The 42686-nt window shown below is 35.1% G+C and carries 34 protein-coding genes and 13 pseudogenes (1 of these 47 running past the window's edge); 24 read left to right on the top strand and 23 right to left on the bottom strand.

Features of this window, described 5'->3' with window-relative positions:
- The 6 genes and pseudogenes from JCM21714_RS02955 to JCM21714_RS02980 all read right to left on the bottom strand — a co-directional run.
- Nucleotides 1-526: the 5' portion of a polysaccharide deacetylase family protein gene (locus JCM21714_RS02955; protein WP_035721683.1), read on the bottom strand. Its footprint begins 380 nt before the window's first position; the window shows 526 of its 906 coding nt (coding positions 1-526); the start codon lies at nt 524-526; its stop codon lies off the left edge, out of view.
- A 435-nt stretch (nt 527-961) separates the two neighbouring features.
- Nucleotides 962-2375, bottom strand: a pseudogene (gene lpdA / locus JCM21714_RS02960) (dihydrolipoyl dehydrogenase).
- Between the two features lie 3 nt (nt 2376-2378).
- Nucleotides 2379-3699: pseudogene (locus JCM21714_RS02965) on the bottom strand (dihydrolipoamide acetyltransferase family protein).
- 29 nt (nt 3700-3728) lie between these two features.
- Nucleotides 3729-4709, bottom strand: coding sequence for an alpha-ketoacid dehydrogenase subunit beta (locus tag JCM21714_RS02970; RefSeq protein WP_035721686.1), 981 nt, complete (start codon nt 4707-4709; stop codon nt 3729-3731).
- Between the two features lie 3 nt (nt 4710-4712).
- Nucleotides 4713-5756, bottom strand: a pseudogene (gene pdhA / locus JCM21714_RS02975) (pyruvate dehydrogenase (acetyl-transferring) E1 component subunit alpha).
- 473 nt (nt 5757-6229) lie between these two features.
- Entirely contained in the window at nt 6230-6874 is a 645-nt protein-coding gene (locus JCM21714_RS02980) for a YkyA family protein (protein ID WP_035721688.1), read from the bottom strand.
- A 168-nt stretch (nt 6875-7042) separates the two neighbouring features.
- On the opposite strand from JCM21714_RS02980, the gene def reads away from it, so the two are divergent.
- Nucleotides 7043-7597, top strand: coding sequence for a peptide deformylase (gene def, locus JCM21714_RS02985; RefSeq protein WP_035721691.1), 555 nt, complete (start codon nt 7043-7045; stop codon nt 7595-7597).
- Between the two features lie 183 nt (nt 7598-7780).
- Here def and JCM21714_RS19675 read toward each other — a convergent pair whose 3' ends face one another.
- The gene (locus JCM21714_RS19675; RefSeq protein WP_148294950.1) at nt 7781-7972 is read right to left on the bottom strand and encodes a hypothetical protein; all 192 of its coding nucleotides are present in this window, start codon (nt 7970-7972) and stop codon (nt 7781-7783) included.
- A gap of 644 nt (nt 7973-8616) precedes the next feature.
- Between JCM21714_RS19675 and JCM21714_RS02990 the strand changes: the two genes are divergently transcribed.
- Both JCM21714_RS02990 and rnjA read left to right on the top strand, forming a co-directional pair.
- Nucleotides 8617-8826, top strand: coding sequence for a DNA-dependent RNA polymerase subunit epsilon (locus JCM21714_RS02990; RefSeq protein ID WP_035721693.1), 210 nt, complete (start codon nt 8617-8619; stop codon nt 8824-8826).
- Nucleotides 8827-8829: 3 nt separating this feature from the next.
- Nucleotides 8830-10497, top strand: a pseudogene (gene rnjA, locus JCM21714_RS02995) (ribonuclease J1).
- Nucleotides 10498-10777: 280 nt separating this feature from the next.
- Here the strand turns inward: rnjA and JCM21714_RS03000 are convergent.
- The 3 genes and pseudogenes from JCM21714_RS03000 to JCM21714_RS03010 form a co-directional block, all read right to left on the bottom strand.
- Nucleotides 10778-11449: a potassium channel family protein gene (locus JCM21714_RS03000; protein ID WP_035721696.1), complete on the bottom strand. Its 672-nt coding sequence runs from the start codon at nt 11447-11449 to the stop codon at nt 10778-10780.
- A 123-nt stretch (nt 11450-11572) separates the two neighbouring features.
- Nucleotides 11573-13384: pseudogene (locus tag JCM21714_RS03005) on the bottom strand (ABC transporter ATP-binding protein).
- Nucleotides 13385-13427: 43 nt separating this feature from the next.
- Entirely contained in the window at nt 13428-15182 is a 1755-nt protein-coding gene (locus JCM21714_RS03010) for an ABC transporter ATP-binding protein (RefSeq protein WP_035721699.1), read from the bottom strand.
- A 336-nt stretch (nt 15183-15518) separates the two neighbouring features.
- Between JCM21714_RS03010 and JCM21714_RS03015 the strand changes: the two genes are divergently transcribed.
- Nucleotides 15519-16358, top strand: a complete 840-nt coding sequence (locus JCM21714_RS03015) for a mechanosensitive ion channel family protein (protein ID WP_035721702.1) — start codon at nt 15519-15521, stop codon at nt 16356-16358.
- 46 nt (nt 16359-16404) lie between these two features.
- Here JCM21714_RS03015 and JCM21714_RS03020 read toward each other — a convergent pair.
- From JCM21714_RS03020 to cbpB, 3 genes and pseudogenes are all read right to left on the bottom strand, one after another.
- A pseudogene (locus tag JCM21714_RS03020) lies at nt 16405-17522 on the bottom strand (N-acetyldiaminopimelate deacetylase).
- Between the two features lie 82 nt (nt 17523-17604).
- A pseudogene (gene dapD / locus JCM21714_RS03025) lies at nt 17605-18323 on the bottom strand (2,3,4,5-tetrahydropyridine-2,6-dicarboxylate N-acetyltransferase).
- A 69-nt stretch (nt 18324-18392) separates the two neighbouring features.
- Nucleotides 18393-18833 (bottom strand): cyclic-di-AMP-binding protein CbpB, encoded by a 441-nt coding sequence (gene cbpB, locus JCM21714_RS03030; protein WP_035721706.1) that lies wholly within the window; start codon nt 18831-18833, stop codon nt 18393-18395.
- A gap of 164 nt (nt 18834-18997) precedes the next feature.
- Here cbpB and JCM21714_RS03035 point away from each other — a divergent pair, with 164 nt between their 5' ends.
- The 3 genes from JCM21714_RS03035 to JCM21714_RS03045 all read left to right on the top strand — a co-directional run bounded on the left by JCM21714_RS03035 (nt 18998) and on the right by JCM21714_RS03045 (nt 20952).
- Nucleotides 18998-19771, top strand: a complete 774-nt coding sequence (locus JCM21714_RS03035; protein ID WP_369403405.1) for a metallophosphoesterase — start codon at nt 18998-19000, stop codon at nt 19769-19771.
- Between the two features lie 97 nt (nt 19772-19868).
- Complete coding sequence (locus JCM21714_RS03040) at nt 19869-20468, top strand: SCO family protein (protein ID WP_035721709.1); 600 nt, start codon at nt 19869-19871, stop codon at nt 20466-20468.
- Between the two features lie 31 nt (nt 20469-20499).
- Nucleotides 20500-20952 (top strand): YkyB family protein, encoded by a 453-nt coding sequence (locus tag JCM21714_RS03045; RefSeq protein WP_035721712.1) that lies wholly within the window; start codon nt 20500-20502, stop codon nt 20950-20952.
- 72 nt (nt 20953-21024) lie between these two features.
- Here JCM21714_RS03045 and JCM21714_RS03050 read toward each other — a convergent pair whose 3' ends face one another.
- Nucleotides 21025-21357: a hypothetical protein gene (locus JCM21714_RS03050; RefSeq protein WP_035721715.1), complete on the bottom strand. Its 333-nt coding sequence runs from the start codon at nt 21355-21357 to the stop codon at nt 21025-21027.
- Between the two features lie 119 nt (nt 21358-21476).
- On the opposite strand from JCM21714_RS03050, the gene JCM21714_RS03055 reads away from it, so the two are divergent.
- Nucleotides 21477-22640, top strand: a complete 1164-nt coding sequence (locus tag JCM21714_RS03055) for an aminotransferase A (RefSeq protein ID WP_035721718.1) — start codon at nt 21477-21479, stop codon at nt 22638-22640.
- A gap of 87 nt (nt 22641-22727) precedes the next feature.
- Here JCM21714_RS03055 and JCM21714_RS03060 read toward each other — a convergent pair whose 3' ends face one another.
- Nucleotides 22728-22916 carry an aspartyl-phosphate phosphatase Spo0E family protein gene (locus JCM21714_RS03060; protein WP_035721721.1) on the bottom strand — a complete coding sequence of 63 codons (189 nt, stop codon included), beginning with the start codon at nt 22914-22916 and terminating at the stop codon, nt 22728-22730.
- A gap of 286 nt (nt 22917-23202) precedes the next feature.
- Here JCM21714_RS03060 and JCM21714_RS03065 point away from each other — a divergent pair, with 286 nt between their 5' ends.
- The 4 genes from JCM21714_RS03065 (at nt 23203) to JCM21714_RS03080 (ending at nt 26880) form a co-directional block, all read left to right on the top strand.
- Nucleotides 23203-23538 (top strand): PilZ domain-containing protein, encoded by a 336-nt coding sequence (locus JCM21714_RS03065; protein ID WP_035721722.1) that lies wholly within the window; start codon nt 23203-23205, stop codon nt 23536-23538.
- Nucleotides 23539-23874: 336 nt separating this feature from the next.
- A complete protein-coding gene (locus JCM21714_RS03070) occupies nt 23875-25032 on the top strand; it encodes a zinc ribbon domain-containing protein (RefSeq protein ID WP_035721724.1) in 1158 nt (385 codons plus the stop codon).
- 16 nt (nt 25033-25048) lie between these two features.
- Nucleotides 25049-26179 (top strand): S1C family serine protease, encoded by a 1131-nt coding sequence (locus JCM21714_RS03075; protein ID WP_035721727.1) that lies wholly within the window; start codon nt 25049-25051, stop codon nt 26177-26179.
- A gap of 20 nt (nt 26180-26199) precedes the next feature.
- Nucleotides 26200-26880 (top strand): hypothetical protein, encoded by a 681-nt coding sequence (locus JCM21714_RS03080; RefSeq protein ID WP_035721730.1) that lies wholly within the window; start codon nt 26200-26202, stop codon nt 26878-26880.
- A 76-nt stretch (nt 26881-26956) separates the two neighbouring features.
- Here the strand turns inward: JCM21714_RS03080 and JCM21714_RS03085 are convergent, their stop codons facing one another.
- Nucleotides 26957-27337 carry a hypothetical protein gene (locus tag JCM21714_RS03085; RefSeq protein WP_035721732.1) on the bottom strand — a complete coding sequence of 127 codons (381 nt, stop codon included), beginning with the start codon at nt 27335-27337 and terminating at the stop codon, nt 26957-26959.
- A gap of 217 nt (nt 27338-27554) precedes the next feature.
- Here JCM21714_RS03085 and JCM21714_RS03090 point away from each other — a divergent pair, with 217 nt between their 5' ends.
- The 4 genes from JCM21714_RS03090 (at nt 27555) to spoVAE (ending at nt 29883) form a co-directional block, all read left to right on the top strand.
- Entirely contained in the window at nt 27555-28004 is a 450-nt protein-coding gene (locus JCM21714_RS03090) for a hypothetical protein (protein WP_035721735.1), read from the top strand.
- A gap of 14 nt (nt 28005-28018) precedes the next feature.
- On the top strand, nt 28019-28462 hold the full coding sequence (spoVAC, locus tag JCM21714_RS03095) for a stage V sporulation protein AC (protein WP_035721738.1): 444 nt from the start codon (nt 28019-28021) through the stop codon (nt 28460-28462).
- Nucleotides 28459-29469 carry a stage V sporulation protein AD gene (gene spoVAD, locus JCM21714_RS03100; protein ID WP_035721741.1) on the top strand — a complete coding sequence of 337 codons (1011 nt, stop codon included), beginning with the start codon at nt 28459-28461 and terminating at the stop codon, nt 29467-29469. The genes spoVAC and spoVAD overlap by 4 nt, the downstream gene beginning before the upstream one ends.
- 63 nt (nt 29470-29532) lie before the next feature.
- The gene (spoVAE, locus tag JCM21714_RS03105; protein ID WP_035721744.1) at nt 29533-29883 is read left to right on the top strand and encodes a stage V sporulation protein AE; all 351 of its coding nucleotides are present in this window, start codon (nt 29533-29535) and stop codon (nt 29881-29883) included.
- A gap of 70 nt (nt 29884-29953) precedes the next feature.
- On the opposite strand, the gene JCM21714_RS23560 is transcribed toward spoVAE, so the two are convergent.
- The 4 genes and pseudogenes from JCM21714_RS23560 to JCM21714_RS03115 form a co-directional block, all read right to left on the bottom strand.
- Entirely contained in the window at nt 29954-30214 is a 261-nt protein-coding gene (locus JCM21714_RS23560) for a zinc-binding dehydrogenase (protein WP_369403406.1), read from the bottom strand.
- 65 nt (nt 30215-30279) lie between these two features.
- Nucleotides 30280-30426 (bottom strand): annotated as a pseudogene (locus JCM21714_RS23565) (NAD(P)-dependent alcohol dehydrogenase); the annotation flags it as partial.
- A 289-nt stretch (nt 30427-30715) separates the two neighbouring features.
- On the bottom strand, nt 30716-30949 hold the full coding sequence (locus JCM21714_RS23570; RefSeq protein WP_369403407.1) for an alcohol dehydrogenase catalytic domain-containing protein: 234 nt from the start codon (nt 30947-30949) through the stop codon (nt 30716-30718).
- Between the two features lie 3 nt (nt 30950-30952).
- Nucleotides 30953-31426 carry a DUF6884 domain-containing protein gene (locus JCM21714_RS03115; protein WP_035721747.1) on the bottom strand — a complete coding sequence of 158 codons (474 nt, stop codon included), beginning with the start codon at nt 31424-31426 and terminating at the stop codon, nt 30953-30955.
- Between the two features lie 686 nt (nt 31427-32112).
- Here JCM21714_RS03115 and ilvB point away from each other — a divergent pair.
- The 8 genes and pseudogenes from ilvB to JCM21714_RS03155 all read left to right on the top strand — a co-directional run bounded on the left by ilvB (nt 32113) and on the right by JCM21714_RS03155 (nt 41173).
- A pseudogene (gene ilvB / locus JCM21714_RS03120) lies at nt 32113-33846 on the top strand (biosynthetic-type acetolactate synthase large subunit).
- Nucleotides 33843-34364 carry an acetolactate synthase small subunit gene (ilvN, locus tag JCM21714_RS03125; RefSeq protein WP_035721749.1) on the top strand — a complete coding sequence of 174 codons (522 nt, stop codon included), beginning with the start codon at nt 33843-33845 and terminating at the stop codon, nt 34362-34364. Before ilvB ends, ilvN begins: the two are co-directional and overlap by 4 nt.
- Before the next feature lie 56 nt (nt 34365-34420).
- Nucleotides 34421-35455 (top strand): ketol-acid reductoisomerase, encoded by a 1035-nt coding sequence (gene ilvC / locus JCM21714_RS03130; protein ID WP_035721752.1) that lies wholly within the window; start codon nt 34421-34423, stop codon nt 35453-35455.
- Nucleotides 35442-36967: pseudogene (locus tag JCM21714_RS03135) on the top strand (2-isopropylmalate synthase). Before ilvC ends, JCM21714_RS03135 begins: the two are co-directional and overlap by 14 nt.
- Before the next feature lie 30 nt (nt 36968-36997).
- A pseudogene (gene leuB / locus JCM21714_RS03140) lies at nt 36998-38070 on the top strand (3-isopropylmalate dehydrogenase).
- Between the two features lie 98 nt (nt 38071-38168).
- A pseudogene (gene leuC / locus JCM21714_RS03145) lies at nt 38169-39588 on the top strand (3-isopropylmalate dehydratase large subunit).
- A gap of 125 nt (nt 39589-39713) precedes the next feature.
- A complete protein-coding gene (leuD, locus tag JCM21714_RS03150; RefSeq protein WP_035721755.1) occupies nt 39714-40298 on the top strand; it encodes a 3-isopropylmalate dehydratase small subunit in 585 nt (194 codons plus the stop codon).
- A 170-nt stretch (nt 40299-40468) separates the two neighbouring features.
- The gene (locus tag JCM21714_RS03155; protein ID WP_369403408.1) at nt 40469-41173 is read left to right on the top strand and encodes a TraR/DksA C4-type zinc finger protein; all 705 of its coding nucleotides are present in this window, start codon (nt 40469-40471) and stop codon (nt 41171-41173) included.
- A 528-nt stretch (nt 41174-41701) separates the two neighbouring features.
- Here JCM21714_RS03155 and JCM21714_RS19680 read toward each other — a convergent pair.
- From JCM21714_RS19680 to JCM21714_RS03170, 3 genes and pseudogenes are all read right to left on the bottom strand, one after another.
- Nucleotides 41702-41872 (bottom strand): annotated as a pseudogene (locus tag JCM21714_RS19680) (IS91 family transposase); the annotation flags it as partial.
- A 157-nt stretch (nt 41873-42029) separates the two neighbouring features.
- The gene (locus tag JCM21714_RS03165; RefSeq protein ID WP_035721759.1) at nt 42030-42284 is read right to left on the bottom strand and encodes a hypothetical protein; all 255 of its coding nucleotides are present in this window, start codon (nt 42282-42284) and stop codon (nt 42030-42032) included.
- Nucleotides 42250-42686, bottom strand: a 437-nt coding sequence (locus tag JCM21714_RS03170) for a transposase (RefSeq protein ID WP_035721761.1), incomplete at its 5' end; no start/stop codon positions are given. The genes JCM21714_RS03165 and JCM21714_RS03170, both read right to left, overlap by 35 nt.

A 42686-nucleotide genomic window follows, 5' to 3' on the forward strand; every position in this document is an offset into this window, starting at 1 on the left:
GCTCTTCATTCACTTCAGATAACCTCTGGTGGTTATATGTATGGTTCCCAATAGCAAATCCCATTTCGTGAATTTGACGTAATATATCTTTATTTTCTTCGCTTTCTAAGAAATGTCCATTAACAAAAAAGATAGCCGGTGCGTTTAAATCTTTTAATGTTTTTGCCATTTCTAAAGCATATTTATCAGGTGCATCGTCAATCGTTAATAGCACAACATTTTCATTGGTGTCTTCTTCAATTGGGACTAATTGCCATTCACTTCCTAGTTCATATAGCGTTTCGACTTGTTTTTCTCGCGTTTCTTCTTGCTTGATATCTTCACTTTTCTGTTCCGTTCCATTAGTGACATCTTCATTAGCAGTTACTTCTTCATCTTCTGCTATATCTTCCTGATTTTCTTCCGTTGATGTTTCTTCATTTATAATCTGTTCTTCCTCGCTAGCTTCACTCTTTTCAGACTCATTATTACAGGCAACTATAAAAACGAGTAAAAACAATACTATCAGATAGTTTATTTTTTTCACGTACTGTCAACCTCCATGATATGATCCATTAAATTTTTATGCAATCTTTCTCTACTTCCGCTGATCCCCCCCTAGGAGTGTCGCATTTTTCCTCCGCTTTGAATAAATTTCTGTTCAAGAGACAAGAAATAAGCACATTTTTGAATCTATGATATAATTTTTTCCTCTTCACGGGAATTAGTTCTGGCTTCACTGGAAATAACGTTAATTCAGTGTAGCTAAGGATATTTCCCGTGAAGAGAGATGGATCTCCCGTCAAGCGAACAACTTTTCCCGTGAAGCTAGCAATTATAAGAAGATGCATGAAATTTCTGTCTATCACATAACTTTTTATAACAAACAAGTTACTTCGCCGTTTAGTTTTATTGTGCCATTGTTTTGTTACATTCTGTTATTTTAAAAAGGAGTCTGCATGTGCAGACTCCTTTTCTATTGTTATTTTACAATATGGATTGGTGTACCCATTGCTACTTCTGCTGCTTCCATTGTGATCTCTCCCAAAGTTGGATGAGCATGGATAGTTAGTGCTAGATCTTCAGCAGTCATACCTGCTTCAATAGCTAAACCTAATTCAGCAATCATATCACTCGCATTAGATCCGGCTATTTGACCACCAATTATTAAGCCGTCTTCTTTACGTGTAATAAGTTTAAGAAAACCTTCACTATCATTTAATGATAATGCACGACCATTTGCGGCAAACGGGAATTTAGATGCAACTGCTTCATATCCTGCCTCTTTCGCTCCTTGCTCTGTATAACCAACTGTAGCAAGTTCTGGATCAGAGAATACCACTGCTGGAATGGCATTATAATCTATAACTGAATTTTCCCCCCCGCCAATTACTTCTGCAGCAATTTTACCTTCATATGATGCTTTATGAGCTAATGGTGGTCCAGGCACAATGTCACCTATTGCGAAAATATTATCTACATTTGTACGACATTGCTCATCAATTTTAATGTAGCCTTTTTCATCCATTTCAATGCCTACTTGTTCTAAACCAATATCATCTGTATTTGGTTTCCGTCCAACAGTTACTAAGACATAATCAGCTTCAACAGTTTCTTCCTTACCATTCGCTTCATAAGTTACTTTAACACCATCAGAGGATTCTTCCACACCTTTAGCCATAGCTTCTGTCACAATGGTTGCACCTTTGTTTTTTAATCTTTTCTTAACAAGGTTACTCATTTGTTTTTCAAAACCGCCAAGAATATTTTTCATACCTTCCAGAATAACTACTTCTGTGCCAAGTTTGCATATGCTGTACCTAATTCAGTACCAACATATCCTCCACCAATTACGACAATTTTTTTCGGAAGTTCTTTTAAATTTAGTGCACCAGTAGAATCGATAACACGATCTGTATATTTAAACGTTGGTAATTCAATTGTTCTTGATCCTGTAGCAATAATACAATGTTTAAATGTATAAGTTTGGGAATTTTTATCATCCATTACTTTTGCTGTGTTTTTATCAACAAAGTATACTTCACCTCTAACAATATCTACTTTGTTTCCTTTTAATAAACTTTCAACGCCACCAGTTAACTTCTTAACAATTGAGCTTTTCCACTCTTGAATTTTAGAAAAATCAATTGATACATTCTCAGTCTTAATTCCTAAAGTCTCATCACCACGAGCGTACTCCACTTTATGTCCAGCCTGAATTAACGCTTTTGATGGAATACATCCAACGTTAAGACAAACACCACCGATATCACCTTTTTCTACAACTGTCACTTTTTGTCCAGTTTGTGCTGCGCGAATTGCTGCAACATATCCCCCCCTGGACCAGATCCAACTATAAGTGTGTCTAATTCAATCGGAAAATCTCCTACTACCATTTTTTACCCCCCCTCCATCATAATTAATTGTGGGTCTTCTAATAAACGTTTAATTTGATTTAACGCATATTGTGCGGTTGCCCCCCCATCGACAATTCTGTGATCAAAGCTTAGCGATAATGCTAGTACAGGCGCTACAACAATTTCGCCATCCCGAACCACAGGTTTTTCTGCTATACGACCAATTCCAAGGATAGCAGCTTCTGGATAATTAAGCACTGGTGTGAACCATTGACCACCTGCAGATCCAATGTTTGTAATTGTACATGAAGCACCTTTCATTTCGTTTGGCGCAAGTTTACCTTCCCTTGCTTTACCTGCTAATTCATTGATCTCTTTAGAAATATCGAAAATTGATTTACCGTCTGCATTCTTAACGACTGGTACCAGCAACCCTTTTTCTGTATCAGCTGCGATACCTATATTGTAATAATGTTTCTGAATAATTTCATCTGTTTCATCATCAACAGAAGCATTTACAATAGGGAATTCTTTTAATGCAGATACTAAAGCCTTTACTACATATGGCAAATAAGTAAGCTTAATTTCTTTCTCTGCAGCAATTGGTTTAAATTTCTTGCGATGTGCAACTAATTCCGTTACATCTACTTCATCATGTAACGTAACGTGTGGTGCTTTATGTTTAGAATTAACCATTGCATTCGCAATTGATTTACGAATTCCACTCATTTTCTCACGTGTTTCAGGAAATTCACCTTCAGTGACAGCAGTTTTTGTTGTTTGTGCTTTTGCTTCACTTGGTTGATCTGCCGTATCAGATAATTCCGTTTTTTGTTCACCATTTAAGAAAGCATCAATATCTTCTTTTACTACACGATGATTCTTGCCAGAACCCTTCACTTCACCTATATTCACGTTATTATCACGTGCATATTTACGAACAGAAGGCATCGCAATAACACGTTTGTTTGTGTCATTAGTTGTAGGTTCTTCTTTGTTTCCTTTATCTTCTTTATCTTGTTTTTCTTCCTTATCAGTTTTTTGCTTTGATTCTTTTTCTGTATTATCTTCTTTAGGTTCTTCTTCCGTTTTTGATTCTTCTGAAGACCCTTCATTTTCATAGCCTTCAGCATCAATCGTAATAATAGTATCCCCCTACAGTTGCAACTGTACCTTCTTCGAAGTGAACTTCTTTTACTGTTCCATCAACTGGAGAAGGAATTTCCACGACTGCTTTATCATTTTGTACTTCACATATCACATCATCTTCTTTTAATTCGTCGCCAGCTTTAACAAACCATTTAACAATTTCACCTTCATGAATACCTTCACCAATATCAGGCAATTTAAATTCAAAAGCCATTAAATGACCTCCCATCTTAATTTAGTTGCTTAGAAATGCATCACTTTATTTACCTTTTCGATAATATCGTTATAGTTTGGTAACCATACTTCTTCTGCTTGAGTAAATGCATATACGGTATCAGGCGCAGCTACTGTTAAAATAGGCGCTTCTAAATGCAGTATCGCTCGTTCTTGCACGTTAGACACTACATAGGATGCAATTCCTGCTTGACGCTGTGCTTCCTGGATCATAACCATACGATTTGTTTTCTCTACCGATTTAATAATTGTTTCAAAATCAACTGGCATAACTGTGCGTAAGTCAATAACTTCTGCATCAATATCATCTTTTTCTAAATCTTCAGCAGCTTTTAATGCGGAATGAACCATTGCACCATAAGCTACTAACGTTACATCCTTACCTTCACGAACCACATTTGCTTTGCCTAATTCGATCGTATAATCATCTTCTGGAACTTCTTCACGAAATGATCGGTAAAGTTTCATATGTTCCAGGAATACAACCGGATCATTATCACGAATCGATTGAATTAAAAGACCTTTCGCATCATAGGGACCAGATGGTATTACAACTTTCATACCAGGTTGTTGGGCAATTAATCCCTCTAATGAATCAGCGTGAAGTTCTGGTGTATGTACACCCCCCCCACCAAATGGTGAACGGATAGTTACGGGCATACTAACCGTGTTACCAGAACGATAGCGAAGTCGGGCCATTTGTCCATTAATCGCATCCATTGCTTCATACACAAATCCAAAGAATTGAATTTCTGGTACTGGACGGAAACCTTGTGTAGCTAAACCGATAGAAATACCAGCGATACCAGATTCTGCTAAAGGTGTATCAAATACGCGATCTTCCCCGAATTCATCCTGCAATCCTTCCGTAGCACGGAATACACCACCATTTTGTCCAACATCTTCACCATACACTAATACATTTTCATCATTTTTCAATTCTACTCTTAAAGCATCAGTTATTGCTTGGATCATTGTCATTTGAGCCATGATTTACTTCGACTCCTTTGCTTTGTATTCTTCCAATTGTTCCTGCAAGTGAGCTGGAAGTTCTTCGTACATATTATTGATTAAATCTGTTACTTTTTGTTTTGGTTGTTCATCTGTTTTCTTAATCGCTGCTTTTATTTCTTCTTTTGCTTTTTCGATTACCTCGTTCTCTTGTTCTTCAGACCATAAACCTTTTTCTTCCAAGAATTTACGGAAACGTACAATTGGATCTTTCTTCTCCCATTCAGTAGTCATATCCTCTGTACGATAACGTGTTGGGTCGTCTCCAGCCATGGTGTGCGGACCATATCGATATGTTAAAGTTTCAATTAAAGTTGGTCCTTCACCATTTACTGCACGTTCTCTTGCTTCTTTTGTAGCAGCATATACTGCTAAGACGTCCATGCCATCCACCTGAATTCCTTCAATACCAGCAGCAACTGCTTTTTGTGCCAAAGTTTTAGCAGCTGTTTGTTTCTCAACAGGAACTGAAATAGCGAACTGATTGTTTTGGACAACGAAAATAGCTGGTGCTTTATATGCACCTGCAAAGTTAATTCCTTCATAGAAGTCACCTTGAGAAGTTCCCCCCATCACCTGTATAGGTGATTGCTACTGATTTTTTACCACGTTTTTTCATACCTAACGCAACACCTGCTGCTTGTGTGTATTGAGCACCAATAATAATTTGTGGACTAAATGCATTTACACCTTCAGGCATCTGATTTCCATGGTAATGACCACGAGAAAATAAGAATGCTTGATATAAAGGCAGACCATGCCAAATGATTTGAGGTACATCGCGATAACCAGGTAAAATAAAATCTTCTTTTTCAAGTGCGAACTGTGTACCCAACTGTGAAGCTCCTGTCCTGCAGTCGGCGCATAAAAACCTAAACGTCCCTGACGATTTAAGGCAATTGCACGTTGATCAAGAATTCTTGTGTATACCATACGATACATTATTTCTTTAAGATCCTCATCTGAGAGTTCAGGCATTGCCTCATCATTAACTATCATGCCTTCTTCATTCAGAATTTGAAACATTTCGAACTGTTTTTCAATTTTTTCTAAACTACGTTCCAAAAGAATTCACCTCTTCCTTTCTTATTCCCTAATTTAAATTTATCAAAATTAGCTTTCCCAAAAGATTAAAAAATCTGTAACAAAACTTCATTATCATTGCTATACCCTAATTGAATTATTATTAATCAGATTATGCATGAAGCAAACTGTTACATAATATTATACTAATAAAACTAGTACAATTTCAACTCATATACAGTTTAGCTTATTGAAGTTGGTTGGTCAAACACTTTGTAACAATTAAAAGTAATTTTATTTCGCATGTTTTACGAGCGAATTATTTGGAAATAAAAGCGCTTTTATAATATCTGTTTCACTATGTTTTTTTATCTGTATCATTGTAAATGTGATTCACATAACACTACTTTTGTTCAAGATAGGATCACTTTTATTACTTTTAAAAAAATAAAAAAAACTTTCAAAATGCGAAAGCTTTATTCATATACCACATTTAATTCAGTTGATTCATAAAAATCTTCTTTTAATTGATTGTATTGATCGGTAAGCTCATTAAATTGATTGTTAAGTTCCGTCACTTTATCATACGAAGTATTCACCTTGTCAATTTGTGCACGCAAATCCTCTTCTGTCAATTCCTTGTCCATAAATAATTCATATAATACTTTATCCTGGTCTAAAGAAGTATGAAATGCTTCGTTTAATTGTTGATATGTATCATAACGACTCTCCATCGTTTGAATCAATTCATTTGCTATGTTCTTCTGCTCTTCTTCCAATTCTGAGACAGATTCTTTCACATTTAAGAATTCTTGTTCTGCTGCATCCATCGCTTCTAATTCTGTTTTCAGTAATTCTTTGCGTTCTTCAACCGTGGTAATTGCTTGCTCTGATAATGAAGTAACCTTATCCATCTCATCAGCAGAAAGCTCAATTATTTGGTTATATAACTCCTGCTCTTCTTGTTCTAATTTCATAAACGGTTCTTGTTGTTCTACAAATGTTTTCTCAATTGTCACTGTTTCTTCAAGATGATTATACATTTTGTTTGCTACTGATTCTCCACTGCATGCTACTAATAGAAATATAAGTACAAAACCAATCAATTGTAATTTCCTCATAAATTTAAATCCCCCTAATACTATACCTTTAATAATGAGCGAATTTATTATAACATAAATTTAGCTAATAATTGTTTAAAATTGAAAATTACATTGCAGAATTGTATATTTTTAGTTTATTATTCGATAAGATAGTTAATATGAATATTTATGGAGAGGTTGATATAAATGATTACAATGGAGGATATTGTTAGAGAAGGTCATTCCGCGCTAACACAAGTGGCGAAAGAAGTCGAGTTACCTCCTACAGATGATGAAAAAAATACATTAAAAGAAATGATCCAATTTCTAAAAAATAGTCAAGATGAAGAACTGGCAGAAAAATATAATTTAAGAGCTGGCGTAGGAATAGCTGCACCTCAACTTGGAATAACCAAGCGAATGATGGCAGTGCATTTTCAGGATGATGATGAGAACATCTATAGTTATGGTCTATTTAATCCAAAAATAGTCAGTCATTCAGTTGCTCAAACCTATTTACCTGGCGGTGAAGGATGTTTATCTGTAGATCGTGAAGTGCCTGGATATGTGCCAAGGTATCAAAAAATGACGATAAAAGCATTGGATCTTGATGGAAATGAAGTGAAATTAAAATTAAAAGGCTATGCTGCCATTGTTTTTCAACATGAAATCGACCATTTAAACGGGATTATGTTTTATGACCATATTAACAAGGAAGATCCATTTATGATTCCTGAGAACTCAAAACCATGTGAACAATAAGTAAAAACGAAATTAAATATTAAAATTTTTATTCTCCTTCATTTTAAACCTACCATCATTATTTATCAGTTTAGAATGAAGGTTATTTGTATACTATCTCTTTATATTAATCAATTAATTACAAGTGTTTCATCGATTAACTTACCCCTTTATTAGCAAATTCACGCTGTTCTTTCACTTCATTTATGATAATACTTGAAAAATAGGCTGTTTTTTATAATCGTATACATCTTCAAGTGGTGTTTTCTTCTTATACTTCCTATTATCAATACTCTGGTATATTAAAGGATGATTATATGCCACACTGCATTGAGTGATTCCTTTCAATTGAATGAATGCAATCGGATTTTGATGAATAACCTTCCCTTCATGCATACACTTTGACCATAAAAACTTATAAATGTTGTTATATCCAACACTTAAATAATTACTGAAACATAAAGGGGGGGGCTCTCTCTGTAACAATGGAAAAAAATCACACCGCTTTTCTTTGTATTTGTTTAATCGCACCTTTAGTAGCAATTTTGGATTTGTATGTTATCGTCAAAAATTGTTCCGTCATTATCTTAAAACACAACCTTTTTTCTCAAGATCATTCCCTCTTCCTTTAATATTTTCAAAAACAACATTAGTAATTATAGTATCAATATAATGAATAAGTATAATTGTCATTGTCAAAGCTAAGAGAAAGATTTCTCAAGTATTTTTAGGCAATCATTAAAATATTTTATTTATTTTAGCCTTTTCTGTTTCAATATTTCATAAATCATACTATACTATATAGTAAGAGGGATTGGATCGGTTCATTGAATACTTGCTTTCTTTTCTATTCTGGATAGGAAGGAGTTTGCAGTTAAAATGTTAAAAACGTTTAAAGGAAAAATTAAAACGACGTATTCGGGAAGCCTTACGAAGAAAACAGATTCCAACTACAATTAATCGTTCAAAAGATATTGCAAGAACTACCAAACAAACCATAGAATCAAAAAACAAATAAAAAAAACTAAAGGAGAGATAATATGATATATAAAGTACTTTATCAAAAAGATGCTTTTGAAGTACCAGTACGTGAACATACACAAAGCTTATATATCGAAGCAACTTCTGAAAAAGAAGTTCGACAATCGTTAAAAGAAAAAAATCTAAACATAGAATTCATCCAATTATTAAATGGGGCACATTTAGAATATGAACAACAATCACCGTTTTTTAAAGTGGAGAATGCCTAGCTTATGAAATTTGTTAAAAATGATCAAACAGCAGTCTTTGCATTAGGTGGTTTAGGTGAAATTGGAAAAAAACGCTTACGGCATTCAATTTCAAGACGAAATCATTTTAATTGATTCAGGTATTAAATTTCCTGAAGATGAGTTATTAGGAATTGACTATGTTATTCCTGATTACACCTACCTTGTGCAAAACCAAGACAAAATTAAAGGTTTATTTATTACTCATGGTCATGAAGATCATATTGGTGGTATTCCTTACCTTCTCAGAGAGATCAATGTGCCGATCTATGCAGGTAAGTTAGCAATAGGATTACTCAGAAATAAATTGGATGAACACGGATTATTAAGAACAGCAAACTTAAACACGTTTGAAGAAGACGATGTATTTAAGTTTAGAAAAACAGCTGTTTCCTTTTTCGAACAACACATAGTATTCCAGATTCTTATGGTATTGTAGTAAAAACACCACCGGGAAATATTGTTCATACTGGTGATTTCAAATTTGATTTTACGCCAGTTGGAGAACCAGCAAATCTGACAAAAATGGCTGAAATAGGTAAAGAAGGTGTTCTTTGTTTATTATCAGACAGTACAAATAGTGAGATTCCCGGATTCACCCTATCTGAACGAGTAGTTGGAGACAGTATTAATGATATTTTTTCTCGAGTTGATGGCCGATTAATTTTTGCTACATTTTCTTCCAATATTCACCGATTACAACAAGTTATTGAAGCGGCTGTAAAACATAACCGTAAAGTGGCTGTATTCGGCAGAAGTATGGAAGGCGCAATGAAAATTGGACAAGAACTTGGTTATATTCGTGCACCAAAGAATACTTTTATTGATGCACATCAAATTAATCAATATCCAGCGAATGAAGTAACGATCCTTTGTACAGGTTCACAAGGTGAGCCAATGGCTGCTTTATCCAGAATTGCCAATGGAACTCATCGTCAAATTCAAATAATACCTGGCGACAATGTTGTATTCTCCTCTTCTCCAATCCCTGGGAATACACTTAGCGTAAGTCGAACTATTAATAAACTTTACCGGGCTGGAGCAGAAGTTATTCATGGACCTTTAAATAATATTCATACTTCAGGTCATGGTGGTCAAGAAGAGCAAAAGCTAATGCTTAAGTTAATTCAACCAAGATTTTTCATGCCGATTCATGGTGAGTATCGCATGTTAAAGGTGCATACAAAATTAGCAGCTAAATGTGGTATTCCGCCGAAAGATAGCTTCATTATGGATAATGGTGAGGTATTAGCTTTAGGTAAGGATAACGCTACGATTGCTGGTAAAATACCTTCTGGTTCCATCTATGTGGATGGAAGTGGAATTGGTGATATTGGTAACATTGTATTAAGAGATAGGCGTATTCTTTCTGAAGAAGGCTTAGTTATGGTAGTAGTAAGTATTAATATGAAAGAATTCCGAATTGCCTCAGGTCCTGACATTATTTCTCGAGGATTTGTCTACATGAGAGAATCTGAGGATTTAATTAATGAGGCACAGAAATTAGTCTCTAAACACTTAAATAAAGTTATGGAACGACGAACAACTCAATGGTCTGAGATTAAAAATGAGATAACCGATACAATTGCACCATTCCTATTTGAAAAAACAAAACGCAGACCAATGATCCTGCCAATTATTATGGAAGTATAACCAAAAGCCCGATGATTTTTCATCGGGCTTTTTTATTAGCTAATATAAATACAACATACGCATAATAACTAAACTGCGAAGTAACAAGTTGCTAAACTTCACAAAAGTTGTAGATGAGACTTAATCCGTCGCTGCGGAAAAACACTCCCTTTCCTAAGGGTACGGCTTCAGCTAACTTTCAAAATTGTCACTTGTTCGCTGTTTGTGTCAACTAAGCATATATATTTTCTTTAGAAGCAATAAGATATTTCAGCTGGTTCGTTGAATTAATTTCGTCAGCTTAGTCCTCAACAACCAACTGTTTCTCAAAGCGAGAGATGTCTTTGTCTGCTCCGATCACTATGAGTATATCGTCTTTCTCTATTTTCTGTGTTGCCATTGGAGAAACATTTATACCTTTTTCATCAGCTTCTTTAATAGCAACAATGTTACAACCATATTTCGCTCGAATATCTAATTGAATCAAGGTCTTCCCGTCCATTTTCTTTCCAGCTTTCACTTCAACAATACTATGTTCATCAGATAATTCCAAATGATCTAAAATATTAGTAGAAATGATACTGTGCGCAATTCTTTTTCCCATATCCCGTTCTGGATGAACAACATGGTCAGCGCCAATTTTATTTAGTACTTTTTCATGATAATCATTTTGTGCTTTAACTGTTATTTTATTAATGCCTAGTTCTTTTAACATCAAAGTAGTTAAAATACTAGCTTGAATATCATCTCCGATAGCAACGATAACATGATCAAAATTTCGAATACCAAGTTCTTTTAAAACATTCTCATCAGTTGTATCTGCTATAACTGCATGCGCAGCTATATTTTTGAATTCTTTTACTTTATCCTCATAAATATCAATGGCTAATACATCCATTCCCTCTGCGCTAAGTTCCCGACAAATACTTCCTCCAAATCGACCTAATCCAATTACAGCAAACTCTCTTTTCATACAAACTCCTCCAAAAATAGAATCAATCTTATTTTATCATATACATTCAAAAAGGAAACCAGTATCTCATCACCCGGTTTCCCTTTTCATACTTTTACAATAGTATTTAAATACTAACTATTCTTATAACGCATCTAACATTTCAAATTGAGATTTAACAAGGTGATAATATTCACCTTTTTTCCTCATTAATTCGTCATGATTGCCTTGTTCGAGAATCTTACCTTGCGCTAAGACAATTATATTATCAGCCTCTCTTATTGTTGAAAGACGATGGGCTATCATAATTGCTGTACGACCTTTTAACAGATTTTGAAGTGCCTTTTGAATTTTAACTTCGGTTTCGGTATCAATACTTGCGGTCGCTTCATCTAAAATTAAAATTCTTGGATCAGCTAGTAAAGCTCGTGCAAAAGATAACAATTGTCTTTCACCGGCGGATAGAATATTTCCTCTCTCTTCTACTTCAGTCTGATAACCATTAGATAAACGTTTGATAAAGTCATCGGCACCAACAAGTTTCGCGGCTTCTTTTACTTCTTCATCACTAGCTTCTGGTCTACCAAATCGTATATTTTCCATAATCGTACCTGAAAAAATAAATGTATCTTGTAATACAACAGAAATATTCGTTCGCAGGCTATCTAAACGCATATCCCGTAAGTCATGGCCATCAATTCTAACTGCACCGCGAGTTGGATCGTAGAAACGGCTAATCAAATTAGCTATTGTTGATTTACCGGATCCGGTATGACCAACAAGAGCAACTGTTTGCCCTTGTTTCATTTCAAGTGAAATTTCGTGTAATGCAACTCGATATTCATCATATGAAAACTGTACTTTATCAAATACAATATTACCTTTCATATCTTTAAATATCTTTGCATTTTTTTTCTCTTTTACATTTGGCTGTTCATCTAAAAATTCAAATATTCTTTCTGAAGAGGCCATCGCTACTAGTAATTGATTATAAATCTGTCCAAGTCTCGAAATAGGTTCCCAGAACATCCCTAAATAAAATGCAAAAGAAACAAATGTACCAATTTCAATCTGGTTAGAAATAATCAAATGTGCACCATAAGAAATAAGAATAACAGTACCTACAGCATTACTCATTTCTACGAATGGTCCAAAATAAGCACTCTTTTTCATTGCTAGACGCTCTTTTTCATAATTATCAGAGTTTACGCCATTAAAAAATTCAGTATTTTCTTTTTCCTGAGAAAAAGACTGAGTAATACGTATTCCTTGCATACTCTCGTTCAAATGTGAATTTAATCTAGATTTTTGAATACGTACATCTTGCCAGGAGCGGCGAATTCTTCTTCTTAACTTAGTAGAAATAAAGAACATAATCGGTAAAATAATTAATACTGCTAATGCTAACGGTGGACTAAATACGAATAAAATAATGATAATACCTGAAAGCAATACAATATCCATTAATAGATTTATAATACCATTCGTAAATAGTTCTTGTAGTGAATTTACATCATTTAGTATTCTTACCAAGATTGATCCTGCCGACCGATTATCAAAAAAGTTATGAGAAAGTCGTTGAACATGGGAAAATAAATTTTTACGCAAATCATGAATAACACGTTGACCTAGAATATTTACCCATTTGATCCGATACATATTTGCAACATAATTAAATAAATAAAGGATTGAAATTCCAATTATCAAGTATGTTAACAAACCTATATCGCTGTTCTTTATGGCTTGATCAATTACTATCTTACCTATTATCATAGGAACTACTAAACGAACGATAGTTGAAATTAACATAGCGATTATAGCCGCTGGCATTAACGTTTTTGAATAAAGGTTTTAAAAAAAATAAAAGTCTTAACATTTGTTCCAGTTAAAAGGTTTTTCCACCTCTTCATCTAATGGATAATAGAACCTTTTTAAATGCGGACTATTTTTTTTCATTTCTTCAACTGACAACGATTTTGTCACTTTTGTACCCTCCCTTTTACTTAACAGACTGCATAACCATTTCTCTGTCCTGATATTGAATATCATAAATTCTTCGATACGGTCCATTTTGATTAATTAATTCATCATGGGTTCCACGTTCCTTTATCTGGCCTTGTTCCATTACTAAAATTTCATCTGCATGTTTTAAAGAGGAAATGCGATGTGCGATAATAAACGTTGTTCTTCCATTCATTACTTCTTTTAAAGCTTTTTGAATTTGAAACTCTGTTTCCATATCCACAGCGGAAGTAGCATCATCCAAGACTAAAATACTAGGATCGATTAAAATAGCGCGAGCAATCGCAATCCGTTGTTTTTGCCCACCTGAGAGACCCATACCCCCCCTTTCACCTAAAAGCGTGTCATAACCTTTTGGCATTTCCATAATAAATTCATGTGCCTGTGCTCGTTTAGCTGCAGCAATAATTTCTTCGATGGAAGCGTCCGGATTTCCATAAGCAATATTTTCTTTAATTGTTGTTGAGAATAAGAAAGATTCCTGTAAAACAAACCCTATATGTTTACGTAACCATTTCAAGGAATACGAGCTAATAGGTTTGCCATCCAATAATACTTCACCTGCTTCTGGCTCATAAAATCTGGTAATTAGCTGTGTAATACTTGTTTTACCTGCACCAGTAGGGCCTATTAGACCGATAACTTTACCAGGCGAAGCATCAAAAGAAATATCTTTCAGTGCAGTAGCATCATCTTCTGTATATGTTAATGTTACATTCTTAAATATTACATGTCCTTTAATACGTTCTGGCACTAAAGGATCTTCTTCTTCTTCAATATCTTCAGGTGCCTCTAAAATTTCTAACAAACGCTCTCCAGAAGCTTTTGCTTGTGAAAATTGATTAACGATAAATCCTAAGTGCATTAATGGTCCTAGAATATAAGTTACTAAACTAAAGAAAGCTATTAATTCACCTAAACTAAGTTCGCGATTAATTACTAAATATCCTCCATAGATCAACAATGCTACCATACTAATATTTCCGATAAATTCCATAAACGGAAAGTATCGTGCCCAGATATTAGACGTGAAGATATTTACTTCCTTGTAATCGGCATTACTGTTAGTGAAACGATCGATCTCAAAGTCTTCCTTTGATAATGATTTAACTGTATTCATACCACTTACATTTTCTTGAATACGTGTATTTAGCCTGCCTAATGATTTTCTGATATTACGAAAGGCAGGATGCACTTTCTTATCGAATTTAAAAACTACAACAGCCAAGAAAGGCATTGCTGCCATAGTTACTAAAGCTAGAGGAATAGAATAATAAAACATTACCCCTAAACTAATAACAATTAATAAAGTGACTCTGATTAGTTCTCGAAACCCTGCTGCCAAGAAAAACCTAAACCCTTCTACATCCATCGTTAACCTCGACATTAAATCACCTGTTCGAGCATTATCATAATAGGAAAAAGAAAGCCTTTGCAATTTTTTGTATAACTCATCACGTAATCTGTAAACTGACTTCACTCCAAAAAGGTCACCTAAATACTGCTGTAAAAAGTTGGCCACACCTTTTACAATCATAATTAGCATAAATCCGATTGCTAAATATGGGATTAGTTGATACTTGCCAGGCGTTACAACGTCATCAATCGTAATTTGTAACAGGATCGGATATACCACAGTAATACCTGTTACAATCACTACAAATAAAACGGAAAAGAAGAAATACTTTTTAAAAGGCCAATAAAAATCTTTCAGTTTCTTAAATGTTTCCATCCAGTCTGCACCCCCCCCATTGTTTACGTATGTATAAATATAACGGCAACCGAAATAAATTTCCACCATTTTGACTTATTTTCTTTATTTTTTTAAATAAAAACTAAGTAAAACTAAACTGCGAAGTAAATGGACGGAGCTTTTGCCTAGCATTCATCATACTTTCAAAATTGTCACTTGTTCGCAGTTTGGGTCTACTTGATAATACAACCGGTTTTTATTATATGTTCAATGAATGACGTTTAGAAATTATTATCTGAGATTATTTGTATATTAGTTGCTAGTTAAACTAGCTTCTAATATGATAGTACTATCATCAATAGAGGAGGAAAATAGATGTTTGAAGAGGGGGGGTTAAAAATTGATTGGGGGGGGTATATTCTGGACGGTTTAATTAGATATGGAATCCAAATTGCTATCCTTATCATTGCATTATTAATTATTGCCCCCCCAATAGGTAAAAAATTAATAAAAACTGCACTTAAAAAATCAAGAACAAAACAATCTGAAGCACGTATACAGACATTAGAAAAACTACTTCTCAATGTATTTTCATACGTGTTAATCTTTATTTTTATAGTTATGTTCTTTGGAATTATTAAACAGCCAATTGGTCCACTGCTTGCTGGGGCCGGAGTCATTGGACTGGCTGTAGCGTTCGGTGCACAAGGTTTAGTGAGTGACATCGTAACGGGATTTTTTATTTTACTAGAAAAACAAGTTGATGTTGGAGATTATGTAACAGCAGCTGGTTATGACGGAATTGTGGAAGAAGTTGGTCTCAGAACCACACAAATCAGAGGATTTGATGGCACACTTCATTTCGTTCCAAATCGTGAAATAGCCGGCGTTAGTAATCATTCCCGCGGAAATATGCGTGCACTTGTTGACATTGGTATTAGTTATGATGACAATATTGATGAAGCATTGACAGTCTTGCAAAGTATATGTGAAGAATTTGCTCAGGATAGTCGTTTTGTCGATGGACCAAATGTTCTTGGTGTTCAAGCATTTGGTTCAAGTGAGGTAGTGCTGCGAATACTCGGAAAAACAGTCAATATGGAACAATGGGGGGGTGCGGAACGAGATATTCGAAAACGTATCAAAGAAGCATTTGATCAAAACAATATCGAAATTCCTTTCCCACATCAAGTCAATATTCAAAAAAACAACTAAAAAATATGCAGAAAACTCACTCTCGCACTAGAGCGAGTTTTTTTTTTTACATATTTTGGATCATTGCAGTTACTGCTTTTACTCCGATTGGAATAGCATCTTCAGCGGGATTCAGTTTACTGTGATGCAGACCATATGGAGAATCTACACCAAGCCAAAACATAAAACCTGGTATCTCTTTTAGAAAATAACCAAAATCCTCCCCCCCTGTCATAGCTGCATTTGCTTCAACAAATTGAATCCCTTCTTCTTCAACTATTTTCGAGAAATGATGTACATATTTCCCTAAATTGTTAACCTGATAATACATTGACCCATAATCCACGTCTATTTTGCAATCATACACAATTTCAAATCCTCTTATAATATGGTCTAACTCTGTTTTTATTTTATTCATAGTCTCCGGCTGCAACGTTCGAATCGTGCCTTCGAGTCTTGCTGTCTCTGCAATAATATTTTGAACCGTTCCAGCTGACATTTTCCCGATTGTTATGACTCCACTGTCAAGAGGTCTATTTTTCTAGAGATAATTTGTTGTAATTGTGTAACAAAACTGCTAGCGGTCACAATCATATCTTTAGTTAAATGTGGATATGCAGCATGTCCGCCTTTTCCAGTAAAGTCGATAAACAACTCACTCGTATTTGCAAACAGTAATCCCTCACGGCTCGACACAGTACCGACAGGCAATTCAGGTGCGATATGTAGAGCAAATATACTATCTATCTGCCATTGCTTAAACGTATTAGAGGCTAGCATTGGTGCTGCTCCTCCAGGTCCCTCTTCTGCTGGTTGGAAAATAAAAAGAACATTGTCATTGATGGGATTCGCACTAATCATATCCAGAGCTCCTAATGCTATCGTCATGTGCAAGTCATGTCCACAGGCATGCATATTTTCCGGATGTTCAGATTTAAATGATAAGTCTGTTTCTTCTTTGATAGGTAACCCGTCTATATCTGTTCGAAATGCAATCGTTCGATTAGAATTTTTTCCATTCACAAAAACAAACAGGCCTGTCTCCCATTTCGTGATTTCAATATTTGCTCGATTCATATTTTCAATTGTTTCTATTAAGAAAGACTGTGTCTTATATTCTTGAAATCCACGCTCAGGTATTTGATGTAGTTTTCGTCTAATAGACACTAGCTCATCGTTTCTCATTTTATCCTTCCTCCTGCTTCCGCATCGACATATAGCTATAAAGAAGACAGGATCCTTATATGAGATCCTGTCCAGTTATGAATTAATTATCTAGCTTACGCAATGCTTCCATAATTTCTGTTTTAGCTTTTGTTTGATCATCGATCTCTTTGATCACTTTAGCAGGTGTTCCTGCCACGACAGTATTTGGTGGTACATCTTTAGTAACAATTGCACCTGCAGCTACCACAGCACCTGCACCAACTCTAACTCCTTCTAATACAACAGCATTTGCTCCTACTACCACACCATCTTCAATAATAACAGGTTGTGCAGAAGGTGGTTCAATAACTCCACCAATACGGCACCTGCACCTATGTGACAGTTCTTACCAACTGTAGCTCTCCCGCCTAAACAAACATTCATATCGATCATAGTTCCTTCTCCAATAACAGAACCAATATTAATTAAGGCACCAAACATAATAACTGCACCATCTCCGATTTCTACCTGTTCTCGGATAATTGCACCTGGTTCAATTCTTGCATTGATATTCTTCGTATCAAGTAGTGGAATTGCTGAATTTCTACGATCGTTTTCTACTACATGGTCTGTAATTTGATTACTATATGTATCAAGTAAATCTTTCACTTCTTTCCATTCACCAAAAATAACACCGTTTGAATGATTTAAGAATGTTTGAATAGATCCTGTTGCTTCAATTTTATCCAAATCAGTCCCTTTTACATAAACTTTAACCGGGGTAGATTTTTTACTGTTTGAGATGTAAGAAATGATCTCATGTGCATCCATTTGCTTCATTGTTTAGTTCCTCCAATATTGTTTTTTTAATTAAATGTAACAAAAATTTAATTACTTTTACAAACATTATTAATCACTGACATACATCGACTTATTTACTTCTTTTAAAATAGCTCGTCTAGTTAAAATGCCAAGAAAATAACCTTGCTCATCTACCACACATGCAAAAGCATGGTCAATAACTATTTTTAAACTTGTTAAAAAATTAGTATCTTTTAATAAGGTAGGCTGATCTTTTTTCATAACTTCTTCTACTTTTGTTTCAGCTAGCTTTTCCATCTCAAATCGTTCCATTCCCATGATACTCTTAAGAATCGGCGTCTTCGCAATAGTTCCTCTTAATTTAAAATCCAAGTCAAGTACCGGTACAGAAGAATATCCCGATTCCACAAGTACGAGTAACGCATGCTCGATAAGGTTACCTTCCTGTACATGGGCTACCTTTTCAGCTGGAATCATAAGATCAGCTACGGTTAAGTCAGTTAGTTTTTGTTTTAATATACTAGACATATCTACACTCCTTTATCAATTGGTGAAGGAGCTATAAGAACAATCACCGTAATTATTTTAACATATTTTCAGAAATTTTGTGTAAACTGTTCACCTAACATTTTTCTTATTTCACTTCATGCTATAATATAGATATGTAATAATAGAAAGGGCATTGAAAATTTATGAATCGTAGAACTTTTTTAAAACGGATCTTTGGCAGTTTTATTACATTAATTGGACTAAGTGGTGGCACGTATTACTATGCAAAAGAATTAGAGCCGAATATGTTAGATATTCATTATGTCGATATTATATCGAAAAAAGTAATGAGTGCTTTTGAAAACTATAAAATACTTCAATTCTCTGATACACATATAGGATTTCACTATTCAATAGAACAATTCGAGAAATTAGTTAGAAAAATTAATGCAGAAAATGCTGACCTCGTAGTGTTCACAGGAGACTTAATTGACAATCCACGTACATATACAGTAAATCAAAGATTAGTAACCCTCCTTGATCAGATACAAGCAAAGGATGGAAAGTATTGGATATACGGAAACCATGATCACGGTGGCTATGGTACGAACATGCTAAAAGAGCTGTTTGATCAAAGTGGTTTTGAACTGTTACAAAATGGACACAGACAAATTAATAAAAACGGTGATATGATAAATATAATTGGTGTGGATGACGTGCTCCTTGGAAAGCCTGATATAAATCAGACTTTTCAAGGAGTGGATCAGAATCTTTTGACAATTCTATTAGCACATGAACCAGATTATGCTGAGATTGCTAAAGACTACCCTGTTGATATTCAACTATCTGGACATAGTCATGGTGGTCAGGTGCAATTACCTCTTATTGGTTATCTCTACACCCCCCACATCTTGCTGAAAAATATGTGGAAGGATATTATTCCGTCGGTAATCGACCATGCAATTATATGTGAGTAGAGGCATTGGGACAACCAGATTACCATATCGTTTTTTCTGCAAACCAGAAATGACAGTCTATCAATTAAAACAAAATTAAGTAATGGGGTGTGCTTATATGTTAAGGAATGCATGGTTTGTTTTACTATTTATTATGTTCTTAACAGCATGTGGTGGCAATAATATATTAGGTAATAACAACCAAAATACTAATAAAGTGGAGGAATTCTCCTATGAAGTTGAAGATTTTACTTTTACCAATCAAGATGGAGAAGAATTTTCTAAAAGTGTATTAGAAGGTAAATTTTGGATAGCAGATATGATCTTCACAAATTGTGAAACGGTCTGTCCACCAATGACTGCTAATATGGCACGTTTACAACGTATGTTAGAAGAAGAAAATATTGATGCTGAACTTGTATCTTTTAGTGTCGATCCAACCAATGATTCTCCTGAAATACTAAAGGACTATATTGAAAAACGCGGTGGAACCTTTGATAATTGGAACGCATTGACAGGTTATTCAGATGATGAAATAAAAAGTTTTGCAATAAATTCCTTTAAAGCATTTATTGAGAAACCTGAAAACAATGATCAGGTGATTCATGTTAAAACCTTTTATTTAGTAACACCTGACGGAAAAGCAATTAAAAGATATGATGGCGAGAAAGCAGATAATATGGAAAAAATAGTTGAAGATATCAAAGCTATGAACTAAAGTTAAATGATTAAGGGGGGGAGGTGAATACATGACAAATTCAGATACGATGGTGAAAAATATCGGCCAAGCATTATTTATAGTAAACCGTCATGCAAAGACAGCACCTGATCCGACCTACCTTTATAAATTAAAGAAAGAAACCATGAAAAAATTGATTCACGAAAGAAAAGCTAAAAAAATTGGATTGCACTATTCCAAAAATCCAAAGCATAGTCACCAACATTCCGTATTACTGGTACAAATTGGAGAGTATTATTTACATATGCCTCCCACTAAAGAAGATATGCATTTGACACACTTGGGACACCTAAACGAATCCTATCGAAATCCTAAGCCTACCCTCTCCCTTAATAAGTCGAAAAAGATACTCCAGGAATATTTAAATTGGACTGTTACACCACCTAAAGCAGCCCATTCCTATTTTTCTAATCAATCTTCTGCTCTCTCTCCTTTTTATCATAAAAGAAAAGATAATAAGTAATTTTAATCAGAGGAAGTTATTAAATAACTTCCTCTGATTAATCTTTCCTTATTATTAGATATACAATTAATGTTAACCTTGATTAGTTTCATGTTTTCGTAATAAAGAAAAACCTCTTTTTATGCTAAGAATAATAGAAAAAATTAAGATAGCATATAAAACATATCTCCAATCCTCTACAGCTATAAATTGATTTATTAACAATAACGAGATTATAATTGCAAACAGATAGGTCATCAGTGCTTTCCATTCCAATGCGATGATAAATCTAATAAATGGTTGTAACACAAAATATAAAATCGATAACCCTAGTACAACATAGAGAATAAAAAACATTTCAGATTGCATTGTAATTAATAAATAGTCACTTATTCTTAACCATTCTTTCCACAGCTCGTTAACCATTTATATCCCCCCCCTTTTTAATTTTATGATAAAATAATGCTAGTTCTTGAATACTTATATTTATTATCACCATGAAGTTTAATAGTTATAAGTGATACAAAGGTATAAAGGGGATTTTTATGGAGCAGTTTATAAATGATCGTGTCAAAAGGATTGAAATTTCAGGTATAAGACAATTTTTTAATATGGTGGCTGATAAGAAAGATATTTTATCTTTAACAATCGGACAACCGGATTTTCCCACTCCCGACCATATAAAAGAAAAGACAAAAGAAGCAATCGAAAATGATTATACTGCATATACAGCTAATGCTGGCATTTTATCTTTACGGGAGGCGATCTCAAACTTCTACTCGAAAAATTATCAAATAAGCTACGATCCAAAAAATGAAGTTATTGTAACGGTAGGCGCTTCACAGGCAATTGATGTAACGTTTCGGACGTTATTAAACGAAGGTGACGAAGTAATTCTTCCAGGACCTGTTTATCCCGGATATGAACCATTAATTATTCTGGCAGGTGCCAAACCGGTTCATATAGACACACGTGAAACACACTTCAAGATAACTGCTGAACAAATTGAAAGATCTATTACAGTTAATACGAAAGCGATTATAATTCCTTACCCTTCTAATCCAACTGGAGTTACCTTGTCCAAAGAAGAATTAGCTGAAATCGCTTCTGTTATAGAAAGACATAATTTATTTCTAATTGCTGATGAGATTTATAGTGAATTAGTTTATGAGCAACCTCATTTTTCTATAGGACAATTTGCTGAAATTAGGGATAAACTTATTATCATAAATGGTGTTTCTAAATCTCATTCCATGACAGGTTTTCGCATCGGGTACATATTAGCCCCCCCAGAATGGTTAGCGAAACAGATGTTGAAAGTTCATCAGTATAATGTATCCTGCCCCTCCTCCATCAGTCAGTATGGTGCTTTAGAGGCTATCAATAATGGTCAAGAAGATTCTAAAAAAATGAAAAATGTATATCAGGAAAGACGTGATTATGTATACGCTAGGCTAAAGGATATGAATTTAGCTACATATTTGCCTAATGGCGGATTTTATTTTTTCATCGACATCAGTCATCTTCACTTAGATTCATTTACAGTTGCTGTCCAATTAGCAGAAGAAGCTAAAGTTGCTTTAGTTCCAGGAAGTGCATTTTCCAAATATGGCGAAGGCTTTTTACGACTTTCGTATGCTTACAACCTAGCTACAATTAAAGAAGGATTGGACAGATTAGAGCCGTATATAAACAATCATACTAACTAGGAGATAAAACGAAGCAAAGATGCCATACAAAGCTAATTCCTACTTTCAAAATGATTATTTCACTTACAAAAAAGTAAAACACCAGAATTATTTCTGGTGTTTTTTTTCAGATATTTCATTTTTTTTATATTGTTCATAATCATTTAAAAGTTCATCTAATTCCTGACTAATATGAAGAGATTCTTTACTTGTAATCCCTTTTTCGAGAGCAACAACGGTCATTTTCTTTCGCAACTCTTCAATCTTAGTTATTAATGATGCTGAATAAAGTGACATTTTACCGAGTTACCTCCTATTCAATGACTCAGTGATTAAAAATATTTGTTAAACGATATTAATTATCCTAAATAATTCAATTAATGTAAAGTAAAGTGCAAAAAAGAAAAATACTTCATAAAATTAAAAGATTATTTTCTTATATCTTTTATAATTCGACAAATCATTCCTTTTCTATGCTATAGTATAAATTGAGATTTTCATTTAGTAGAAAGGTTTCTATCACCACTATGGTTAACACTATAAGAAAGCCGTAATGGCACATTAATTAAGGATGAATCTTATTATGCATTTTAAACGAAATGAAGCATTTCGCTACCAGTTTAAGCAACCTCTGCAAGCCAAAATTCACTTAGAAAAACAGAATACCTGCGATATTTCTATCCTCGACGTAAGTCCTAAAGGAATGAAATTTAATTGTTTGGTAAAAATCCCTTTAAATTTAAATATACAAATTACATATAAAATATTAAATAAAAGTTTTAAAATTACCGGTTCGATTATATGGCAAATTGATTATGGTGAATTTTATCAATATGGTGCTTTATTTGAAAAAAATGAGGAGTACCAATTAGCATTACTAACTGAATTAAAAAAACTTGCAAAAACAAAACCTCAATAGATTTTTCCACTGAGGTTTTGTAGGTTAATGGTCTATTTGACACGGTCAAAAATACTAAATCCTATACATCCGATTAAAATAACAAAACTTAATATACCAAAAATAACAGATTCCATGCTTTCACCCCTCATTTACTTTATGTTATCTATATTATATCTAAATTTCTTATTTTAATAAAGCAGATATTATTTTTTGTCATAATTTAAAAAGATTATTACCTTTTCATGGTATAATAGAGTAAGAATTCCATCGATTAGAAACACGTATTTTAGAGGACAGATCTTTGTTGTCCATAACACAGGCCAAATGTGGTCATATAGAAAGCGAGGTATCACTTTGTCTTTTTGTCCTAATTGTGGTGGTCAAGTACAAGAATCGGAAACATTTTGTGTTTACTGTGGAAAAAGACTGCCAGCAGATCTTAACGAAAGAACAGTACCAAAAAAACCAACAACAAAATGGTGGCTTCTTCCTACCTTGTCATTAGTAATTGCTTCGATAATTATTATTTCTATTCCTATATTTACAAACTATCAATCTAATCAAGCAAAATCGCTTTATCAGGATGCCAAAGACATGGCATTAATTGGTGATTACAGCCAAGCACATCATATACTTCAACAAGCGATTGACTATAAAAAACAATTCCCTGCAGCAATAGAGGTTATTAGCTTTTTAAACATAGCTACAAATGTTGAAAGCGATTTACAAAATGTCGAAAAATTAAATAAACAAAAAAAATTTGAGAAAGCGTTCGATATCATACAGCAAGCAGAACGGGACATTCAAAATTATAATGGTGATTTGGTTGATCAACTCATAATAAATATACTGGCAACAAAAAACCAAACGATATTAGAACAATCTTCATATAAATTCAACAATGATCCTACTGTAGAAGATCTGAAGAATCTTTTTTGGGAAATGGAAGAGATATCTGATGAAAAAGCCATCGTATTAAAAGAACAGATTCAAGAAAAATTAATAGCCATGACTTATCAGAAAGCAACAACACTATTAGATGATCTTCAGTTTTCACGCGCAATGCGGGTAATAGACGACACGTTATATGTCATCGAAAACTCTGAACAGTTAGAGAGCTTAAAAGCTACTGTAAACAAAGAAAAAACCGCTTTTGAAACCGTGCAAGAGCAACGTATCGAACAGGCTCTTTCTGTTTTTGAAAAGGAACAGGAAGTAAACGAAAGTAATGCGATAGAGCAAATAGATATTAAACTGACGGAAGATAAAGATAAGTGGGTTATAAATGGCACATTAAAAAGTGTCGCAACTGTACCAATACACTCTATACTGGTTAGTTATTCCATTTCAGATAAACATGATCAAATAGTACTTGAAAATGAAATATATGTTTATCCAGAAACATTATATCCTGATGAATTTGGGAATTTCGAGTTTACTCATTTCGATATTCCTGCTGATCATGTTGGATTAACAGCTAAAATAGAAGAAATTACTTGGTATTTAGAATAAGCAACGGAGGATTATAATGTACAAGAGGAGAAAATATATCCCTGTTATTTTGGCTGTTTTCATATTACTTATTGCCATCACTCTAGCTTTTCTTATCTATAGAGACTGGTATAAACAACCATTATCAACTGAAAATACACTAGCCACCAATATTGAAAATAACTACAATGAAGTGAATTTAAAAACCATCATTCATCAAACACAAAAATCTGTCGTGCAAATAGAAACTACAAATGATTTAACAAGTAAAACTGGTTCTGGCTTTGTAATTAACAACACTGGAGATATTCTAACAAATGCTCATGTGATTGAAGATGCAGACACGATAATGGTTAAATTATCTAATACAAGGCAATATCCTGCAGCTGTGATTGGTATCGGCGTAGAAGAGGATTTCGCTGTCATTAGAGTACCTGAATTACATCAGTTAGAGCCGATTTCACTTGAAACAGAAAAACAAATAGAAATAGGAGATGAAGTTATCGCAATCGGTAGTCCTGTAGGAATTCAGAACAGTGTTTCACTTGGATTAATAGTGGGAACAGATCGGTCTTTCTCAATAAATAACTTTCAATATGATGAAGTTTATCAGATTTCTGCAAATATCACTTATGGCAATAGTGGTGGTCCGCTAATTTTACGAAGTAGTGGGAAAGTAATCGGCATTAATTCAGCTGGAATTGCCGATACTGATATTGGCTTTAGTATTCCAGTGACACAAGTAAACAAACAAATAACAAATTGGATAGAAGATGTTAAGGAAGAAGATTTAGTTTACCTCTCTTCAATCGGACAGCGTGTAAATCAGGAAAAGCTGGAAGAAGATGCATTATATTTAATAGACTATTTCTTTGAGAATATTTCTTTACGAGACTATGTTAATGCATATTCTATGTTAGGAAGCCACTATCAAGATAAAAATAGTTATATAACTTTTCGTCGATCTTTTCAGTCTTTAATAAGTTTGAATACAAAGAAAAAAACAATCACAGAAAAAAAAGATGATGAAATTCATATGACAGTTGATCTTGAAGCTACCCTTCGAGACGATTCCTATCAAGAAACTCAAAGAAAATGGCAGTATAATTTAGTAGTCGGCTTTGAAAATGACCAACTAAAAATACTTAAATTGCATAAAACTTCTTAAGAGAGATTGGAGGTGTCTTTTTGAAAAAACTATTTTTCTATTTATTTTTACTATTATTGTTATTTGCATGCAGCAATAAACAAACAGAGTCAATGATTACCAAAGAAGCACCACTTGAGGCTCCTCAGGAATTGGTAAAAACAGAAGAAATGGAAGAAGAATCGCTCCAGAATAATGAAACGTTAGAAATAGAATTCACTTCGGAAAATGAATTGATTACAATTAATACAGCGAATATCAATATACTTAACTCATATCTTAATACGTTTATTAATAAAGAGAAAGCGGTCTCGAATATGGAGCTAACAAAACTTGATATAGCTAAGCTTTATTTACTTTCTTTTAATTGCAATGAAACTACATGCTCTTATCTCCTGTTAGATAGAAAAGAGCCTAATCGGTCCTTTTTAGTAGATGATTTAATCCATATAAAAGAAGCACTGCCATCACCTGATCAATCCAAGTTACTTTTCATTATAGCTAATTTCGATAGTACTGAAACTTTTAAGGTATTTGAACAAAATGAGTGGACATTACTAAATTTCGAATTACCACCTTCAGAAGAGACTATAACCATAAATGAAGCAACATGGATAGATGAGCAAACAATTAAATTACAATATCAAGAACCTACAGATAATAGTATTCATGAAATCACATTAAAACAAAAAAAGAAGAATTATTTAACTAATCATCGATAATTTTATAAAATAATGACTTAGCTTAAAGACCTTCTTGAGATAGTAAAAAGGCAGTGATCCCCCCCCTCACTGCCTTTTATTTGAATACTATCGTACTTTTCGTTTTTATATCAAATTTTTGATCTTCAATAAAAAATTGCGTGTGTACATAGACTTTGTGTTCACCTTTCTTCAATTCTGAAAATGTTAATGGCATCTCCGGGTGATACTGAAATCCCGGCTTCATTTGCTTTATAACCGGACTACCTGTAAATACTGCATTATCAGCATTTATTGTTATCTGAGTTAGTGGAGTGCGATGACGTATTACAATATCTTCTTCTCCTGCATATTCAATGGATCGTAAAACTTGAAAACCCTCGGATATTTCTTCAATACGAACATGTACAGTGAAATCTCCATATTGCTTCTCAATTTTCACTGCTTCTACTAAAGATGTCTTCAGATAATCTTTCATTACAAATAGAATGACTGCCCCCAATACAAGCGGTCAAAGTGATTATAATTATGTATTTTTTTCCCATGATCACTTCCCCCTCGCTACATTCTTTTTATCTTATATATACGCATTTAATGTCTATTTTGTTTCATTTTGGATGTATACTTTTTTCGAAAATATGCAAAATATCTATATGAATTAGATTAAATATCTATCCTTAGAAAGGATGTTAACCATGAAATCTTTACATATTTTAGCTATTCTCGTATTGCTAACAATAGTTGCTTGCAATAATGAAAGCCCATCTCCCACCAATAGTTCTCCTGGGATTACCCAACTAAATTCCGAGTCAACAAAAAAATTTGAAAAAGATTCCATTCCCAGAATAGCACAAACCTATTTAAACGACCATTCAAATGAGATTGCTTCATACAAAGCTATTCATATCAATGATCAACTATTTGTAGCATTTACTGCTTCACCTTTAAAACAAGCTGTAGAACAAAAAATAGAACAAAAGGTAAAAAAAGATCTTGAATCAATTACCAAAATGAAAGAGATTCATGTTACATCAGATCAAAAATTTTTAATAGAACTAACAAAAATGGAGAATGAAGATTTATCTAAAGAAGATTTTGAGAAAAAAGTAGAAAAATTAATAAAATTATCTAAAGAACAAACGTAACGGAGGAGAAAAAAATGCAATATAAGGATTTTCAAAAAACAAAAGAACCTAAACGACCTCTTCTAAAAAATTGCGCAAGAGCTTTTTTTGTCGGAGGAATTATTTGCGTAATAGGCCAAGCAATTTCAGTATTCTATATGTATTTTTTTGATTTCACAGAACAGACTGTCGGAAATCCAACCGTCGCAACATTAATATTTATAACTATGCTACTTACTGGATTAGGCTATTATGATCGCTTAGCACAGTTTGCAGGAGCTGGCAGTGCAGTACCTGTAACAGGGTTTGGCAACGCAGTTATTTCGGCAGCAATAGAACATCGTACTGAAGGATTTGTACAAGGTGTTGGTGGAAATATGTTTAAGCTCGCCGGGTCTGTCATCTTATTTGGTGTATTTTCAGCTTTTGTTATTGCGCTAATAAAAACAATTATAACTTATTTGGGTGGTGCAGCATGATATCAGGCAAACAAACGTGGATATTTGAAACGCCACCTACTATTATCTCAACAGGAGTTGTAGGTGGTCCTTTTGAAGAATTAGGGAATATTCCTAACGATTTTGATTATTTTTATTCCGATCAATGGATGGATGAAAAATCCTTTGAATTGGCTCATCAGCATATGATTGAAGATGCAAGTCATTATGCAATTGAAAAAGCTAATTTAGATATCAGCGATATTCAATTTTTCTTACATGGCGATTTAATTAATCAATTAACTCCATCGAGCTTCGCTGCTAAGAATTTGGCTATCCCATATCTTGGTTTATTTAGTGCATGTGCTACCTCCATGGAGGGTTTGGCTTTGGCTTCATTGATTATAAATCAAATGAATGCTAGCTATATTTTAACAGGAGCAGCAAGCCATAACTCCGCTGTTGAGAGACAGTTTAGATATCCAACTGAATACGGAAGTCAAAAACCAGATACGTCACAATGGACAGTAACAGGAGCTGGTGTTGCAATTCTTTCTTCTCAGGGAAGTGGACCAAAGGTAACCTCAGCAACTATTGGAAAAGTAGTTGATCGGCAGTTAAAAGATCCGTTTAATATGGGAGGTGCAATGGCCCCCCCTGCAGCCTTTGATACCATCACAAGACATTTAAAGGATAGAAAACTCGATTCGAATTATTATGATTATATTATTACTGGAGATTTAGCTATGATTGGACGGGATCTCTGCTTAGATTTATTCAAACAAAACGGCATTGATATCGATAGTGAAAGATTTATTGATTGTGGATTGACCATTTACAAACCCGATCAGCCTATTTTTGCGGGTGCTAGTGGTCCTGCCTGTTCTGCAATTGTTACTTATGGTCACTTTATCAACAAACTACGAAATGGCGAATGTAACCGTATATTAGTTGTCGCTACTGGGGGGGCGTTACTCTCTCCTTTGACGGTACAACAGAAACAGACAATTCCTTGTATCGCACATGCTGTGTCCATTGAAAATATGTAATTGTTCTTTAGACTTTTAGAATTAAGGATACTAACTATATTTAAAATTAGTGAGGTGATAATTATGGTTTTTTTATGGGCTTTTCTTGTAGGTGGTTGCATATGTGTAATTGGTCAACTCTTATTGGATGTCGGAAAGCTCACTCCAGGACACACCCTTAGCACATTAGTTGTGGCAGGAGCAATTCTTGATGGCTTCGAGCTTTATGAACCGTTGATTGATTTTGCTGGTGCTGGTGCAACAGTGCCCATCACAAGTTTCGGGAATTCACTTGTTCATGGTGCATTAGAAGAGGCAGAAAAACACGGTATAATTGGTGTTATCACCGGGATGTTTGAGATAACGAGTTCAGGAATATCCGCCGCAATCATATTTGGAATGATTGGAGCAATATTTTTTAAAGCAAAAGGTTAATGATTTTCCACTAACTTATAAAACAGGAAAACACTTTTATAAGAAAAGTGTTTTCCTGTAAACATTGCTATTATTTATCTTTCCCAAAATCTATATATACTTTTCCAAGTTGCTGTTGAGATTCTAAATAATCGAAGGCTTTATAAATTTGTTCAAAAGGAAAGCCTCGATCAATTAATGGTTTAAGTTGATGTTTATCTATAAAATCCAACAATTCATGCAACTCTTCCCTACTGCCCATCGTTGATCCCAATAAAGTATATTGACCATAGAAAAATTTACGTAAATTGAACGATACTTCATCATTAGTCGAAGAACCAAACGTAACCATTCGGCCCCCCCTTTTTTCAGAACTTCTAAAGACCTGTTAAAAGTTGCTCCTCCAATACTGTCAATAACCATATCAATTTGTTCATCTTCAAGCTCTTTCACCCAGTCATCATCCGTCAATAGCCCTCGATCAAAACCTAATAGTTCTGCTTCCTTTAATTTGTTTGGCTGTCTCGAGGTTGTGATGACCCGCGCTCCGATTACTTTTGCCATTTGAATAATAAATGACGTCACTCCCCCCCCACCGACTCCTGGTATAAACAAGGTTTCATTTCTCTTTAACTTACCCTGTGTTATTAATGCCCGATAACCTGTCAGCGCTGATAATGAAAATACCCCTGCCTCTGGCCATGTCAGATGTGCTGGTTTTCTTTCAACAAAATTTTCGGAGATAACAATTTTTTCAGCAAACGTGCCATTATAAGGCACTCCAACTATCTCAAAGTCAGCTGGTGGAGCTTCCGTATTTTGATACCAATTTAGACCGGGATTAATAAAAACTTCATCCCCCTATTTGAAAACGTGAAGTTTGATCTCCTACCGCTTCAATGATGCCTGCTCCATCTGATCCTAGCACATAAGCTTGATTTCCATCATTAAATTTATTCTTAATTTTTAAATCACGATGATTTAATCCAGCCGTTTTTAAACTAACGATTACTTGGTCACCTACTGGTCTTTTTTCTTCCATATTTTGTAATTTATATTTCCCATTTTCCACGACATATGCTCTCATTAGTTAATCTTCCTTTCGTTTATGTAAAGGGATATTATTTGTAATACTTTTCTTTAACAAGTGTTGCATATCCCCCCCAATACCTTTTGTGCCTAACAAAGGATATTGAATCGATGTTGCATGTGCAAAGGAGCTATTAATGATCGGACGATATTTTTTTCCAGTCAGCACTACGATATCGCTAAAATATTCTAGATCTTTATTTTTGATTTGCATCTGTAATTTTTGTAGCGAAATGACATTGGGATCGTTTGGTCGAAATGTAACATCATAATTTTCAGGAACAATATCATCAGGTAACAATATCCCGTGTTTTCCAGAAATTATTATCCATTTATCAAAATACTTCTGGACATACTGCTGACATAAATGATGAAAAATACCAATATACGCATTTTTAGCTTTTGTTGATGACGCATCAGGATATTTATCCCAAATCTTCTTTTTACCACAAGGTATAATACAAAGTTGTGTCATACATCTTCCTCCTTCTTTTTTTGATCGTTATTATACCGTAGATAATGAAGAAAGAAAAAACAAGCAATTCGAAAAAAAAAAATCACAGATAACTTAAAAGAGATATCAACAGCATTGTAATCGCTTACGATTGTAATATAATAATTAAATGTCAGAAAATTATTAAAAAACGGTTGACCAATCTTCTTTTTGGTTGTATGATTGTCGTCAATCAGATATTTCTGAAAAATTAATATTTTTAAAAGTTACCTATAGACAGGATATTATCTATCGTATAGTATAAACTATATAAGGTTATTATAAATTCATAAATCGATGACGGGAACAAAGGATTAGGATCTTGTATTTTATAGAGAGCCAAGGATGGTGAAAGCTTGGTAATACAGCCTATTCCAATTACTCATCCCTGAGTGTTATACTGAAAAGATTTCTTAGTAGGTATAGCCAGGTGAACTTTTCACCTGTTATCAAAATGAAACTGTTATATGTTAACAGCTTCATAAGGCAATATTTGCAAAAATATTGCGAATCAGGGTGGTACCGTGAAAAGAAAGGCCTTTTCTCCCTTGTTTTTTGCTAAACAATTAGCAACGACAAGATAGAAATGGCCTTTTTCTTATATATAATAAATGATATTACAAGTCCAAATAAAATCATTAAATTCCATAATATCAGGAGGGATTAAAATGCAGAGAACTCAAAAGCAAGAACAATCAGCAGAGGAAATGAAAGAACCAAAAACAGGTGCTGATCTACTTGTCGAATCATTAATTAATGAAGGTGTTCAGACAATATTCGGTTACCCTGCGGAGCCGCTTTACCTATATTTGATGCATTATATAAAGCACAAGATTCTTTTGATCAAATTTTAGCACGACATGAACAAGGCTCCATTCATGCAGCTGAAGGATATGCCAGAGTATCTGGTAAGCCAGGAGTTGTAATTGCTACTTCAGGTCCTGGAGCAACTAACTTGGTTACAGGAATTGCAGATGCTATGATCGATTCCTTACCTATGATTATAATTACAGGTCAGGTTAACCGAGGTGTGATCGGAACAGATGCGTTTCAAGAAGTAGACGTAATGGGTGTGACAACACCAATCACAAAACATAACTATCAGGTAAGAGATGTAAAAGAATTGCCAAGAATCATAAAAGAAGCTTTTCATATCGCTACTACTGGTCGACCCGGACCTGTTTTAATCGATATGCCGAAAGATATTTCAGCAGAAGTAATTGATACTGAATTTGAAACGAATATTGAATTAGATTTACCTGGTTATCAACCAACAACAAAACCGAATCCATTACAAACCAAGAAATTAGCAGAAGCTATCGGCAACGCTAAGAAGCCTGTACTTCTTACTGGAGCAGGAATCTTATTTGCAAAAGCTTCTGAAGAGATTAAAGAATTTGCAGAACGATACTCTTTACCTGTTGCATCCACTTTACTCGGATTAGGCGCCTTTCCAGGAGACCATCCATTATTTATGGGAATGGCGGGAATGCACGGAACATATACTGCCAATACTGCCATTTATGAATGTGATTTACTGATTAATATTGGTGCACGTTTTGATGACCGCTTAACTGGTAAGTTAACTTCTTTTGCACCAAATGCGATAGTAGCACATATTGATATAGATCCTGCAGAAATTGGCAAAAATATTTCAACAGATATTCCAATTGTAGGCGACGCTAAAGAGGCATTAAGTCGGTTACTAACACATGATATTAAGCATCCTGAACATGATGAGTGGCTTGTACAAATTCATGAAAATAAAGAAAATTTTCCGCTATGGTTTAATAAACCTGACAAAGATATGATTGGCCAATGGGTAATTAAAACGATTTATGAAGCAACGAAAGGTAACGCAATTGTCACTACTGACGTTGGTCAGCATCAAATGTGGACTGCACAGTATTATACTTTCTCAAGGCCAAATCGTTGGGTATCGTCTGGCGGATTAGGAACAATGGGCTTTGGTTTTCCTGCTGCAATTGGTGCACAATTGGCAAAACCAGATGAACCAGTAGTAGCTATCGTTGGGGGATGGCGGATTCCAAATGACACTTCAGGAGCTTTCAATAATACAGGAAAAGGGCTTACCTGTTAAAATCATAATTGTTAATAACCAAGCACTTGGAATGGTAAGACAATGGCAGGAAGCTTTTTATTCTGAACGATATTCTCAATCTATCTTTAGTATTCAGCCCGATTTTGTAAAATTAGCGGAAGCCTATAATATCAAAGGAATGCAAATCAAAACACAAGATGACTTTATCAAGGCATTACCTGATATTTTTGATTATGAAGGGCCTGTATTGGTTGATGCACGCGTATTACAACAAGAGAATGTATATCCGATGATTGCACCTGGTTCAGGAATAAATGAGATGATTGGGGTGAAACCATGAAACGAATAATTACCGCAACCGTTAGAAATCGTAGTGGTGTCTTAAACCGTGTTACCAGTCTTCTCCAGCGTCGGCAATTTAACATCGAGAGCATTTCTGTTGGTAGAACTGAAACAGAAGGCATGAGTAAAATGACATTTGTTGTTGATGTTGAAGATTTCCAAAAACTGGAGCAAGTAACAAAGCAATTAAATAAGCAAATAGATGTAATTAAAGTTTCAGATATTACTGATAAAGCAATCGTTGCTCGCGAATTAGCTTTAATAAAAATTGTGAGTAATAGTCAATTACGTGCAGAAATTCAAGGTATTATTGAACCATTTCGGGCAACAATCATTGATGTGAGTAAAGATAGCTTATCAATTCAAGTTACTGGCAAACCAGATAAAGTAGAAGCACTGATCGAACTATTAAGACCTTATGGAATTAAAGAATTAGCAAGAACTGGTTTGACTGCCTTTGTTCGTGGTCACCAGCCAAATACACAAGATAGCAGTTTCCAATCGTTATTAGGTTAATAATAATTAAATTTATTATATAAAATAAAAATTATTTTGAGAGGATGTAATTTTTCATGACAAAAGTACTTTACAACAACAATATTAACGAAGAGGTTTTGCAATCCAAAAAAATCGCCATCATTGGTTATGGTTCTCAGGGACATGCACACGCACTAAATCTTAAAGAAAGTGGATTTGATGTAGTGGTTGGCCTTCGTAAAGGTGGTTCATGGGATAAAGCAGTTGAAGATGGTGTAGATGTGAAATCTGTTGCAGATGCAACTAAGGAAGCGGATGTAATCATGGTTCTTCTTCCAGATGAGAATCAACCATCTGTCTATAAAGAAGCGATTGAACCGAATCTTGAAGCTGGTAATGCACTAGTATTTGCTCATGGATTCAATATTCACTTTAATCAAATTGTACCACCATCTGACGTTGATGTGTTCCTAGTAGCACCTAAAGGCCCAGGACATTTAGTGCGTCGAACTTATCAAGAGGGTGCTGGTGTTCCTGCTCTTTATGGTATTTTCCAGAATGCAACAGGAAGTGCTACTGACGTGGCTCTAGCTTATGCTAAAGGAATCGGTGCAGGTCGCGCTGGTATTCTTGAAACAACTTTCCAAGAAGAAACAGAAACAGACCTATTCGGTGAACAAGCAGTTCTTTGTGGTGGTACTTCCGCTTTAGTAAAGGCTGGTTTTGAAACTCTTGTAGAAGCTGGATACCAACCAGAAGTAGCTTACTTTGAATGTTTACATGAAATGAAACTAATCGTTGACTTAATGTATGAAGGTGGACTAGAGAACATGCGCCATTCTATCTCAGATACTGCTGAATGGGGGGGTGACTTTATGTCAGGACCACGTATTATTGATCAAGATACAAAAGCACGTATGAAAGATGTTCTTTCTGACATTCAAACAGGTAAATTTGCTCAAGGCTGGATTCTAGAAAATCAAGCAAATCGTCCACGTTACAATGCCATTAAAACTGCAGAAAGCGAACATCAAATTGAAAAGGTTGGGAGAGAGCTGCGTGAATTAATGCCGTTTGTTAAGCAAAAGGCAATTAATAAAAAGGAAGTGGTCTCTAATGACTCAAATTAAAATCTTTGACACCACACTACGAGATGGAGAACAATCTCCAGGTGTTAACCTTAACCAACTAGAAAAATTAGAGCTTGCCAAACAATTAGAACGCCTTAATATTGATGTGATGGAAGCAGGATTTCCTGCTTCCTCTCAAGGCGATTTTGATGCTGTAAAAAAATCGCAGAGACAATAAAGAATGTTTCCGTGACTGGATTAGCAAGAGCTGTTAAATCAGATATCGATGCCTGCAGAGATGCATTAAAAAATGCTACTAATCCCAGACTTCACGTTTTTATCGCTACCTCCCCCCCTATTCATATGGAATATAAACTAAAGAAAACTCCAGAAGAAGTTATTGATATAGCTGTAGAAATGGTCAAATACGGAAAACAATATTTTGAACATGTCGAATGGTCAGCAGAAGATGCATCGCGCACCGATTTAAAATTTCTTGCAGCTATTATTGAAAAAGTCATTGACGCAGGTGCAACAGTGATTAATTTACCTGATACTGTTGGATACACGATGCCACGTGAATACGGTGCAATGTTTAAGTATATTAAAGAAAATGTACCGAATATTGATAAAGTTGATCTCTCCTGTCACTGTCATGATGACTTGGGTATGGCACTTGCCAACTCATTTGCTGCAATCGAGAATGGTGCCAATCAAATAGAGGGAACCATTAACGGTATTGGAGAACGTGCAGGGAATGCTTCCTTAGAGGAATTTGCCGTAGCATTAAAGATTCGCAATGATTATTATCCTTATCATACTAATTTAGTATTAAAAGAAATTAAGCGAACCAGTGATATGGTAAGTAAGTTTACCGGTATGACCGTTCCAGGCAATAAAGCTGTTGTGGGACGTAATGCTTTTGCACATGAATCAGGAATCCATCAAGATGGTGTATTAAAAAATGCTGAAACCTATGAAATCATTACACCTGAACTTGTTGGGGGGGTTCACTCAAACAGTTTAGTATTAGGTAAACATTCAGGTCGCCATGCCTTTACAGATAAAATTAGCCAACTAGGCTATGATCTACCTGAAGACAAATTAAAAGAAGCTTTTAAGGCGTTTAAGTTATTAACAGATCGTAAAAAAGAAGTCACAGATGATGATTTGTTTGCAATCCTTACCGATATACAAACTGATACTTCAAATGTGAAACGATATCAACTAGAACACTTCCAGGTGCAATACGATACCAGTGATCAGCCAAGTGCTACCGTAACTCTTCTTACACCAAATGGTGAAACGAAAGAAGATACAAGCACAGGATCTGGTAGTGTGGAAGCACTATACAATACGTTAGATCAAATTTTCACCGAAGAAACGCATCTCACCGATTTTCAGCTAAATTCTATTGGACAAGGCAGAGATGCATTAGCTGAAGTTCACGTTAGTCTTACGGTAGATAAAAAAGCTGTAAGTGGCCGTGGCTCTGCTCAAGATGTTTTAGAAGCTGCTGTTCAAGCATATCTAAATGGAGTGAATCGTGCCATTTATCAAAAAAAAAGCTAACTAAATCAGTAATCGTAGGAGGTTAATGAAGTGAGCAATAAGATTGTACTGCTTCCGGGTGATGGAATAGGAAACGAAGTAATATACGCTGCTAAAGATGTCCTCGAAGCAATCAGTGAAAAATATAATACGGAATTTGAATTTTCTTCATACGATATAGGTGGTATTGCCCTTGAAAACCATGGCGTTCCCCTCCCTGACGAAACGATCCAGGCTTGTAAAAATGCAGATGCAGTTTTGTTAGGTGCAGTTGGTGATCCAAAATGGGAAAACCATCCTTCTGATTTAAGACCTGAACGCGGGTTATTAGGAATTCGAAAAGCGTTAGATTTATACGCTAACTTACGTCCAGTGAAAGGATTTCCAAAATTATTACACGCTTCACCCTTAAAAGAAGAAGTGATTCTAGGAAGCGACCTTCTAATTGTGCGTGAACTGACAGGCGGATTATATTTTGGCCAGCCAAGTGAAAGACGCGATAATGGCAATGCCGTTGTAGACACACTAAGCTATACTAAAAAGGAAATTGAGCGGATTGTTGATAAAGCATTTCAAAGTGCCCAATTGCGGAATAAGCATCTTACTTCCGTTGATAAAGCGAACGTGTTAGAATCTAGTAAACTATGGAGAGAAATCGTCGAAGAAAAAAATCAGAATATCCTGATGTAACGGTAGAACATGTTCTAGTCGATGCCGCTGCCATGAAGCTTATTACAAATCCAACCCAATTCGATGTCATTGTAACAGAAAACATGTTTGGAGATATCTTAAGTGATGAAGCTTCCGTGCTCACCGGATCTCTTGGAATGTTACCATCTGCAAGTTTAGCCGAGAATGGCGTTGGTTTATATGAACCGGCACACGGTTCTGCTCCAGACATTGCTGGCAAAGGAATTGCCAATCCAATTGCAATGATTCTCTCTGCTGCTATGATGCTTCGTTTTTCGTTTGATAAAAATGAAGAAGCACAAGCAATTGAAGATGCAGTCGAACAAGTCCTTAACCAAGATTATCATACAGCTGATTTAAAGAGTGAAAATGGAACCTTAGTTAATACGGTAGAAATGACTCAATTAATTGTAGATGCTATAAAACAAGGATAAAAAGAGACTGTTTTGAGAAACTTCGGCGCCATTCTATTTTCATCATAATAGAACGCCGATGTTTTTCTACCCACAACAACAGGTAAGGAGTGAAAACGATGAGAAAACCGAAGACAATAATTGAAAAGATTTGGGAAAAGCATATGGTTCATCAAGAAGCAGGTAAGCCAGATCTTTTATATATTGATTTACACTTAGTCCATGAGGTAACTTCTCCTCAGGCATTTGAAGGGTTAAGAATGAATAAGCGAACCGTTCGTAGACCTGATCGTACTTTTGCAACCATGGATCATAACGTTCCAACTATTCATCGTAATATCATTAAGGATGAAGTATCTAAAACCCAAATGGAAACATTAAAAACAAACTGTGAAGAGTTCGGTGTACCGTTAGCAGATATTTATCATCCAGACCAAGGGATTGTTCATGTAATAGGTCCAGAGCTTGGTTTAACACAACCGGGAAAAACAATCGTTTGCGGCGATAGCCACACTTCTACATGGTGCCTTTGGTGCGTTAGCATTTGGTATTGGTACAAGTGAGGTGGAGCATGTATTAGCAACACAAACAATCTGGCAAGAGAAGCCTAAAACATTAAACGTAAAAGTAAATGGAAAATTAGGTACAGGTGTAACTGCCAAGGATTTAATTTTAGCAATTATCGGAAAATACGGGGTTAAATTTGGTACTGGTTATGTACTGGAATATACTGGTGAAGCGATACGTGACTTACCAATGGAAGGACGTATGACCATTTGTAACATGTCGATTGAAGCAGGTGCACGTGCTGGTTTAATTAGTCCTGACGATACAACGGTTGAATTTTTAAGAGGTAAACGTCATGTTCCAGATGGCGAAGAATTTGATCAGCTTGCTGAAGAGTGGAAATCACTAGCAACCGATGATGGTGCTGTTTATGATGAGCAAGTGGAAATAGACGCAAATGAAATTGAGCCTCAAGTAACATGGGGGGGTACAAATCCCGGCATGTGTATTCCAGTAAGTGCGAATGTTCCTACTCCTGATGATGCACAAACAAACAACGACAAAGAGGAAATTAATCGTGCACTGGAATACATGGGCCTTGAAGGTGGCGAACCAATATCCTCTGTTGCGATCGAACACGTATTCATCGGATCTTGCACAAATTCGCGCTTAGGAGATCTACGTAAAGCCTCTGAAATTATTAAAGGTCATAAAGTCAATCCAAAAGTAAATGCTATCGTGGTACCTGGATCTCATAGTGTTAAAATAGCTGCCGAGGCTGAAGGTATTGATGTAATCTTTAAAGAAGCTGGTTTTGAATGGCGAGATGCTGGCTGTAGTATGTGTCTTGCAATGAATGACGATGTTGTACCAGAGGGTGAACGTTGTGCCTCTACATCCAATCGTAATTTTGAAGGTCGCCAAGGTACTGGAGCCCGGACACACTTAGTCAGTCCAGAAATGGCTGCAGCAGCTGCTATTAAAGGACATTTTGTTGATGTTCGCCAATTTGGTGTTGTAACACCAAGTTAATCAATCACATAGTTAATCGTCTGTAAGCTCTACTTCGAGCTCCAAGTAACAATAGCAAGCTAAAAAGAGAATAATAGACGAAAACACTAATCATACGCTCATTTTATAAAGGAGGTAACTATATAATGGAACCAATTCGCAAGCATGAAGGACTTGTCTTTCCTTTAAATCGCGCAAATATAGATACAGATCAAATTATTCCTAAACAATTTTTAAAACGTATTTCACGTCAAGGTTTTGGTCAATTCGTTTTTTACAACTGGCGTTTTGATTCAAAAGGAGAATTACGTCAAGACTTTCCATTAAATCAACCAAAATACGAAGGAACATCTATCTTAGTAGCCGGTGAAAACTTTGGTTGTGGTTCTTCTCGTGAGCATGCGCCATGGGCACTCCAGGATTATGGATTCCGAGTAATTATTGCACCAAGCTATGCTGATATTTTTTACAATAACTGTACAAAGAATGGAATCCTTCCTGTTAAGCTAACAGATGAAGAAATACAGATACTAATTAAAAATGCAGAGGCTGATCAGTATCATTTGACGGTAGATTTGGAAGCAAAAAAAGTTTATGATAATCAAGGATTTGATGCCTCTTTCGACCTTGACGATTACAAACGCGAAATGCTTTTAAATGGCTGGGATGAAATTGCTGTTACACTAACACATGCAGATAAAATATCTCAATTTGAAGATGCACGTGGATGATGTTCAATCTGACTTTCTTATTAGAAAGTCAGATTTTTTTTATTTTTGATTAAATTAAATGAACCTTTTTACTTAACCTAACCTCCCCCCCTATTCTAAATTATCCAAAATCATTATTATTGGAATGCACACTTTCGGACATACTAAAAATGTTAGGAGGTGCAATAATAATGGATCAATCTCAATTAGAGCAATGCAAGCAAGAACTCCTTTCACGTAGAGAAGTTCTCGTGAAGCATGTTGAAGATCACTTTGGTCAGAGTTTAGAGCACAGTAAAGAATCCACTTCTGAATTATCGAACTATGATAACCATCCAGGTGACACTGCTACCGAATTATTCGAAAGAGAAAAAGACAATGCACTAAATGAACATGCAGAACAGGAAATAAAAGATATACAGATCGCTCTTCAAGCCATTGAGAAGGGCGTCTATGATCATTGTGAGCAATGTGGAGCAACCATCCCAACAGAAAGACTTCTTGCGATGCCTACCACAAGAAGATGTATACAACATGCGGAACTTCATATAACTAGAGCAAGACCTGTTGAAGAAGACGTCATTCACGCAAGTATTAATGATATGGAATCAGAAATTGATGAAGAAGAATCCACTATATTTGATGCGGAAGACTCCTGGCAAAGTGTTGAAAAATATGGATCTTCAGATGGTCCATCAGATTTTTATGATACGGAAAAGGATTATGATGACATGTTTTTTAACTCAGATGAATTGATCGGTAGTGTGGAAGAATTAGAAGGCTTTTTATTGGCTGATATCAACGGCAAATTTATTGGAGTAAATGAAAAGCACGAACGATATGAAGATTACTTGGATGAAAATGATATTGGTTCTATTTTGTATACTGAACGATAACAAAGCGGTGGGATTATTCTAATTGATGATCCCACTCTCTTACTTTCTAACAGATCACCAATTGTTGTGTTTTTATATTACTCTTATTGCAAACCTCTTTCTTTCTTGCATTTCGCGCCTCTTTTCTTGCAAGTATTCCTCCCTGTTGCATCTCCCCCCCTTCCCTCTTCTTAAAATATATATTAAGAAGAATCGGGAAAGCCCGCCCGGTCCTTTGTCAAGTTGAGAGGACATCCGAGAGTTTGTATTCATATCCATGATACCCTCTGTAGTATTCTGGATACATTTCTCCACCACAGTTCTCACAACTGAATTTTGGTGGAACGCTCGGATCCCCCCCTCTCCATCCATGATATCAAAGTCTCGTACCACACCGTACGGGGTTTTTTCTTCTTCATGGCAAACTAAACAATGATAATTGACGGTTTGTTGGCTCTTGGATGGTTGTAGATGCTCTCTCCCTTTCTGTTTCTTCAGTTTGTTTTTCTTATTTTGGTTTTTCGCTCTCCATGAGATGACGGATCATCCTTCTAAATAGTTTCTAGCTTCCTGATTGACCGCTACTTTTATAGTCAACTGTCCCTGATCTAAGCACACTTCTCCCATATAGTCATAATAGTTATCACAATGAGGACAGACTATATGATCTTTTCCTCCACTGGCCATCACACGCTCTCTCCCTGTTTGACGACGCAACGTCCCAATGTTGACGCTCATCAAATAAAATTTCTTTTAGTATACTTGTCTCCATACAACCACCTTATCATAGTTCAAAACCCTATGGTACAGCGGATTATATGCTTTCTTTACTTAGAACAAAAGCGCTAACGCGCCTTTATCACGTCCCAAGTGAGTACTAATAACTTGGGGGGGCGTTTCTCGCTTCTATCATAGTGCCATTACAGTGGGGGGGACAATGTAATTCTACTTCTTCTCCTTCTTTTAAATCCACACTAAATTCACCGACGATAAATTCAGGTACATCATCGGTTTTCTTGCAGTCCAGGCATTGAAACAAGAGGAGCACTTCTTTTTCCTCTAATCCTAATGGATCATCACCTAGCCATTCCATGCCATCATCCGGTTTTTTTTCTTCGAAAGGGTATCCCATATTTTCTACATCGCTCCTTTTCTATATCTTCCATATAATGATATATCCATCCATAATCCGCATGCCATATTCCTATTAACTCCATCTCCTGGTGACAATGTGGACAGAGAAATGGATCCACTTCAAACGATTCTATCATACGTTGACGATACGTTTTCTTCTTTCTTTTATTTTCTAATAATAAAGTGATTTGTTTGGTTCTCATAAATGCGTATAGGCAAAGAACATCTTTTGCCTTCTGATAAGACCTTCTACTGTACAAGCCATATCGGCCTACCATACGAAAATGCTTCGGTGATATATGTTGAAGCATTTCATATATAAATTGATACACACTTATCTTCTTATCGATTCGTTTCCCCCCCGTTCGATGATCTTCATACCAATAGTGAACCGTTTCCC

Origin of the sequence: Gracilibacillus boraciitolerans JCM 21714 (genome assembly GCF_000521485.1) — a bacterium.
Lineage (GTDB): Bacteria > Bacillota > Bacilli > Bacillales > Amphibacillaceae > Gracilibacillus > Gracilibacillus boraciitolerans.

Coding starts and splice junctions, on each gene's coding strand:
- JCM21714_RS02970 (WP_035721686.1), bottom strand. CDS start 4,709: ATGGCTCAAATGACAATGATCCAAGCAATAACTGATGCTTTAAGAGTA.
- JCM21714_RS02980 (WP_035721688.1), bottom strand. CDS start 6,874: ATGAGGAAATTACAATTGATTGGTTTTGTACTTATATTTCTATTAGTA.
- def (WP_035721691.1), top strand. CDS start 7,043: ATGATTACAATGGAGGATATTGTTAGAGAAGGTCATTCCGCGCTAACA.
- JCM21714_RS19675 (WP_148294950.1), bottom strand. CDS start 7,972: ATGCATGAAGGGAAGGTTATTCATCAAAATCCGATTGCATTCATTCAA.
- JCM21714_RS02990 (WP_035721693.1), top strand. CDS start 8,617: ATGATATATAAAGTACTTTATCAAAAAGATGCTTTTGAAGTACCAGTA.
- JCM21714_RS03000 (WP_035721696.1), bottom strand. CDS start 11,449: ATGAAAAGAGAGTTTGCTGTAATTGGATTAGGTCGATTTGGAGGAAGT.
- JCM21714_RS03010 (WP_035721699.1), bottom strand. CDS start 15,182: ATGGAAACATTTAAGAAACTGAAAGATTTTTATTGGCCTTTTAAAAAG.
- JCM21714_RS03015 (WP_035721702.1), top strand. CDS start 15,519: ATGTTTGAAGAGGGGGGGTTAAAAATTGATTGGGGGGGGTATATTCTG.
- cbpB (WP_035721706.1), bottom strand. CDS start 18,833: ATGTCTAGTATATTAAAACAAAAACTAACTGACTTAACCGTAGCTGAT.
- JCM21714_RS03035 (WP_369403405.1), top strand. CDS start 18,998: ATGAATCGTAGAACTTTTTTAAAACGGATCTTTGGCAGTTTTATTACA.
- JCM21714_RS03040 (WP_035721709.1), top strand. CDS start 19,869: ATGTTAAGGAATGCATGGTTTGTTTTACTATTTATTATGTTCTTAACA.
- JCM21714_RS03045 (WP_035721712.1), top strand. CDS start 20,500: ATGACAAATTCAGATACGATGGTGAAAAATATCGGCCAAGCATTATTT.
- JCM21714_RS03050 (WP_035721715.1), bottom strand. CDS start 21,357: ATGGTTAACGAGCTGTGGAAAGAATGGTTAAGAATAAGTGACTATTTA.
- JCM21714_RS03055 (WP_035721718.1), top strand. CDS start 21,477: ATGGAGCAGTTTATAAATGATCGTGTCAAAAGGATTGAAATTTCAGGT.
- JCM21714_RS03060 (WP_035721721.1), bottom strand. CDS start 22,916: ATGTCACTTTATTCAGCATCATTAATAACTAAGATTGAAGAGTTGCGA.
- JCM21714_RS03065 (WP_035721722.1), top strand. CDS start 23,203: ATGCATTTTAAACGAAATGAAGCATTTCGCTACCAGTTTAAGCAACCT.
- JCM21714_RS03075 (WP_035721727.1), top strand. CDS start 25,049: ATGTACAAGAGGAGAAAATATATCCCTGTTATTTTGGCTGTTTTCATA.
- JCM21714_RS03085 (WP_035721732.1), bottom strand. CDS start 27,337: ATGAAAGATTATCTGAAGACATCTTTAGTAGAAGCAGTGAAAATTGAG.
- JCM21714_RS03090 (WP_035721735.1), top strand. CDS start 27,555: ATGAAATCTTTACATATTTTAGCTATTCTCGTATTGCTAACAATAGTT.
- spoVAC (WP_035721738.1), top strand. CDS start 28,019: ATGCAATATAAGGATTTTCAAAAAACAAAAGAACCTAAACGACCTCTT.
- spoVAD (WP_035721741.1), top strand. CDS start 28,459: ATGATATCAGGCAAACAAACGTGGATATTTGAAACGCCACCTACTATT.
- spoVAE (WP_035721744.1), top strand. CDS start 29,533: ATGGTTTTTTTATGGGCTTTTCTTGTAGGTGGTTGCATATGTGTAATT.
- JCM21714_RS23560 (WP_369403406.1), bottom strand. CDS start 30,214: ATGGTTACGTTTGGTTCTTCGACTAATGATGAAGTATCGTTCAATTTA.
- JCM21714_RS23570 (WP_369403407.1), bottom strand. CDS start 30,949: ATGAGAGCATATGTCGTGGAAAATGGGAAATATAAATTACAAAATATG.
- JCM21714_RS03115 (WP_035721747.1), bottom strand. CDS start 31,426: ATGACACAACTTTGTATTATACCTTGTGGTAAAAAGAAGATTTGGGAT.
- ilvN (WP_035721749.1), top strand. CDS start 33,843: ATGAAACGAATAATTACCGCAACCGTTAGAAATCGTAGTGGTGTCTTA.
- ilvC (WP_035721752.1), top strand. CDS start 34,421: ATGACAAAAGTACTTTACAACAACAATATTAACGAAGAGGTTTTGCAA.
- leuD (WP_035721755.1), top strand. CDS start 39,714: ATGGAACCAATTCGCAAGCATGAAGGACTTGTCTTTCCTTTAAATCGC.
- JCM21714_RS03155 (WP_369403408.1), top strand. CDS start 40,469: ATGGATCAATCTCAATTAGAGCAATGCAAGCAAGAACTCCTTTCACGT.
- JCM21714_RS03165 (WP_035721759.1), bottom strand. CDS start 42,284: ATGGGATACCCTTTCGAAGAAAAAAAACCGGATGATGGCATGGAATGG.